The sequence below is a fragment of the Hyphomonas sp. genome (genome assembly GCF_041398385.1).
Lineage (GTDB): Bacteria > Pseudomonadota > Alphaproteobacteria > Caulobacterales > Hyphomonadaceae > Hyphomonas.
Map to the genome: position 1 here is coordinate 229667 of NZ_JAWKUW010000004.1, position 57671 is coordinate 287337.

A 57671-nucleotide genomic window follows, 5' to 3' on the forward strand; every position below is an offset into this window, starting at 1 on the left:
GGCGGCGACCCAGTCCAGAAGCTCTACGTCCAGCGCCCGATAGGTTTCGCCCGATGGGGTCTCGCCCGAGACTTTTGCGTGCATGTTCGTGACGCCCTGGATCACGCGGCGTGCGGCCGACTGGGGACCATAGACGCCGACCATGGCGGCAACACCCGTCCGCTTGGAGCGGCCGATGGGATCGGTCTTGAAGACCGAATGGTCCCAGACGCCCGACCGGATACGGGCATCCGCAAACTCCAGAAGGACCGCGGCGATTCCGCCGATGGCGAGCGCGACCGGGTTCTTGAAAACGCGCCATGACACGGAATCAGGCCCGGCGAATGCCGGTTCACCCGGTGGATTGAGGTAGTCCACCTTCCAGCCGAGATAAGACCTGATCTCCTTCAAGGGTCGCTCCGCGTGACGTTTGCGCAAACGTAACCCAGCAGAGGCGGCGCCAAAAGGGCATCCCCGGCGTCAAGTGAAGGCGGCGGAGATCCGCGTCCACAGACGGAACAGGAGCCACGCCGCACCGGCAAGGCCCAGTGCCGCCAGGATCAGCATGAACCCGTCGCGAGCCGTCAGCGCGAGGCCGAACAGGAGGACCGTCAGGCCCGGCAGCAAGGGGCCGAACGGGACAAGGCCCAAAGGAATCGTCAGCACGGCGGCCGCAATACAGATCAGTGCAACGAAGGGCGCAAACAGCGGCGATGTCAGAATGGTCAGGCGCGGCTTCAGGAAGCGGTCGACCTGACAGACATACGGATCGGCGAACTGAATGCCCTGCAGCAGCGCGGACCGGGGAAACTCGATCTTCAAAAGCCGGGACGGGATCCACGGGAATTTGCGGCCGATCAGGATCTGCCCGGCGATCAGGATGGTCAGGATCGCCACCAGCCAGGTTGCGCCGGGAATTATGGTGAGCGGACTGACCGCGATGAAGCCCAACAGAAGAAGGATCGGGCCATAGGACCGCCGCCCGACGGCGTTCAGCATTTCGCGAACGCTGACCATCTCGCCTTCCGTGCGCGTCTCGAGACTGTGCAGCAGTGAAGACAGATTGTTGACTTTGGTCATCCGGCGCTCCCGCGGCTCCTGCGGATCAACCCGCTGAGCCGGTCGCTCAGCATTCGATGACGTTGACCGCCAGCCCGCCCTGACTGGTTTCCTTGTATTTCGACGACATGTCCATGCCCGTCTGCCGCATGGTCTCGATGACCTGGTCCAGCGAAACACGGGCCTGCTCCACGGAATGAAGGGCAAGGCGCGCCGCATTGACCGCCTTCACGGCACCAATGGCGTTGCGTTCGATACAGGGAATCTGAACGAGGCCGCCGACTGGATCGCAGGTGAGGCCGAGATTATGTTCCATGCCGATCTCGGCCGCATTGCAAACCTGTTGCGGGCTGGCGCCCCAGACAGCGGCAAGCCCGGCCGCGGCCATGGAACAGGCGACGCCCACCTCGCCCTGGCACCCCATCTCCGCGCCGGAAATGGACGCGCGCTGCTTGTACAGGAGGCCTATGCCACCCGCCGTCAGCAGGAAGCGCCTCAGCCTGTCGACGCAATCCTCCGTATCGGTACAGTAATGGCGGATGACTGAAGGAATGATGCCCGCAGCGCCGTTCGTCGGCGCGGTCACGACCTGGCCGCCGCTGGCGTTTTCTTCATTCACCGCCATGGCGTAGACATTCAGCCAGTCGAACAATTCTTCACGCTCATTCGCAGCCGGTGATGACTTCAGCTTTTTCCAGAGCGCGGGCGCCCGGCGCCTGACGCTGAGCCCGCCGGGCAATGTGCCATCCTTCATGAGGCCGCGGTCGATGCAGGCGCGCATGACACCGGCAATCCGGTCCAGCGCGGCCTCCGTCTCTTCCCGTGGGCGGAAGGCGTCCTCATTCTCAAGTATGACGCTGGCGATGCTCAACCCGGTCGAGGCACAGATCGCCAGCAGGTCCGCGGCCGAGCCGAAGGGGTGCGGAACGGATACGCCGGCGGGCACAATGTCGTCCGGCGCCGGGCGCAGCAATTGCCGCTCCGTCGCGATAAAGCCTCCGCCCGTCGAATACCAGGTTTCGTCGGCGAGCAGCGCGCCCGACGGATCCCATGCCCTCAGGCGCATCCCATTTGGGTGAAGCGCAGGCAATACATCGTATGCAAAGACAATATCTGTCTGCGGATCGAATGCGATGACATGCCCATCCGTCAGTCCGATCTGTTTCGTCGCTTCGACGTTGGCGACGGCGCGGTCTGCTGATTCCGGATCAAGGGTTTCAGGTTCAAGCCCCAGAAGGCCAAGCATGGCGGCCTTCGGCGTTGCGTGGCCGGCTCCGGTCAGAGCCAGCGAGCCCTGCAACTCAACTTCAATCCGCCGGACCTGACCCAACAGGCCGGCAGCGGACAAATCGGCCATAAACCGGTTTGCAATCCGGATCGGGCCGACCGTGTGCGAACTCGACGGGCCGATGCCGACGCGAAAAATATCAAGAACTGAAAGCATTGCCCGCCTGAAAAGGTTTCATCCGAAACCTCCTCTGCCCCGGCGAGCTATCGGGGACAAGCGATTCTGGAACTCAGGCTGCCGTTTCGTCGTGCCCGTAAAGCCAGTCATTCCTCGAGTGGATGAAGCCGGGTGCCGCCTGCGCAGCCATCCACATGGGGACATAGGTGCCAAACCGCGTCAGCGGATCGCCCCGGTGGAACAGTTTGGCGTTCGCGCGGGCGCCTTCCTGGACCCTGGTCGCGCGCGGCTTGCGGCGCGTCTCATAGGCCTTAAGGGCTGTGTCGACATCTGGCTCCGCCTCAAGGCAGGCGGCGAGGGCCCACGCATCCTCAATTGCCATGGCCGCCCCCTGCGCCAGGAAAGGCAGCATGGGATGGCAGGCATCGCCCAGCAGGACAGCCCGGCCTTCATGCCATTTCGGCAGCATCGGCCGGCCGTAAAGCGGCCACCGGTTCAACGTGTCGGCGGCCTCGATGATGGCGCGGACTTTCGGATGCCAGCGCTTGAAATCCTTGAGCGCCTGCTCCTTGGCGCCCGTCGCGGTCCAGGATTCTTCGCCGGGCGTCTTGTGCTCAACGACGCCGACGAAGTTCGCGACGCTGCCCCGGCGCAACAGATAGGTGACCGCATGGCGGCGCGGGCCGGCCCAGACGCAGGCAGTCGGTGGCGGCGCATTGTCTCCCAGGGCACTGACCGGCACCGTCGCGCGCCAGGCGACATTGCCGGTGAACTGGGCCTTGTCGGGGCCCAGCATCTGGGCGCGCACAGCTGAATGGATCCCGTCCGCACCGACGATGAGGTCAGCGTCGATGGTCTGGCCGCCCGCGAAATGGGCGATGATCCGGTCGCCTTTCTGTTCATTGCGATCGAGCTTGTGGCCCAGACGCAGCGCGTCAGGTGCCCGCGCCAGTAATTCTTCGCGCAGGGCCTCGATCAGGTCGGCGCGGTGGATGTGGATGTATTCCGCGCCCCAGCGGTTCACTGCCGCCTTGCGCAATGGGACGTCGAAGATCAGGCCTCCGCGCTTGCCCCAGCGCATTTCCAGCGCCTGCGGCCGGAACGCATCCCGCATCACGCGGGCACCGACGCCGAGCGCGTTCAGCACCTTCATGGCATTGGGGCTGAGCTGGAGGCCGGCACCAACCTCGCTGATGACGCCGGATTGTTCCGCAACGGTGACGGTGTGGCCGCGCTTTTCCAGTGCCAGAGCGGCGGTCAGCCCCCCGATACCCCCGCCGATGATCAGAACGTCCATGATTCGTCCGCCCCGCCTTCACCCCGCTTACTTGGCGCGGGAGGGGTCTTCCTTGCCGCCGATCAGGACAAAGCGCCGATCGCAATATTTGCACTCGACGAAATCCTCGTCGCCCATCTCGTACCAGACTTTGGGGTGGCCCAGCGTTCCGCCGCCGCCATTACAGGACACCTTGTGGCTGGTGACCATGACGATTTCCGGCGGGGCAAACACATCGCGCTTGGGGGCCATGTCCGTTCCTATCCAGTCCTTTGAGCGTGCTCGGCTTGCTCGCCTCGCTTCTCCGCCCTACCTAGAGCTGTGCAACAAGGCGCGCAAGACGCCGCTTGCCGCAGCGAAAGAAGGACCGGATGACCGATACTGCCTCCGCACCGGAATATGCCATCGAGGTCGAAAACCTCCAGAAAATATATGCGGCCCAGGGCAAAGTGCCTGAAAAGCACGCACTGAAAGGCATCAGTCTCAAGATTCCGCGCGGATCCATCTTCGGACTGCTCGGCCCGAACGGGGCCGGCAAGTCCACTTTCATCAATATTCTGGCCGGTCTGGTGAACAAAACCTCCGGCACAGCGCGAATCTGGGGCCTCGACATCGACGAACACCCCCGCCAGAGCCGCGCTGCGATTGGCGTTGTGAACCAGGAGATCGTGGCGGATCCGTTCTTCACCCCGATCGAAATGCTGGACCTGATGGCCGGCTTCTACGGCGTGCCCAAGAGCGAACGCCAGAGCTTCGAAATCCTGAAGGCTGTCGGTCTCGACGACAAGAAGGACGCCTATGTGCGCCAGCTGTCTGGCGGGATGAAGCGGCGCCTGATGGTGGCCAAGGCGCTGGTCCACAATCCGCCAGTGCTGATTCTCGATGAGCCGACCGCCGGCGTGGACGTGGAGCTGCGCCGGTCGCTCTGGACCTATGTGCGCGAGCTGCATGCGCGCGGCACAACGATCATCCTCACCACGCATTATCTGGAAGAGGCCGAGGAGCTGTGCGATTCCATCGCCATCGTGAACCATGGCGAGATTGTCGCCTGCGAACCGACGCCGAAACTGCTCGCCCGGCTCGACTACAAGACGCTGGTGATCAGCCCCAAACAGCCGCTGGAGAGCGTTCCGGAAACGCTGAGGGCGCTCGACGCAACGATCCGGCGCTCAGGCGACCTCGCGATCACCTTCCGCACCAGCGAAACCGGGATCAGCAGGCTGCTGGAGCAAGTCAAGGACGCCGGAATCGGAATCGGGGATCTCGTCACCGAGACCCCCGACCTTGAAGACGTGTTCCTGTCGCTGACCAGCGAACCGGCCTGAATTCAGGCCGGACAGGTCCGGCTCAAGCGGACTGTTTTACCCAGTCGGCAATCGCCTGCTTGCTCATCGCGCCGAGATGCGTGGCGGCGACCTTGCCTTCCTTGAAGATCATCAGCGTCGGCAGGCCGCGCACGCCATAACGCGAGCCAGCGACCGGGTTTTCGTCGACATTGATCTTCACGACCTTGACCGTACCGGAAAGCTCGTCGGCAACCGCTTCGAGATGCGGCGACATCTGCTTACAGGGGCCACACCACTCGGCCCAGAAATCCACCACCACCGGCACATCTGCTTCGGCGATGATCGTGTCGAAATCGTCGTCTGTCACATTGATCGCGGCCATTCTTGGCTCCTTCGGCTCATTCAAACGGGAGACTGCTAGATAGGGACTCACGGGGCAAGTCAAACCTCACTGTCAGCACGTTTTAGTGAGTCTATTAACAAATCCTCCGGCAGCGGCATCAGCCTCGGTCCATCCGTCCAGCACAGGGCGGCGCGCACCGTACGGGTGTCATAGGCTTCTTTCAGGACGGCCCAGTAGGCCGCCATCTGCAACAAATAGGACAAACCGACGCCGGAAACGTCGTCCGGCGCAGGCTGGTCGGTCTTGAAGTCGACGATCAGGACTTCATCCGGCGTGATGACCAGCCGGTCGACGCGGCCATTGATCACCACCCCTTCCGGCAAGCGCGGCGAAGACCCGATGATCGCAGCCTCCGCGCGTCCACCAGGCGCAAAGACGCCGGCCATTTCAGGCGCATTGAGGACTCCCATCGCCGCATCAAGCATTTCCCTGCGGGCCTCGTCGGTCAGCGACGTGTCGCGGGCAAGGAAGTTCCGGCCGGCGGCGGCGCGGTCGTCCTGCGGCAGGTCCGGCAGGTATTGTAGCAGGGCGTGGATCATCCGGCCGCGTTTGAGCCGTGCCTCCCGCCCCTCGCCGAACGGCGCCATGACCGGCATGTCGCGGCCAAGCAGGCTGGTCGGTGCGCTGAACCTGCGCCGCACGCCAGTATCATCCGTGACCGGCTGGAGCGTCCACGCCGGCAAGATCGTGTCGGCCTGATTTTGTCCCGCCTCCGGCGGCGCCGTTGGCGGCTGACTTCCAAAGCGCCGCTCCGCCTCTTTGTCCCCTGACGGCGGAGACAGGACGTTCATGGCAGCGAGGCACAAATCGTACCATGATCCCGGTGCGTAGCCGTTGCCGGTCGGGCCGCCATGCCAGGCCCCACCGATGATCAGACGGTCCTGCGCCCGCGTCAGGGCAACATATAGGAGACGCCGGTGTTCCTCGATGGCTTTGGCGTCCGCCAGCACGCGCGCGGCCGTCACTTCAGGAAGTTCGCTTTCGCGCCGCGGCGACCAGACCGGGGCGTCATGGATCTGATGGATCTTGCCGCCCGAGGGCTTCGGCGCACTTGTCGTATCGGGCAGGATGACGACCGGCGCCTGCAGGCCTTTCGCGCCATGCACGGTCATCACCCGGACTTCTCCCTCGGGCGCTGCCAGGTCGCGCTTGATTTCGACTTCGCCGGCTTCCATCCGCGCGATGAAGCTTTGCAGAGAGGCCGGCTCGGTCGCGTCGAAGCCCAGCGCCTCTGCCACCAGTGCTTCGACAGGATCTCGTGCCGGCTCGCCCAGCCGCGCATTGAGCTTTTCCCACCCGGTCCATCCGTCAGCCCCCGGAAGATCCAGGGTGGCAGACAGGAACTCGAAGGGTGGAAGGTGCGCCCGATCAATCAGGCCGCGCAGGAAGGCGGCCGCGTCCCTCACGTCCGGGTCATCGCTTGCCTGAACACGCTGCCAGAGAGGGGGGCGGCGCTTGCCGCGCGCAAGTTCGAACAGGTAGCGGTCATCATCCACGAGTCCGCAGAACGGCCCGCGCAGGATTTCGGCCAGCGTCAGGTCGCGCTCCGGCAGGGCGGCAAAGCGCATAAGGTTGAGACAGTCCTGCACGCCGATATGGTCTGAGAGACGCAAGCGGTCGGCACCCGCAACCGGCAGCCCTTCTGCCTTGAGGGCGGAGATGATGGCATCGAACAGGCCGCCTGTACGGCCGCGCACCAGAATGAGCACATCTTCGGCGCGTATCGCGCGGCGTTTCCATTTCCCGTCGGCCGTCTCAACCCAAACGGTTTCGTGCGCGTCGATCATGCCGCGCACGGCTTCAGCAACCTTTCGCGCAAGCTTCGCCTCCGGCGAACTTGAGCGCATCGCATTGACCGGTCGCGCCCATGCATCATCGTCCTTCTCAGGCTCCTTCTCCACCAGCGGCCAGAGATCGACGCATCCCGGCTGGTTCGACCTCCGCGCCATATGGCGCACGATATCCGCCGTGTCGGGAGGCTGAGGTGCCGGCGCGTTGGGAATGGGCGGCGCGCCGTTCCACACTTCGTCTACATAGGTCAGGATTTCCGGGCCCGAGCGGAAGGACATTTCCATCGACTCCCGCAACAGGTCGGGATTGCGGCCATGGAAAGACTGGAACTGCGCCAGCAATTGCGAAGGGTCTGCCCCCTGGAAGGAATAGATCGACTGTTTTTCGTCACCGACTACGAACAGCGTGCGCGGATCCTGTGCCCGTTCGACGCCCTGCCCGGCATCGAACTCGCCTGTCAGCGCCCGGATCAACTCCCATTGCGGCGGGCTGGTGTCCTGCGCTTCATCCAGCAGGACATGCGTCAGGCCGCCGTCGAGCTTGTAGAGCACCCAGTCCGCCATGCCGGATTCTGTCAGCAGGCGACGCGTATGCTCGATCAGATCGTCGAAATCCAGTGCGGCACGCTCTCGCTTCATCTGACGGTATGCTTCCAGCGCCGGCAGCCCGACGCGGATCATCGCGGAGGTACGCTCGAATGCTTCGGCACGGATGACTTTTTCCTTCAGGTCGAGGAATTTCAGGGTCTCGTCACCCATCCCGCCGACGGTCTGGAACATCTGCTCGATCAGCGGCAGCAGCGCGGCACTATCCTTCGTGTAAGGATTTTTCCCGCGCAGATCGCCCTTCTGCGTCTGAAAGATCGACTGATACTGCGCCCAGCGGACCGACGCATCGCGGGTTTCGAGAAGGGCATACAGCGTTGCAGCCGTATCGGCATCTGTCTTCTTGCCGGATGACAGCACATCGGCCGCCTGCCGGAACGCGTCGACGGGCAAGCCCTCCATCATGGCGAACGCGATGAGGTCCGCCGCGGAGTTTTCCGGCGCCTGCAGCCGGTCGCGGAGACTCTGGTCCATGGCGCCGAAATCGCCGGCGTGATGCGCCGCAAATCTCAGCACATCGACCGACAGCCCCTTCAGCGCATCCAGCGCGACCATGGCCCCTTCATGGCCACCTTCGCGGGAGAGAAGATCCAGGTGTTCAGCGGCGGTCGTTTGCGCGGCGAGAACCGCATCGCCTCGCGCGCGATGCCATAGGAGGCGCGCCTCGTCCTCCTCAATCTCGCTGAAGCCCGGGAATACGCCAGCCTCCAGCGGAAACCGGCGCAGAACGCGCGCGCAGAAGGCATGGATGGTCTCGATCCGCAGGCCGCCCGGCGTTTCAAGCGCGCTCGCAAATAGCGCCCGCGCTTTCGCAAGGTCTTCAGGCCTGTAGCTTTCGATATTCCGGTCTTGCAGCACCGCGAGTTTCTGCCGAAGCGGCGCGTCATCCATGACCGACCAGGCGCCGAGCGTCTTGAAAAGGCGCGTCAGCATCTCACTGGCTGCGGCCTTCGTGTAGGTGATGCAGAGAATGGAATCCGGCGGCGCACCGGGCCTGCCATCTTCGCGGCGCAACAGAAGCCGCGCTACGCGATCAATCAGGACTTTCGTCTTGCCGGAGCCGGCATTCGCCATGACGAACGCCGAGTGTTTCGGGTCCGCCGCACGTGACTGGACTGCAGCAGCCGTGCGGTATTCGGCAGAGTCCGGCGGCAGCACCGGGGCAAGCGGATCACTCATCGCCGCCCCCGTCATCCGTGTCGCCGGCCCATTCGGCCCGCCGGGCAAGCCGGTTGAAGCCGTTGTCATACTTTACAAACTGTACGCGCGGGGCCGAAAGGAACACCGCGTCGTCATTGCGATATGCGAGGATGAGGCGCGCGAGGCCCTCTTCTGCCAGCCTGGCGAGCTCAGTGGGCGTTGCCTGAAGCGCCCTGCTTTGCCCGACCTGCCGCTCTTCCGGCTTCGCTTTCATCGCCACATATTCGAGGGCCGACACTTCAGCCGCCGGTACATCCTTGTAAGCGCCGCGCGCCGCCATCATCGCCTGAAGCGGCATCTGCTGACTTAGCCCGACATTGATTTCCTTGTCCGTAGGCGGATTTCCGGTCTTGAAATCGACGATCACGAGGCTGCCGTCGGGCCTGCGTTCGATCCGGTCTGCTGTACCTGTAAGGCGGAAAGGCGTGTCGTCGAATTCGAAGTCGAGGGAACCGCTGACTTCCAGCCACGGCTTGCCATCAAGCAGCCGGTTCGCGCGCCAGTCGACATACCATTCCGCCATGCGCCGGAGGATCGCCCCCCTCGCCGCAAGGATCGGTTCAGGCTCGCCCGCCATGCTCAGCCGCGCAGCCAGCAGCGACTGCAACCTGGCCGCCGACTTAGGCGCATCTTCAAGTTCGAACAATTCGATAGCCTTGTGGATCGCCGTTCCCCGCGGCGCAGGGCCCAGCTCTGCATTCATCGGCTCAAGCGTTTTCAGGCCCAGCACCTGCTCTGCCCAGATCGCATAGGGATCGCGCTGCAATGTGTCGATGCGGGTGACGGACAATTTGCCGGGCCAGTCATCCGGGTCACGGCGCGTCGGCCGGGGCTCGGCAAAATCCGGGGGCAGCTTGCCTGCCGACCTGTTGCGAAGCGCAAGCGCCCAATCGAGCGGCGCCGCGTCCGAGGGCGCGAGCACTTCCTTCGCAGCATCGCCGAGCGCGCCCTGTGCAAGTGTTTTGAGGCGCCACACCCAGCGCGACGCAACGGCCGGCGCGTCGTCCCGCCGCGCGGCATGCAGCAGCGTGACTTTCGGCGCGCAGGCGAGTTGGGCGAAGTCATGCGCAGACAGGCCGACGCGCTCTTCCGGATCGCCGAGGCCGATGGCTTCGCGGAACCGTCTCGGCAGGAACGCATCAGCAGGCGGACGCTGTGGCCAGACGTCTTCATTCAGGCCAGCGAGGATAATATGCGTCGCCGACTGAAGCCGTGCTTCGAGCGGGCCCCAGATGGCAAGGCGCGGATGCTCTGCCACGCCGGCGCTGACCGTGCGCCGGGCGGCTTCCGCTTCGATGATCGAGACCATCGCCTCAGGCATCATCGGGTTCAGATGGTCGGCAAGGTCAGCGACATATTCCATCATCTGGGTCGCCGCGCGCCCGTCTTCACCAGCCCAAGGAAATGGCGTCTGGCTTACATACTCTGCCAGCGAAGCGATTTTCTGCGCGATGTCGCGGCCTGGCATCAGTCCGGATCGCGACAGGTCCGCGCCCGTCTCGGCGAATGCTGCCATGAGCCGCCCCACGAGGGCCGAGGCTTCAGCCTGGTCCGCTTCGTCAAACGGTCCATACGGATCGATTTCTCGGCGCTCCTCAATGGAATGTTCCAGGTCTTCGAGCGTCGTCCAGTTGCGGGCGCCCCGGAGGAAGTAAAGATCGAGCTGGCCCTGCGCAGCGTATCCTTCGACAAAAGGATGTTTCAGCACGGCACTCAATGCCACCGGGTCTGCCGGGTCCAGCACCCAACGTGCGCACAATCCGATCAGGCTGCCGGCGGTCGTCTGGCCGAGCGGCGCGCCGGACGACGGCGGAACATCGACGCCCCAGCGCTTAAGCACGGCGCTGACCCGGCGTGCCAGCGTCGCATCCGGCGTGACGAGTGCCGCTGTTGCATCCGGCGCTTCCAGAGCCTGCCGCAGAAGGAGTGCAGCAACATCCGCTTCGACGGACTCATCCGGCGTTTCGATGACCGAGAGGCCCGACAGACCGATCCGTGCAAATTCGTCATCGACCATGTCGAGCCCCCGCGCGAGGTCTTTCAGCGTCCTGCGCCAGTCCGCCGTCGCCTCTGCCGGTGCGAGCGCTTCGTGGATCAGACGCCTGCGCGCATTGGCCGGGCCCGACAAATCCGCCTTCGACCAGACCTGAACATCCTCCGGAATAACGCCAATCACTTTCAGCGTTTCGAACAGGATGTGCTGAGGATGACTGACCGATCCAGCGATCACCTGCCTGGATCCTTCGTCCGCATGCGTATCAAGGCCCGGAAGCACAATCAGGCCTTTTGGCAGATTCATTGCAGCGCGCATCAGGATTCGGCCGGCCGGTGTCGCGCCGGTCGAACCGGCAATGATCACTGGTGCAGATGGCGGCGCGTCTTTCCACGCCGCCGCCACCAGCGCTGCCGCTTCCGCGTCCCGCTCGAAGGGATCGGCCTCGCCATTTTCAGCCAGCCATGCCGGCCAGGCCTGAGCGACGATGCCGAGAAATTCGACGGATTTTTCCCAATGCGTTGCAAGTTCGGTGTCGCCCGCCAGTCCGGGCAGTTTGTCCCATTTCACATCATCACTGTGAGCGGCCTGCTCCATCAACCGGCTCAATTCCTGTGCAGCTGCGAGGGCAGACGATGCCGGTGGCACAGTGTCATGGACACGCTCGTAGTAAGCCTGAACGAGCCAGGTCAGCGCGCCAAGGCGCCGCGCCTGCGACATGGCGGGCGGAAGGCCCGAGCGGGCGGCGTCGGCCGAGGGCGCTTCATCTGCTTCAACATCGCCGAGGGTGCGGATGTCCGGCGGCAGGATCGGCCTGCCTCCCGCCGCCTCGAACAGAACGTGCGCGAGCTTTCGGGCGGACCGCCGGTTGGGCACATAGATGATCGCATCTGCGAGCGCGTCCGGCTTATCTTTCAGACCGGCTTCATCCACGAGGACTTCCGCCAAGGCCCGAAGGAAATCCGCACCGGGAGGAATGGTCCAGACCCGCGACTGGCCCGGTGAGAACAGGCCAGACTTATCCGCCATGACAGGTCAGCCACATCTCCGCATCTTTCAGGGCACCCGGATCGCCGACATGCAGCCAAAACCGGTCCAGAACGAGACCGTGCAAGCGCTTTTCAGGAATGAGCGCATCCCACACACGCAGGGCTGAAAATCGCTCGACCGGCGCATTGTCATAGAGTTGCGGCCGAATGATCCGCAGGCCGCAATAAGCGAAGGGCGCCGATATGGCCTCGCCTCGGCGCGTCAGCGCTCCATCATCGCCGCGGAAAAAATCGCCTGCGCCGTCGAAGCCGAGCGAACGCCCGGTGTCGGCCAGCAGGAGCAAGGCGTCCATCTGTGCCGGCTCAAATGCCGCGGCAAGAGCCTCAACGGGCTGCGGCGACGCAGGCGCCCAGAAGGCATCCGTGTTGGCAACCAGAATCGGGTCGTCTCCCAACAGCGCGCGCGCCTTGGCCAGCGCGCCGCCGGTTTCGAGTACTTCTCCGCGCTCATCGGATATCACGATCTCGATGTCATTGCGCGACGCCAGATGCGCTTCCACCTGATCGGCAAGGTAGTGGACATTGACGATCGCGCGCTTCACGCCGGCCGCGACGAGCGGGTCCAGCATCCGATCGATCAGGGCCTTGCCGTTGACTTGGATCAGCGGCTTCGGTCGGCCGTCCGTGAGCGGACGCATGCGTGTTCCCAGCCCCGCCGCCAGGACCATCGCGGTATGCGGCACCGGAACGCTCATGCCACCCCCTCAAAGACAAACGGCGTCGTCCGGCGAACGAAGGCCTGCATGTCCTTCAGGGCCGGATGAGCCAGGTTGCGCGCCAGGATCGCGAACTGGCGGGGCTGGAACTGGCCGTAGCGCGGTTTGCCATCCCTGTGCTGCAGCCTGGAAAATACGCCTGCGATGCGCAGCGCGTTGAGCGCGCCGATCACGGCAAGGCGCTGGTCGAATGCGTCGCGCGATTTCCCAGTCAGGTCGAGATAATGACGGACGGCCCCTTCTGCCGCTTCCGGAGAAACAGCCCGGCGCGCATCCTGCGTCAGCATGGCCATATCCCAGGCATCCCAGCCGCGCACAGCGTCCTGAAAATCGAGCAGGCCGATTTCGCCACCCCCCAGCCAGAGCAGGTTCTCGGCGTGATAGTCGCGGAGCGTGAAGGTACGCGGAAATTCCAGTGCCTGGGCGATCAGGTCGTCGCGCACCTTTTCCCAGTCCTGCCGGTCGGCGCCATCGAGCGCCTCCCCGCCTCGCTCAGCGCGCAGCCAGTCGGCATAAAGGTCCGCATTCGATGCCAGCGCCAGCCGGTCGAATTCGAGGATGGGCCAGCGCTCATCCCCTTTTTCGAGCAGCGTCGGCGGCGCTTCGGCATGAATTTCGGCGAGGATGCCGGCGGCACGGGTGTAAGCCTCCAGTTCATCGACCGCGCCCGCCTCAATCTGCCGGGCGATTTCGCGCGCCTCGCCCATATCCTCGATCAGGGCAAAGCCGCGGGCCGTATCGTGGGCAAACACTTCCGGCGCGCGGAACCCCCGGCGACGCAGATAATCGGCGATCAGGACATAGGCATCGACCCGCGACGCCGCGAGGCGGGTGGAGGCGTTCCATCCCATCGACTTTCGGGTCGTGTCGTCTGCGTCTGGCGGACAGGGATCGGCCTCGATTCTGGGCGCATCCATCAACAGCGCCTTGCGCCCATCCGGATGGACCAGCCGGATATACCGGCGCGTCGACGCGTCCTGACCAAGCGGCCACTGCGATGCATCGCCCCAGCCCGCCTGCGACAGGAAGGCAGCGATTTCCAGGGAGCGATCAGCGGTTTCAGAACCCATGGAGACGTGTCTGCCAGCCTTCGCCGTGCGGTTCCAGTGTCACGCGGCGGCCTTCCCCAAGGAATTCAATCGTCAGATCGAGGCGCCATTTCGGCAGCTTTGCGCCGGCGCGCTCCGGCCATTCGACCAGCGCCACCCCATCAGCTGTTTCATCCCAGCCGAGTTCCACTAATTCTGATGTATCTTCAAGGCGGTAGAGATCGTAATGCCAGACCGGAAGCGGGCCCGAGTCATAGGTCTGCACCAGAGTGTAGGTCGGGCTGGGCACATCTGTGACGCCCGCAAAGGCTTCGATGAGGCCACGTGAAAACGTCGTCTTGCCGGCGCCGAGGTCTCCGTGCAGCGCAATCACGTCTCCGACTTTCAGCAATCCGGCCAGCCGCCCGCCGAGCGCGCGCAGCGATGCTTCGTCAGGGCAATCCAGAATCAGGGTCATGTCGTGCATATAATTGCGCTGCATGAAATACTGCCATGTCTTTTGGCTTGCCTTGCATCGCGGAAGCCTGCGTAATACAACTACTAAAAAGTGACGCATGCGTCACGAAATGACAAAATACCTACGGGGAGGCACCGTATTGGACCTGAAAGACGCAACGCAGATCGTCCTGATCGGCGGCGGCCAAGCCGCTGCACAGGCGGTGCAGTCGCTGCGTTCGGGCGGCTATGAAGGCGGCTTGACCCTTGTCGGCGACGAGCCGGCCCTGCCCTATCAGCGCCCACCACTCTCCAAGGCTTACATGAAGGGCGAATTCGCGGAGGAGCGGCTCTATTTCAAGCCGGCCGCCTGGTATGAAGACAACAAGGTCGAGCTGATCCTGTCGACGCGGGTTGAGCAGATCGACCGAACTGCGCAATGCGTGCACCTTGAGCACGGCGGCACGCTCAATTATGACGCGCTGATCCTTTGCACCGGCTCCCGGCCGCGCGCGCTGCCCGCCAGAGGCGCCGACTTGGGTGGGATCCATGACCTGCGAACCCTTGCCGATGTCGAGCGAATCCGGCCGAGCATGGTCGCCGGGCGGCGAATGGTGATCATCGGCGCAGGCTATATCGGCCTCGAAGCCGCTGCCGTAGCCCGCCAGATGGGCCTCGACGTGACCGTGCTGGAGATGGCCGACCGCGTGCTTGCGCGCGTCACCAGCCCGATCATGAGCGCGTTCTACGAAAACGAACACCGCGCCCAGGGCGTAACCATCCTGACCGGCGCACGCTTCGATCATTTCACCGGCAAGGACGGTCATGTGACCGCGGCAATGCTGGCCGACGGGACGGAGCTGCCTGCGGACCTCGTGCTTGTCGGTATCGGCATCCTGCCGAACGTCGAACTCGCCAAGGACGCCGGCCTCACCATCGACAACGGCATTGCAACTGACCGCGATGCGCGCACCTCGGATCCGCGCATCTTCGCGGCGGGCGACTGCGCGAGCCGTCCGCTGGTTCACTATGGACGGGCTGGCCGGCTCGAAAGCGTCCACAACGCAATCGAACAGGGCAAGCTCGCGGCTGCCGCGATCCTCGGTGCGCCCCGCCCCGCTGAGGACTGCCCGTGGTTCTGGTCCGACCAGTACGACCTGAAACTCCAGATCGCTGGCCTCAACCAGGGCTATGACGAAGCGGTCGTGCGCGGAGACCCGGAGACACGCAAGTTCGCGGTCTTTTACCTGAGAAACGGCACGCTGATCGCCGTCGATGCAGTCAACAGCCCACCCGAATTCCTCGCATCCAAGAAGCTCATCATGTCCGGCGCAAAGCTTGCGTCCGGCGTGCTTGCGGATACATCAACGTCCATGAAAGACATCGCTGCGGCCGCCGCCACAGCCTAAGGAGAGCAACAAGACCGATGCCGAAAATCACCTATATCGACCACGAAGGCAACGAACGCACCGTCGAGGCGAAGAATGGCGAGTCCGTCATGGAAACCGCTATCAAGAATTCAATCCCCGGCATCGATGCCGATTGCGGCGGCGCCTGCGCCTGCGCGACCTGCCACGTCTATGTGGACGAAGCTTTCATGGGCAAAGTCGGCGAGCAGCAGGAAATGGAAAAGTCGATGCTCGACTTTGCCGAGAACGTGCAGGCCAATTCGCGCCTGTCGTGCCAGATAACGGTCAGCGATGCACTCGACGGCCTGCGCGTGACGACCCCGGAAAGCCAGCACTAGCCGGATTTCCCTGAGGAAACGAGCGCCCCGGCCCCAAGCCGGGGCGTTTGCTTTTTGGGCCTCAATTGCCCCAACGACACTGGTTGGTTCCGAAAAGGAATTCAGCTAAACCTGCGCACTGGACTGACAGATAATTGACCCCGCATGGACTATACTGACCTTATTTCCTCGATCATCTTCGATCCAGCTGGCGCCGCCCATGTCACCGTGCCGGAAGACTGGATGCAGGGTCGCACGACCTATGGCGGCCTGACGGCGGCCCTCAGCCTGAAAGCTGCCCTGCCTCTGGCGGGCGACCGGCCGATCCGCTCAGCGCAGGTCGCGTTTGTCGGCCCCTCTTCCGGTGAACTTGTCTCGGTCCCGACCCTCCTCCGGGAAGGCAAGAATACCGCGTTCATCTCGGTACGGATGACTGGTGCCGAAGGCGTCGTCGCAGAGTGCATTTTTGCATTCGGAGCTGCCCGGGACTCCGCGCTCGACTTTTCCTACATGAAGGCGCCGGAGGTAACAGCCCCGGACGAAACGCCGGCCTTCTTTTCAGATGACCGGCGCAGGCCCGCCTTCTCGCGGCATTTCAATGTCCGCCTTGCCCGTGGCGGCCCGCCGCTCAGCGGCGCGACGAGCGGCGAAATCGCACTCTGGCTGCGTCACAAGGACATGCAGGCGCCAATGGACGCGGTTTCGGTCCTCGCCCTGGCAGACACACCCCCGCCGGCGGCCATGTCGATGCTATCCCAACCCGCAAAGATCAGCTCGATGACCTGGATGGCGGAATTCCTGACCGACAGGATCACGACGCAGGACGGCTGGTTCCTTGCCCAGCATATCGCCCAGACGGCCCGGCAAGGCTATTCCAGCCAGGCCATGCGCCTCTGGAATGCGAAGGGCGAGCCGGTCATGGTCGGCCGGCAGACGATTGCCGTGTTCGGTTAGGCGCAGACCGGCTCAGTCTTCCGGTTCGGGCTCTGATGTCGGCTCGGTATCATTGATGATTGGCCCCGGCTCCAACACTTCCAGGAGCGAACGCGGCACCGTGCCGGGCGTGCACGCCGTCGACATGTTGTAGGCATTGCCCACGGCAGGAAGAGCGGAGCGCATCTGCTCCGGCAGAGGGTCGCGGCCCTTCATCATGCTGAACAGGAGGATGCCGGCGATAGCGGCGCCGATGACCGCGAGCATCACGCGCCCGACGCCCATGTCTTCAGCCACCGGCTCAGGTGCGACGACGGTTCCGGCGCGGGCGCCGTTGGATGACCGCGCGATCGCCGCGGCTACGCCACTGCGTGCTCCGGACGTACCGTTGGAGGCGGACGATTTGATAGCTGCGGCCGCGAGGGTCGCCGCGCCAGCAGCGGCGGGCGCAGGCTCGGGCTTCTTGCCAAGTTCCTTTTCCCGCTTCTTCCGTGCGTCGACGGCCAGGGGGTCATTGGGATGTGCGGCAAGCCAGGCATCGCGCTCGTCGTCATCCTTGGCGCCAAACCCCATCCAGGCGCGCAGGTCCGCCCGGCCGTCGCGGGAACCGATTTCTTCGACCATCTGGTAGAAGCCTTCCGGCGTCTTGCGGGAGGTCATTCCCTCGATCGAAAAACGCCGGTCGAGGCGGAACGGTTCATAAGGAATGGTCTTATCGAGACCGACCTGGACAAGCGTATCCGGGCGGGAATGGCCGACGGAAGCCGCCGCCCGCACCCAATCGCTTTTCACCGAGTTTTCGGACCAGAGAACCAGAATCGACTGCGAATTCGTCGCGTTCCGTGCGTCCTTGGAGTCGAAGGTCTCATCGGTCTGCTTCTGGTCGAACCAGACCTTGAATTTCAATGCTCGCAGGCGCCGCGCGACAAGCTTTGCCATGTCGCGGTCTTCCAGTGCCGAAACGAGAAAAATGTCGTAGGCCATTCCTGTCCCCTCGAATTTGGCCTCAAACATAGCGAAAGCACTGTTATTGGCCACCTGATTCCGCTTTCAGGCGACAAAACTGCCTGTTTTTCCGCCCGGAATGCGGGTATTGCGCCCCGGACTCAATGCAAAAAGGAGGCCGGAATGGGCTTCAAATGCGGGATTGTGGGACTGCCGAATGTGGGCAAATCCACGCTTTTTAACGCGCTTACGCAGACGGCAGCTGCGCAGGCAGCGAACTATCCGTTCTGCACTATCGAACCCAATGTCGGCGAAGTCGCCGTTCCGGAACCGCGCCTGACCGAACTGGCGAGGGTCGCCGGCTCGAAAGAGATCATTCCGGCGCGCATGAACTTTGTGGACATCGCCGGCCTCGTCGAAGGCGCCAGCCAGGGCGAAGGCCTCGGCAACAAGTTCCTCGCCAATATCCGCGAAACGGACGCCATCATTTACGTGCTGCGCTGCTTCGACAATGACGACATCACCCATGTGCGCGGCACGATCGACCCGGTCGCTGACTTCGAAGTGGTCGAGACCGAGCTGATGCTCGCAGATCTCGAAAGCCTCGAAAAGCGCAAGCAGAACGTAATCAAGAAGGCCAATTCGGGCGACAAGGAAGCCAAGGCGCAGGTGGCGCTGATCGACCTTGCGCTGAATGAGCTGAAGGAAGGCCGCCCCGCGCGCCGCGCTGCCGTCCCGAAGGATGACATCAAGGCCTGGAACATGCTCCAGCTGCTGACCTCCAAGCCGATCCTGTTCGTCGCCAATGTCGACGAGGCGAGCGCGGCAACCGGCAACGACTATTCGAAAAAGGTCGAGGAGCGCGCGAAGGTGGAAGGCGCCATCGCGGTGGTGATTTCGGCACAGATCGAATCCGAACTCGCCATGCTGGACGAACCGGACCGGAGCGAATTCCTCGCGACGCTCGGCCTTGAAGAGCCAGGCCTGACGCGCCTCATTCATGCAGGCTATGACCTCCTCGGCCTTCAAACCTACTTCACGGCCGGCCCGAAAGAGGCCCGCGCCTGGACGATCCGCAAGGGCTGGACCGCGCCCAAGGCCGCTGGCGTCATCCATGGCGATTTTGAAAAAGGCTTCATCCGTGCAGAAACCATCGCATTCGACGACTATATCTCGTGCGGCGGCGAAGTCGGCGCGAAAGAAGCTGGCAAGATGCGTTCCGAAGGCAAGGAGTACATTGTCCACGATGGCGATGTGATGCTGTTCCGCTTCAACGTCTGAGGCAACAAGTCACCAGAGGTGGTGCAAACACCGCCCCGGCAAAGAAGAGGCGGGAAAATGCGACAGACACGGCTCGGAACCTTTACCGTCGGCACGATTGCCTATGGCTGCTGGCGATTTGCAGGATCGACACCGGCGGAAGCCCGCGAAAAGATCGAAACCGCCCTCGATGCAGGCATGACCCTGATCGATACGGCAGACATTTACGGATTCGGCCAGCCCTGCGGTTTCGGTGGAGCGGAAGCCGTGCTCGGGGACGTGATTGCCGCAGACAAGAGTTTGCGCGAACGCATGGTCATCGCGACCAAGGGCGGCATCATCCCGCCCCGCCCTTACGACTCAAGCTATTCCTATCTCATCGGTGCGGCAGAAGCCTCCTTGCGGCGGCTACGTATCGAGCAGATCGACCTTTACCAGATTCACCGGCCCGACCTGACAACCCCCGTTGAAGAGACCGCTCGCGCCCTTAATGCACTTGTTGCATCAGGAAAGGTGAAGCATGTCGGCGTCTCGAATTTCACCGTCGCGCAGACGCGGGCCCTTCAGGCCCATCTCGACACCGCCCTCGTATCGACGCAACCGGAATTCTCCGCCGTCTGCCAGGATTCGATCACGGATGGCACGCTCGACTGGTGTTCGGAAACCGCCGCGGCCTGCCTTGCCTGGTCGCCCCTCGGCGGCGGCCGTCTCGCCGATGGTGGCGCACGCAACGCGCAGGAAGAGCGCGTCAGTGCCACGCTGAACGCGATGGCGGACAAATACAGCGTCAGCACTGCCGTGACGGCGCTTGCCTTCGTGCTGAAGCATCAGGCCAATATCATACCGATTATCGGAACGCAGACACCCGCCCGCATCCGCGAAGCCGCGGCAGCCGCACAGCTGGAGATATCGGCGCGCGACTTCTATGACATCATTGAAGCATGGCGCGGCGTACCGATGCCCTGACACCGCTCAGCGGGTAATTGTCTCAAATGATATCCTTGTAAGGACGATGGAACCAGGCACCGGCAACGTCAGCGTGACGCCCTGCACCTGCGAGACGTCTGCTCCCTGAGCGGCCGCGCGCTTCAACGACACATCGAAGCAATATTCATCCAGCTCGCCATCGAGTTTTCGGGGCTGCCGGTCGAAGCGAACCTCCTGCCCGGGCGACAGTACGGATACTTGCATCCGAGAGGCCGTTCCAGCCTCGGCGGCAAAGAAGATCCGGAGGTAAAAGTCGGCATTGCTCTCCCGCTCGAGATCCAGTGGTTCATGCAGAAACGCCACCTCGCCGACGCCTTCCCATTCGACCGCGATCGCGTTTTCCTGGCGCCCATGATCGACCGGGTGAACCCGGACAATACCCTCAGGCGACGAATGTGCACCATGATCCCATCGCTCAACTCCGCCGGAATCGCTCAGATTTAACACCCATTGGCCGATGAGCCGCCCCTGATCGAACACGGTCAGACGATCGGCGGCGACCGCACGACTTTCCTCGTGCAGCACTCCCAGTTCGCATACATTTCCGGCAGCGAGTCCGAATCCGATGGGAAAGAGCGGCGCATAGTCCGGATCGTTGGCATTGAGGACATACTGGTCGGCATCGCGGGGCCAGGAGAAAGACAATCGGCCGCAGAAATCATGCACAACCTGTCCACCCGCGTCGGCGAAAAGAAGCTCGGCCAAAGCCCCAGCCCGCGAGCCCGGCAGGAACGCAGCGACGAAGGCGTCACTCGCGTTCAGTTCCGGATTCACCCATAGCGGCCGACCGGAATAGAACACGCTGACAACGGCGATGCCCGCCTCGCGCAATGCACGCAGCTGCTTTGCCTGCCGCTCCACTCCGGGGCAGAAGTCCAGCGTGTCGAGATCGCCCCGGAATTCGGCGTAAGGTTCCTCGCCAAAGACAACGATGGCGACGTCGGGCTTTTCCGAAAATGCGCCATCCTGCGAGTATTCAACGACACCACCCGCCTGCCCCACAATTCGCCTGACGCCTTCGAGGAGCGTTTCGGCATAAGGGTAATCGGCTTTCTGAAGGCCGCCGCCCTGCCAGGACTGGGACCAGCCACCGCACGCCATTCCGAGATCGTCTGCACCCGGTCCGACAACGAGCACTTTGCAGTCCGGCCGCATCGGCACGACACCACCGGCATTCTTGAGCAAGACGGCAGATTTCCGCACCGCCTCATCGGCGAGCCGCACATGCGCGGTGCAGCCAAGCAATGCAAACTCTCCTCCATGCGGGCGCTCGCTCGGGCATGGTGCTTCCAGCATCCCCGCGCGAATCTTAACCCTCAGGATTCGACGCACCGCATCGTCCAGCCGCGCGGCTGGAATGATCCCTGCCTCAACCTGAGCCGTGAGATTTCCGATCAGCGGTTTCCAGCTGTCCGGCGCCATGTACATGTCGAGCCCTGCCCGCATGGCATCGGGACAATCCGTCTCCGAACATCCCGGCAACTGGCCATGGCCGTTCCAGTCCCCGACGACCATGCCGTCGAACTTCCAGTGCGTCTTGAGGAGGTCAGTCAGCAAATCCTGACGGCCGTGCATCCTCTGGCCCTGCCAGCTGGAAAAGGATGCCATCATGCCCTGCACACCCGCCTCGATCGCCTTGACGTAGCCGGCGGCATGGATGTCGCGCATTTGCTGCTCGGACGCCGACGTTTCACCCTGGTCGCGTCCGTCAAGCGTTCCGCCGTCGCCGAGGAAGTGTTTGGCCGTCGCGATGACATGGTCCGCATCGAGAAAGCTGCGGGTGCCTGCGGTGCCCTGAAGGCCTCGCACCAGTGCCGCGCCCAGCCGCGCGACAATCTCCGCGTCTTCGGAATAGGATTCGTAGGCCCTGCCCCACCGATCATCCCGGGTCACAGCCAGTGTCGGCGCAAAGGTCCAGTCCATGCCGGTTGCGCGCATTTCCAGCGCAGTCGCCCGGCCGATGCGCTCGATCAGGTCTTCATCGCCCGTCGCACCAAGCCCGACATTGTGTGGGAAGATGGTTGCCCCCACGACATTGTTGTTGCCATGGACAGCGTCCGTCCCCCACATGCAGGGGATGCCCGCGCCACCGGGCGCCATGGAAGCATTCCAGAAAGCATCGGCCAGCTTTAGCCACTCTTCCGGCGCGGCCTGCATGCGCCCGTCCGGCGCGGAGTTCCCTCCATTAAGAACGGATCCCAGATGGTAAGCCTGCACCTCTTCGGGTGTGACAGATGCAATGTCGGCCTGCACCACCTGACCGACTTTTTGCGCGAGGGTCATCCCGTCCAGAATTGCATCTATCCGCGTTTCGAGCGCGGCGTCCGGCGCAAGCGGCCTATTCGGCGCTGGCCATTCCTCCAGATTCAAGAGCGCGAAACTGTCAGCACACGTATCCATACCACCCAACCCGGTCAGGATTTCGCGGCGCCGGCAACGCCTGAGATTTCGTCTGGGATGTAATCCTCAGGGTAATCCCGCAGGCGGTCATACCAGCTGAATTTCAGGAATATGCTGGTCACAACGACGGTCAGGAGCGACAGGGCGAATCCGGGCCAATGGCGGATCACAAGGAAGATGGGCATGGCGACGAGGGATGTCTGCCACACAATTCCCACGGACACATTTATAAGGTCGCGCGCGAGATCCCGGTTCTCAGCGACCGAAACCCCGCTTGCCTCAAGTGCCTCGCGAACGGGCCGCCATATGCCCCAGGGCCGGGTGCGGAGGTAGAATTTCCCGAGGGTTGCCATGTCGGTCGGCTCGGTCGTCAGCGATCCGATGACGACGGCGAGAATGCACGCCAGGAAGAAAAACGGAAACGCATTAAGCGGGTTGAGCAGCCAGGCTGGAATTCCGATGGCGAGCAATTGTGCCTGCGGCATGCCCAGCAATAGGGCAAACACAATCCCCGCCAGCATGCCCCAGAAATAGCCGTACCCGTTCATGCGCCACCAGTACCATTTCACGACATTCGCCGCGGTGTAACCGCCATAGAGACCCGCCGTGATCCAGTTCACGAAACTGTCTATACTGGTCAGGAACAGGCCCACGAATGTGCCAATCAGCACAAAGATGATAGAAACAACGTAGGACAGACGCAGGTATGTTCTCTCCGGCGCGTCGGGCTTGATGTATTTGCGGTAGATGTCATTGACGACATAAGCTGGCGCGGCGTTCAGCGGTGCGGCAAAGCTCGACATGAAGGCCGCAAGCAGGCCCGCCAGCGCCAATCCGAGCAATCCAACCGGAATGAACTCCCTCAGGGCAAACGGAAGGATCGCTTCATAGTCGGCATCCGCGCCCATCGCCTTCAGTTCCGGGCTGAAATAGACCCAGAGCCAGAATGGTAAGGCCTGCGATCATCAGATAGCGCGGGAAGTTCAGCACTAGGCTGACGATCCCGCTCATTTTGGCGGCCTCGACCGGCGAGCGCGCTGACAGAATGCGCTGCATGTCATAGTTCGGCGCGGGCCCTGCCAGCGATGTGAAGATGCCCTTGAGCAGCACAAGCATGAAGAAGATGCCGAACAGCGAATAGCCTTCCTGGGCGATCTTGTCGTTGGCCGAGGGCAAGACCTGCGACCAGTCGAGGTCAAGCTTCAATCCGAAGAACGGATTGGTCCATCCATCCGGAATCGCGGCGCGCAGCGCTTCGGGCGATACATGCGCCATGGCCACAATCGCGATACCAATTGAGGCGATCGTCATCACGGTGAACTGCATCACTTCGGTAAAAACAACGGAATACATGCCGCCCTTGATGACATAGGCGGCCGTCAGGAAGACGATCAAGGCGCCATAGGCCTTCTCATTCAGCGATGCCATCGCTGCGGCATACGCCACACCGCCGGGATTTGCGGCGACATCGGCTGGGACAAAGACCTGCAGATGGAAAAGGTGCGCAAGATCGAGCGGGAGGAACTGGGCGGCAAGTTTGCCGATCCCGAGGAAGCCATAAGCCATGTAGGCCAGAACCATGATCAGGGCAAAGATGACCACAACCAGGTGGCTGAGGCGCGCAGCAGGCCCGTCGCCGAATCGGAATGTGATCCACTCTGCCCCGGTCATCACGCCCGACCGGCGCATCCAGATCGAAAGGAAGATCATCAGGAAGACCTGATTGAAGACCGGCCAGAGCCAAGGAATCCAGATGCTTTTCAGGCCGTAGACGAACAGCAGCGACACAATCCACATCGTACCGGCCACGTCGAACATGCCAGAGGCATTTGACAGGCCCAGCGCATACCAGGGCAGCTGGTTGCCACCAAGGAAGTAGCTGCGCAGCCCTTTCGACGCCTTGTTGGAAATCCACAGCCCCAGGAAGAGCGTAATCGCGATGTAGATAAAAATGATAGCGCTATCTATCGGATGCAGACTCATGCGCGAACGCCTCCACAAATGTGGGGCGTTGCTGGCATTCGTCCAGCGCTTCCCCTTCTTCCCCCGGCCAGGGCCGGAGCCTGCTGATCCTCTCACGGAACCACGCCTGAGTATTCCAATACAAACGGTTTCATTGCAAGCGCTTGAATCGGTGCCCGACTGGATGATACGCCTCATTCATGGCATCCGCCTTGCGTATGCCGGGCCGAATGCAACTGCAGCACCAGAAATGGCGGAACCTGTATTAAATGGCTCAGATTCGAGACGTTTCGAAACGCGCCGGCGTGTCACCCGCGACCGTTTCCCGGGCATTTTCAGACCCCGGGAAACTGTCCAAGGACACGCTGCAACGCGTGCTGAAAGCTGCTGAAGAGCTGAATTACAAGCCAAATTCCCTTGCGCAGGTTTTCCGGGTCAAGCGCACCAATTCAGTGCTTGTTCTGGTGCCTGATGTTGCGAACGTCCTGTTTGCGAGAATTGTCTCCGGCATCGAACGCATCGCCGTGGAGAACAATTATTACCTCCTGGTGTCCGACACCAAGGATGATCCTGAAATCGAGCGGGCCGGCCTGGAAATGGTGGAAACGCATCGCGCCGACGGTGTGATCCAGCTCGGCGAGCGCCGCCTCACGGATCTGGCGCCTGACCTTGAAGCGGGCCGCATTCCCTTTGTCCAGGCCGTCGAAACGGTGCACCCGATGCACTATCCGACGGTCCAGATCAACAATTTCAGCGCCGCAGAGGCGATGGCCACTTACCTGCTGGCACTGGGCCACCGGAAGATCGGCGTGCTCGCGGGCCTGAAAGACCGGCACGTGACGGCCGAGCGCCTGAGAGGTTTTCGCAGCGCGCTCAAGTCTTTCGATGTTCCGTTCAATGAGGGTCTTGTCGAGTACGGCCCATACTCAATGGCAGGTGGCGCACAGTCCGCATTGCGCCTCCTGTCGCGTAACCGCGACCTCACGGCCCTCTTCACAATGAGCGATGAGATCGCGATTGGCGCGATCCGAACGGCTCAGGATCTGGGGATGAGCCTTCCAGATGATCTCTCCGTCACCGGCTTTGACAATATCGACTTCGGGAAATATTGCACGCCGCCGCTTACGACCGTGATGCAGCCCGCCGAACGGATCGGCGAAGTTGCCATGACGCTGATGAGCAACCTGCTGCGCGGCGAGATCACCGGCGACGCTCAACAGACACTGAGTACAGAACTCGTTATCAGATCGAGTGCGCGAAGACTTACCTAGCCTACTCGCGCTGGCCACAAGCCGATTGGTTCTTACCGAGCCGATTGAGTTCGCGGCCATGCTGTTTCAGGAGCGCAAGCGTCGTGCGGTCCCGATCGAAAACCGAGTTCAACCCCTGCGGCTCCTGCGGCGGATCACCGGTATAGGACACGTCCTCCATTTGCCACAGGAAGTCTGCATGTTCGGCCCTCCCTTCCCCACCCCAGGTCCAGAAATTCGTTCCTGAAAACGGACCTCCGAGAGCCACATCCCGCTCCAGCTCCCTGAAAATTATGCGGAAAAAGCCATCCCGCGCATCCACAGAGGATGCCACTTGCAGCGCCCCGTCATCCCTTGGAAATCCAAATTCTTCGAGCACGAGGGGCTTGTTGAGACGCTCCGCCATGGAGATATGGCTTGCCATATACTCCATCGCGCGCCCCTCAACGTTCCCCAGACTCCCTTGCACGTCGTCTCCGTTGATCCAGCTCCAGTTCTTGGGCCACATGTGGAATGTCAGATAGTCGATTGCTGGGGCGTTGTGGGCCTCAATATAGCAGGCCGCGTTGTCGGCACAGCCGACCACACCTTCACTGCCGGTCGAGACCAGATGGTTGGGGTCCAGCGATTTAATGAATGAAGACGTGTCTTCAATCCATTTGTAGTAGGCCTCCAGAACGGCCAGTCCCGGCTCGGTGCTGTAGCCGGGGCGCGGCTCATTTGCGAGTTGCCAGGCCATTATTGTCGGATCGTCCCGGTAAGCCCGTCCGTTCACGGAATTCACACGCACCACCAGTGCGCGGACATAATCAATATAAATCTCGTTCGCCGCGTCATTTTCATAGAAGCGCATATTGAACAACGGGAATTCCGGCCATGGATGGTCCGGATCGCCCAGGTCAACATAGTGTCCGCCATTGACCCATGAGAGATATGTGCCCATGCCGCCCGACCATTCCCAGAAATTGTTGAGATAGATCACCGCCTTCATGTCGCGTTTCGCCATCTCGTCGAGCAGCCTGTCGAGCCCCGTCAACAAGTCTTCATTCATTCGGCCCTCGGTATCGTGAAACGCCGGCTTCAGCGAATTCTTCATGGGACTTTCCTCGGAGGCGCCGAGGATGCGCAAATTTGTGACGCCAAGCGCCTTGAGGACGTCAAGCTCCCGTCTGAGCCGCTCCATATCCCCGGTTTTGCCCGGCGCGGCGATATAAGCGCCATACCAGAGATTTGAGCCGACAAATCTGTAAGGTGCCTGATCGAGACAAAACCGGGAGTCCTCGACCGTGACAAAGCCGCTGTGCCGGTTGGCTGCGAACCATCCCCGCGGAATCAGCGAACAGCTGCCAACGGCCAAAAGCACCGCGAGCAGCCAAGCTGAATTGAACACTCTTCCCGACATGCCTTCGCAACAGACCTCCTTGAGGCGGACTGTAATCGGTTACATAGTGGTCCCGCTGGCGCAAGGGCACAGCGAAGGAAGTATGCCCACCGGGGAGATAGGATCCGTATGGAAATCGGGCGATCACGAGCCTTATTGCGGACGCTGGCAGCCATGGGCATGGCCAGCCTCATGACTGGCTGCGCGCTCATACAGGGCCTTTTCCATGAGATAGGCGCCGGTGGCCGCGAGATTCCCCGCGAAGAAGTCCTGTCCTACCTTACAGACCTCTCATCGAGGGGCGAGTTGCTCGCAGGTACGCAGGTCAACGAATACGAAGTGTCCATCGCCTGCGATTCCATGGACCGGCTGGTGTCGATGACCGGAAAGGAACCGGCGATCCTCGGCCTCGAACTGATGTTTGCCGCAACCTATGACGGATATGATGACGCCCTTGTTGCGCATGCACGGGCACACGCCCGGCGTGGCGGACTCGTCACGCTCGCCTGGCACCAGCGAAATCCCCTGAAAGTCTGCCCGCGCGGAGAGTTCTATGATTGCTCCAAGACGCCCATGCGTGACGATGAGTTCGAAAGGATGCTGACGCCCGGCACCCGGGAAAACGCCCTGTGGCGCGCCGACGTGGCGGCAACAGCAGAGACACTGAAGCGACTTCAGGCAGAGGGAATTCCAATTCTCTTCCGTCCCTATCATGAGATGACGGGCGATTGGTTCTGGTGGGGGCAAAAGGCGGCGTTCCCTGAACTTTGGGATGCACTCTACGACGAACTCGTCGGCGTGCACGGACTGAACAACCTGATCTGGGTTTGGAGCGGCGACCGCGACGCCGAGCGCGCTGCGCAATACTGGCCGCGCCGGCACAAGCCCGATGTGGTGGGCACAGACGTTTACGAAAGTTCCAACCAGTCGCCGAACTACACTGCGGCATTGCCTGAATTGCGACGGCTTGCACCGGAGGCCCCCTTCGCCTTTACGGAGGTCGGGAAACTGCCTGCGCCTTCAGTCCTAGACGCTGCGCGCCCCGCCTGGGTGCTCGCCTGGGGCGGTGAATTTCTCAATGCGGATTGGGTACAGACATGGGACTGCTCGTCCTGCAATTCCGAGGGCGACGTGAAGGCATTTTTTGCACAACCCCGCGTCAAAGCACTGGACGACATGCCCATCGCCTTGCGCCGTAGCATCGCCGGGAGAGTTCCAGGACCAGCAGCAAACCGACCGGAATGCCCGTCATCCCTTCTGGAGTTGAGCGAACAATGAACGCCCTCAGAACCGCCCCGCACGAACTCGCAATCGACCGGCTGAACCGTCTGCGGGACGCGCACACACGACTGACCAGCCAGAAAAACTCGGAGGCAGGTCTCTCCAACGGAATTTTCCAGCGCTGGTCCGATCCTGTGGTCACGTCCGGTCATATTCCGTTGAACTGGAGATACGACCTCGATCCCGCATCCAACCCCTGGATGATGGAACGCCTCGGCATCAACGCGGTGTTCAATGCGGGAGCGCTCTACCACAACGGAAAGCACGTCCTCGCTCTCAGGGTCGAAGGCGCAGACAGAAAATCATTCTTCGCCCTTGCCCAGAGCGATACCGGCGTCGACGGATTCGAATTTTTCGAAACACCCGTGCGCCTGCCCCAGACGGATGATCCGGACACAAACGTCTATGACATGCGCCTGACCGCTCATGAAGATGGATGGATCTATGGGCTGTTCTGCACTGAACGGAAAGATACCGTGCGAATGGAGGACACCTCCGCCGCGATCGCACAGTGCGGGATCGTGCGCACCCGCAATCTGAAGGACTGGGAACGGCTGCCCGACCTGCGCACACAAAGCGGCCAACAGCGGAACGTCGTGCTTCACCCCGAATTCGTCGCCGGCAAGTACGGACTTTATACACGCCCGCAGGATGGATTCATCACCGTCGGCGGCGGCGGAGGCATTGGCTGGGGGCTCTGCGAAGACATGGCAGACGCCGTCATTGACGACGAAAGCATCGTCGATCCGAAGATCTATCACACGATCAAGGAGCTGAAGAACGGGCAGGGTCCAGCGCCACTCAAGACGCCCGCCGGATGGCTGCATCTCGCGCATGGGGTCAGGAACACGGCTGCAGGCTTGCGCTACGTCCTCTACATGTTCGTGACCGATCTGAACGCGCCGTGGAACATCACCCACCGGCCCGGCGGCCATCTGATCGCCCCCGAAGGGCCGGAGCGGACCGGAGATGTTTCCAATGTCGTCTTCTGCAATGGATGGACGGTGGCGCCGGATGGCGACGTATTCATCTACTATGCATCGTCCGATACCCGGCTTCATGTTGCGACGACCAGCGTCGCGCAACTTGTCGACTATTGCCTCAATACGCCGGAAGACCCTCTGACCAGCCGCGCCTGCGTCGAACAGCGAATCGCCCTGATCGAGGCCAACAGACACTCTACGACTGCCAACCGGCCATGATCCCGAAGGATCTCATCCGTCTCCGGATGGAATGTGCCGCCGAACTGGACAGGATCGGAAGGTGGTGGGGCTGTCATGCTGAACGCGCCGAAGGCGGCTACCACGGAAAAGTCTTCCTGGACGGCACACCCGATCCTGCCGAACCCGTCTCAGCCATTCTCATCGCCAGGATACTGTGGTTCTTCAGTACTTTATCCCTGTTCCCCGGCAAAGAGTCTTACCGCGCGCACGCTGACAGAGCCGCAGCGTGGTTCCTGAACGTTTTTGTTGATCCTGGACATGGCGGGGTCGTCTGGTCCACAACTCCGTCGGGCGAAATACAAGATGGACGCAAGCACGCTTACGCACAGGCTTTTGGCCTCTACGCCCTGGCGATGCACCATCGTATGTCGCGCTGCCGCAAATCCCTCAGCGCGGCTCAGCAAATAGCGCATTTGCTGGATGAACGTTTCCGCGACCCTGTACATGGCGGCTATCGCGAAGCGCTTTCACGTGACTGGTCCCCACTCGCCGATCACAGGCTGAGCGAGAAGGAACCCGCTTCGCCCAAAACGATGAACACGCACCTCCACATTGTCGAAGCCTTCACCGAACTGGCCCGGTCAGACAGGTCCGAACCCGTCCTGGCGCACTTGCGACATGCACTCGGGATATTCCTGGACAAGATTGTTAGCCCGGACAGGGAAACACTTGCGATGTTTCTCACCGATGACTGGATCGACGAGTCCACTGCAACCTCGTTCGGCCATGAGATTGAAGCAAGCTGGCTGATCTGCGAAGCCGCCGACGTGCTCGGCGAAGACGAACTCAAAGTGCGTGCACGGAGCGCAGCGATCGGTCTCGCGGAATCCGTCCTGGAACACGGCACCGGCCAGCTCGGACAGGTCTATGACGAACGGCTGAAAGTCGACGGGAGAATAGAATGTTCGAGCGTTTGGTGGGTGCAGGCAGAAGCGCTCGTGGGGTTCACGAACGCCTATGAAATCACCGGCGACGTAAAATACGCCGACGCTGCGCTCAAATGCTGGGCTTTCATCAAAGGGCACATAATCGCCCCGGAAGGCGAATGGCGCTCGAATGCCTTATCGGACGGCCCCATTGAGCCATGGTGGGCCGGCCCCTGGAAAGCCTGCTATCACAATGGCCGCGCCATGATGGAAGTTATCCGGCGAATTGACGATCAGTCCTGATGGATCGTGACGTAGCTTTCAAGGACCAGTTCTTCCTGACCCTGGAACCCGTACGTTCCAACACCGGGCACGGTGCAGTTCTGCGCACTCTCCCACTGGCGAACAATCCATGAGCGGACAATCTCTCCATTGGCATAGCAACGAATTTCAATCGATGCAGGCCAACCTTCGCCTCGCTCGGGCCAATTGAAGCTCAACCAACCCGATGTATCAATTTGTGCTTCGGTCGCCTCAACCGGCTCGCCCTTGTCCGTGATGGTCATTGTGTCAGCGTGGCCCAGCCTGAAGCTCGCCCCGCCATATCCTTTCATGGGGTCTTCGCCCTTGAACACCAGATCCGGCACTTTGGGTTCAAGCGCAGTCCGCTGGTAAATCTTGAGCACGCCGGGCCCGAAATCTGTCACCACGACAGCCGTGTTGTCACGCAGGATCGCTTCCGGCTTTTCCCCGGTGTGGGAAATCCAGTCTGTCCAAACCCGGAATTCGGCTTGTTTCGGATTGGACATGTCAGAGTACCAGACGTGCCCCTTGTAAGTCACATCGCGGCCTTCCCAGGCATCCCCGAGATCCCGGTCGCCGGAGAAAATATGACGCCATGCGGTGAACAGGCCCCGGTGGTGCGGATGATCGACCGGCGCATCCTCGGTGATCATGGTGCCAGACGGAGCGAACACCGGATGGATATAATTGGCGTGCGAGGGAGGCTGCCCCTCTGGCGCCTTCATATTATAGCTCAGGACCGGGCTGCCATTGAGGGTCAGGTCGACCCGGCCCGGCAGCAGGGCCATCCTGAAAGGCGTCGCCGCAGGTTCGCGCGCGGGCGCATCCTTGAAATGAACATCAAGGAAATCCGCAAAGATCGTCCAGTCCGACTGGGTGGTTCCGTGACGACCACTCCGGATGAAATAAGCCAGCGGGCTGGATAGGTCAGGTTCACTCATGGAGGGCAGCTTCACCTGTCCCGCGTCATACAATTCGTAGACGGTCGCTGCGCCCTGCAGTGCCTCGAAGGCGCCTTCGGGGCCAGCCCAGGTGTCGTCATAGGCGGCCCCGACGAGAATCGGCCTCGGTGCGATGAGTGCAAGCGCATCATCCTGATCGAATGGCAACGCGCTATCTCTTCCGTGGTAGCTTCTCAGATGCGGCGCCAGCCAATGCGGGAAGCCGCCCGTAATGTTCTCGATCGACTCGCCTTCCTGACTGCTGAACAAGGTCGCCCCCGCAGTGCCTGACTGGTGCAGCCAGACGAGATCGATTCGCGGATCGAAGATCGCGGCAGCCATCGCTGCCTTGCCATTGCGCGAGTGCCCTACCAGCGCCGTGCGTGCCGGATCGAAGCGGTTGTCCGTATCAAGATAATCCATCGCGCGCGACACGACCCATGCCCAAGCCGCGATCGTGCCAGTCCGCGAAGAGTCCGGCCCGCTGCCAGCAAGCTTTTCGAGCACCGGCATCGCGCCTTCCATGTAATCCGGAATGACCTCGCTCGGGGTCACCGACACGACGGCGTAACCGCGAGATAGCAACATCTCGACAGGCAGTGTTCTGAGATATGGATCCGCATCCGTGGTCGGCGAAAGATCCATGTTCTTGCAGAATTCGGGAAGGCCGGAAGGTTCGAAAACGCCCTCACGCCCGCCAAAGGCTGCCTTGTTGCCGCAAAAGCTTATCTGGACCACCGTCGGAAACGGGCCCTCGCCTTCCGGCAGCATGAAAGTCACGCTGAATTCTTTTCCCAGACGACCCAGCTTCAGGCGCACATCATCGAACTCAGCGGCTCCAGCCACATCCGACGCGTCCAGCAAAGTATGTCCGACGACCTCCACCGGCTCCAGCGCCGGGAAGCGGCCATACTCGATGTCCTGAACGGCTTGCTTGAGGACAGGCGCAATTTCCTGTTCCCACTGCTCCCGCGAAGCCGCATCTTCACGGCCCGGCAGCTCGATTGCAGGGCCGACTTCCAGAGGCACATTCCCCACATTGTTGCCCTCCGCTGCGCAGGCGCTGAGCAAACAAGCCAGTGCCACCGAAAGGAGCGGAACAAGGGAGCGTACCATCATTATCCTCCAGCGCCGGAATCGCGGACGCCATAAACGGCATTCCGGAAATTATAATGCGCCGGCACAGCGTTGAACGGCACGAACTGAACGAAAAGCACGGCGGTCAGCCTGTTCGCAGGATCGACCCAGAACAGCGTGCTTGCCTTTCCATCCCAGAAGAACTCGCCCGGCACACCATAATTCTCTGCCGCTTCGGCGGGCGGCGCAACCCTCACGGCGAAATCCAGTCCGAACCCGACCTGCCCTTTCGATGGCAACCACGAGCGGTCACCAACCGTTTCGGGCAAGTGATCGCGCGCCATCAGCGCGACTGTTTCGGGCTTCAGGATACGTGCGCCATCCAGCTCGCCCCCGTTCAGAAGCATCCGGGCGAACCTCATATAATCGTCGATGGTTGTCACGATGCCGTATCCGCCAGGTGACATGCGATAACGCGCGTAGGGCAGCTGCATACCCTGATCGTTCGAGGGATCCGGCACCAGCGTCCCGTCGTCTTTGACCTCGTAGACTTGCGCAAGACGGCCACGCTCAGACTCTGGCACGTAATAGTCCGTCTCGCTCATGCCGAGTGGGTCCAGCACAGTCTCCTTCAGGTATTCGGCGAAGGGCTTTCCAGAAAGCCGCTCGACAAGGGCCGCCTGAACATCGACCGACGGGCCGTACAGCCAGCGGTCGCCGGGCTGATAGAGCAGCGGGATCTCCGCCATACCGACAATCATTTCCTGAAGCGATTTATCGAGCGCCATCGGATTGCTTGCGCGATACATGTCGCCAACCATGGTCTCGTCGTCGACAATCCCGGAAAAACCGGCTGTGTGGCGCATGATGTCAATGACAAGCGGCGCCCGGGCCGGCGCCTCCAGCTCCGGTTCACCGGCCTCATCCAGCCCGGCATAAACCTTGACGTCCGCGAACTCCGGAAAATACTTTGCCAACGGATCATCGAGCTGGAACAGCCCCTGTTCATACAGCGTCATCAGGGCAACGCCGGTGAGTGGCTTGGTCATGGAATAGATCCTGACCAGTGTCTCACGGTCCATCGCGTGACCGGCTTCCTTGTCGGCCATGCCGAACGCACCGAAATAGACTTCCTGTCCGTCGACCCAGACAAGTGCAGAACCGCCAGCCAATTCGCCTCGCTGCACCATGCCTGCTAGCATGGTGTCGATCCGGCCCTGCATCCCAGCAACCGGCATCAGCTGGCTGGCCTCCTCTGCGATTTCAGGTGTCTGAACCTGCGCCGGCGCCACCGCCTGGCACGCGCCAAGGCCAAATATGACAGCCAGTGCCAACCATCTCTGTTTCATGGAGTCCTCCCTCGCCCGCACCTGAATTTTTTGCGGTGCAAGACGCGAAGGATAGAAATGTTACCGCTATCTGTCGACCCGAAAGCCAACCGGAAGCGATCCCGAATTCGTGATTTCAGCCGCCGTCTTCCTGGTCGGGCAGCGGCGCCAGTGTCCACGCCAGCGCCACCAGCGGCTGGCTCATGTCCCGCTCTTCCCAGAGAATTTCTGCAATCCGGTCGAGGTGGCCATTGATTTCTTCAAGAGATTCCGGGCTCGGCCGGTTGATGAGGCGGAAGAAGCCAAGATTGCGGTGCGGCCCTTCGGATTGCATGGCGGGATGCATCAGCCCCTGCTCGAAATCGCGTTGCGACTGCCGGTTCAGCACGCCGACCATTTTTCCGATCAGCTCATGATTGTCCGGGTTCCTGATGGCCTTCTTCATCCGGATCCGGGGCGCCGGCGTCTGGTAAAGCACTTCGGTCCGGCGATTGGATACCTGTGTGCCGGCCTCCACGATCAGGCCGACTTTCTGCAGCATCTCCATGTGGTAGTAGATCGACGAGGGCTGGCGCCCGAGCGAAGCGGCCAGTTGCTTGATCGACATGGGACCACGACCGACTAAATGGTCGATAATGTCCGACCGCACAGTCGACGCGAGCACCTCAAGCTGGTCCTGCCGCAGGATCCAATAGGTTTCTGCGTCCGCGTCAGCTCCCCCGCGCTTGCCTGTTCTGGTCATGCCAAAGCCTCCCCGGCGCGCCAACGCAACCGCGGGGCACCCCTACCTCAGAATTTGAATAGGACAGATCGCCCACCCTTGTCACCCGCTGATGCCTTGTACCTTGCCGCGGCTTGTGGCGTTCTGCCTGCGACTCCCGAACAGCAACGGACGAATGATTTGACCCACACCCTGACCCTCAACGCGCATGGCCATGTCCGCGAACTGGTCTTCACGAACCCGCCGAACAATCACGCGACCGTCGCGCTTCTGCGCGACATTGCCGATACCCTGCTGTCTCTGGACGACGACACCGACTGCCGGTCCATCGTTCTTGCCTCTGACGGCAAACCCTTCTGCGCTGGCGCGGATCTCGTGCAGGCAGAAGGCGGCGGCGTCGGTGGATCGGGTGACGACCCCGTCAGGGAATTCTACAACGAGGCGTTGAGACTGTATCAATCGAAAAAGCCGGTGGTCGCCGCTGTGCAGGGCGCCGCTGTTGGTGCGGGGCTCGGGCTCGCAGTCTTTGCAGATTTCCGCATTGCGGCCCCTGAAGCGCGCTTCGTTGCGAATTTCACGCAACTGGCCTTTCATCCCGGATTCGGTCTCAGTACGACGCTCCCCCGCCTTCTCGGCGCCCAGAAAGCCAGCCTGATGTTGCTCACAGCGCGGCGCATCAAGGGCGAGGAGGCCCTGGACTGGGGCCTGGTCGACCAGCTTGTCCCGCAGGATCAGTTGCGCAACACGGCGCTCCGGCTGGCGGCTGAAATTGCGGAAGGCGGGCCGCTCGGCGTCATGGCTACGCGCCGCACGCTGCGCCGTGGCCTGTATGAAGATGTACAGGCGACGCTCGATCTGGAGCATGCCGAACAATGGCTCTTGCGGCCGACGGAAGACCATGCCGAGGGCATCCTTGCCGTCGCCGAACGCCGCCCAGGCCGCTTCAAGGCGCGATGAAGCAGCCGGGCTATCGGCGACGAACAGTACTTCGGCACTGGTCAGGACGCGCCGGATTGGTAAGGTTTCGCCATGGATCAGGTCAGACACCGCGTTCGCCGGAAACATGCCATTCTGAGAGCCGTTATCGTCGGTCTCTCCACCATCCTGATGGCGAGTTGCAGTGCCGTTCCCGCTGCTGCGGACCAGGACGAAGCGCCGTTCGAAAACGACGACTGGGCCCGCACCGATTTCACCGTCGAACCGATGGGTAACACAGAGGCCACAAAGGGCCTCAACACGGAAATCGCGAAAGCGAATGACTGGCCATTTTTCGCGGCCATCCGTGGCACGCGCGACGGCGTCATCACCTATGACTGCGGCGGCAGCGCGATTTCGGCGGATTGGGTACTGACAGCGGCACATTGCGTTGAAGGCGCGACCCGAAACGCAGCGACCGGCACCTGGGAGCGGCCCGGTTCCGGCCCCATGCAGATCGTCCTTGGCCAGAAGGACCTGAAGAGTGTCATGGCCTCTGACGTTTACGCCGCGACCGACATCATCATCGCACCGGACTATGCCCGCGCAGGCGACGCCCAGGTGCCGGTCAACGACATTGCGCTAGTAAAGCTCGACCGGCCATGGGCGGGCGATGTCGTGCGTCTCTCTGCGGGCACATCATCCGACGTGGACCGCTTCTTTGGCGCCGCCTATTTCGCCGGATTCGGCAAGACCGACATGTTCCGCGGCGACCTCGGCGACTTTACGTCCGAAGAGGGCAGATTCCGCGCCTACACGGACCGCTTGCGCAACGCCATGATCCCGACCCGCAATGCCAAGGCTTGTCGCGACGAATACGACGTCGAAGCGTATGATGCAGCGACCATGATCTGCGCCGGATATGACAGCGGCATCGTCGACTCCTGCCAGGGTGACAGCGGCGGGCCGCTGGTCGCCCGCGATTTCGCCGGACGCGTCTACCTGATCGGCATTGTGAGTCATGGCGAGAGCTGCGGCGTGCGTCGGGCCCCCGCCGTCTATACGCGTGTGTCAGGCTTCAGAAGCTTCATCGAAAACGCCGGTACGGGCGCGAAATTTGTCGACGCAAAACCGGAAAAGACGATCTTCATGACCAAGGCGGGCCTTGAGAACCTTGCCGCCACCCTGACGCCCGCAGAAGGCAAGGTCGGCGTGACGATCAATGACGGCCAGACCGTGTTCGACGACGGTGACTTCGTCTCCATAAGGATTTCCGCAGATCTCGCCGGACGCCTCTGGGTGTTCGACCTGGACCCCGCCGGCGTCGTCAACTGCCTGTTTCCTTGCGAAGTTGAGGAACTGCCGCGCTCACTTGTTCATGCCGGCGGCGCGGTGGTCCTTCCTGAGGCAGGTCTGAAATTCAGGATCGCCCGCCCCGAAACTCCCGGCGAAAACAAGCTCTACGCCTTTGTCCTTCCGGAACGCATGGCCCTGATCGGCGACAGCCTGCCGGACCTCGGGCAAACCAAGGGGCCGATCCGCACGGTCTGGAAATCCTACTCCGAGATCCTCGTTTATGAAACGAGGGAAGCTCTGCGCGACACAGGCAGCGCAGATCCTTTTGCCAACACCGGCATGGGCCTTGTGACATATACCGTGAACTGATGAGATATTCTTTCCACGCTTTCCTGCGACTCGCATCTGCTGCTTTTGCGGCAACCGCCCTGCTCTCCAGTTGCCAGTCTTCCGCCCAGCAGGAAGAGGACGACCTTCCAAGCGCAGAACAGCAGGAATGGGAACCGACCCTCGCCCCCGGCTCACGCGAATCCGACCGCATCGTCAATGGCGACCGATCCACCATTGACCAATGGCCCTACTTCGCCGAGCTAAGGCATGAATTGCCCAATCGCACTGTCCGCCATTTCTGCGGAGGCACATTTATCGCCCGGCGCTGGGTGCTGACCGCGGCACACTGTTTCGAAGGCGAGTCCCGCAAGGTCGGTGACCGCTGGGTCTGGCGCCCCCGCAGCCCGCTCGAAATCGTTGCCGGCACCGACGATCTCGCGAATGCGGGCGACAGCAACGTGTTCGAAGTCGACGATGTGATCATCCATCCCGATTATGTGCCAACGCGCCAGGTTTCGCCGGGAGTCTGGAAAAGCTCATCCAATGATATCGCCCTCATCCGTGTCGGGCGCACCTGGCCGGGCCAGCTTGCCCGCCTGTCAGCGGGCGGCGCAGCAGACAGCGACCGCAACGGCGCACGCTCTTTCGTTGCCGGCTTCGGCAAACAGGCAAGCTCCGGCACCGAGGCCCGACTCGACACATTTACGATCGGGCCGAACGGCAAAGCCGGCGATGCAGGCTCACGCTACCTTTATCACACCATGTTGCCGATGAAGCCCCCGGAAGTCTGCAGCGATCAGTACTCAGATCTTTCTTATGACGGCGCGACGCAGATCTGCGCGGGCCGGAAATTCGGCGGAACGGATAGCTGCCAGGGCGACAGCGGGGGGCCCCTCGTTGCGCTCGACACAAAAGACCGGACCTACCAGGTCGGTGTCGTCAGTTTCGGCTTCGAATGCGCCGCGGAAAAGGCCGAAGGCGTCTACACCCGCGTTTCTCCCTATCGCGACTGGATCGAGTCGACAGCGCGTGGCGCGATGTTTGTCGATGCCCAGCCGGAACAGGTCTTCGTTGCAACTGCTGAAATGCTTGAGGCCATGGCCAGGACGCTTTCGTCCACGAACAACAAGCTACGCATGGACCTCAAGACAACCGGAACCGGCGACGATGCCGCCATGACCCTCACGATCACACCACAGATCGACGGCCGGCTCATTGTGTTCGAACTCGAAAACAGCGGGCGCATCAACACCTACTTTCCCAACGACCGGATGCGCGACAGCGAGGCGCTCGTCAAAGCCGGGCAGACCGTTACCATCCCTGAATTGGACTGGCTGGTTATTCCGCCTGCGACCGACGGCGCCACCGTCTACGCCTTCATCATCCCGGAAAGCGTCGCCTTTGCAGGAGACCTCCTGCCGACACCCGCGCGCATGAGGACCGTGTCAGAAGAAGACCAGCCTGAACGCGAACCGGTCGATTTTGCGACGCGCATGCTGACGGAAGTTGCCAATCGGTCCAGCCGCGGCGGGCTCGCCGACTGGGCCGCCGCGACGGCCTCCTACGGGCCGCCCGGCGACTGAAGCTATTCCCCGTTGCCGAGTTCGCTTGCGAGCAACTCGTCCAGCTTTGCGTTCGCTTCAGCCAGCAATTCTTCAGCCGCGTCCATCTTGGACGTCGGCAGATCGCCGCGCCAGTTCGGGTGCCGCTCAATATCGAACAATGCATCTTCAACCGGTTCGATGGCACCGATCAGGTCATTTGAGTCGGCAAATTCCGACGCCATGGTCCGGCGCAGGTCGAGCACAGCCGCATCAAGCGAACGCGTCAACTGCCGCTGATCGACAAGGGCGTCCGTCTTCTCTTCTGCTTCCCGTTCGCGCCGGCCATCCGTGTCGATCTGGTCGCGCAGCTCTTCCGATGCGGCCCTCTGGACCGCGTCGGACCGCAGCAGTGACCCGATATCCGAAAGCAGCGGATCGCCCCGCTTCAGTTCCATCACATCGACATAAAGATTGAAGATACCGGAATCGCGATCCATGCCTGAGAAATCCAGCGGCATCCATCCGGTCTCAAGCGCCTTTGCGGCAGCGCCCGAAATATATTGTCCCCGTTTGACTGCAGGAAGTTTGAAGACGCCGCGTGCAAAGCCAGACGCCTCATTGAACTGCACGGAACCTTCGGATGTGAACTGAACATAGGTGCGCGGTTCCGGCCGTTCGAAATCCATAACCAGCAGAAAGTCGCGGCTATCGTAGCGCGCATCGCGTTCAAAATTCAGCGCAACCACCTTCAGGAGGTCGCCGGTAAAGTATCCGGACTGCTCCTCATCCGGATTCAGCTTGATCTGCGCGTAGAAGGTGGGCTTCGAAACGAGGCCAAGCCGGGTCCAGTCGTCCCGGAATTCAGGCGGCGCATCGCCAAAGGACGGCCCGCCAATTTCGAACCCGCTGCGCACGACATAGACGCAGCCGATATTCCGGTTGAACTGATACATCTGGGGGCTGCTGAACAGTTTGCCGCTGACAACGCCGGTGCTCCGGTCGATCTTCGGTGCGCCCATCTGCTGCAGCCAGGCCCCAACCGAGTCGAACAGCAGCATGCCCGCCTGGAACGCAAGTTCGCCACCAAAGCCAAGCGAACGGTCGGACAGATCCATCCCTTCTTCAGGCTCTGGCTCCGGCGCGGGCCAGCAATGATCGTCGAACAGGATCCTCAGATCAGCGCCCATGCCATCCGAGCGCACCGACGGGCGCGTATTGATACTGGTCGACAGACAGGCGGTCGACATCATGCTGCCGCCAAGCAGAAATGCAGCTGTTACAGCACGTTTCCGGATATTCACCTGCTGACCCTCCAGTGTCGCGCCCCCACGCGCCCGCACACGCCCGCTCCGCCACGCGGCCAAGCTGACATTTGTGTAATCCACACCACATTGCGGCATTCCGCAATAGGGGCGCTCCGGGAATGGTCGGATCAGTCGGCTGCGTGCGCCGCCAGGAACGCCGAAATCGCGGCAACCGCCTCGGGTTCGTCCAGCAGGGGCGCATGTCCCCTGCCCGCAACCGTAACGAGCTTCGCGCCCTTGTGGCGCCTCATCATCCTGGCGGCCGTCCTTTCCGTCAGGATGTCGGAATTGGCGCCACGCACAACGAGCAACGGAAACTTCTTCATGCCGCCGAAAATGCGCCACATCAGGAACTGCAAGCGCACGCCGGGCGGCTTCTGGTCGAACGCGACGCGGATTCCGGGGTCATAATCGAAGGCGATCCGGCCATCGTCGGTTTCCACGCAGGTGCGCCGGGCAAATGCCTCCCAGTCCGCATCACTGAGACCCGGCACTGCAGACTCCTGCGTCGCCCTCACGGCGGCCGTCGCCTCGGCCCAGTTGGCGAAAGTGTCGCCGCCGCCGACATAAGCACCGATCCGGCGAAGGCCGTCCATGTTCACTTCAGGTCCGACATCATTCAGGACGATGCCTGCAATCTTTTCCGGAATCATGCGCGACAGGATCATCGACATGACCCCGCCCATCGAGGTTCCGATCAGGACGACTTTTTCGATCTTCTCCTGATCGAGCAGGGCGACCATGTCCGCTGCATAGGCCGGCGGCGCGTAGGAGGCGGCCGTTGGATCCCTGTCCGACCTGCCCCGCCCTCTCACATCCACCGCGAGGAATCGATACGCTGAGCCGACAGCCGAGATCATCGGCTCGAAGTCCTTATGGTTCCGCGTGAACCCGTGCATGCAAAGGACCGCCGTCCGGGCATCTTCCCGGCCATAGGCCGCAGCATAAAGCCTCAGCCCATCGCCGGAGGAATAGGTAATATCCCGTCCGGAGATGCCCGGCATGTCCGGCGATCCGTCCAGGGAGGAAATGGTCGGATCGGTCATGTCATGCATAGGCTGCCGCCCTCTCAGCATCGCGGGCATAAGTTCTGCCCGCCAGCAGGAGGAAGACAAGGCTGAGGCCATTCAGAATGAGGATGTATTCCAGCGCCTTTTTCAGCGCCGCAGCTTCCCCCGCGGCGGCGAAATGCTCGCTCAGCCATCCGGCAAAAGTCGGCCCGCCGCCAATGCCGATCAGGGTCAGGCAGAACAGCATGAAGGCCGATGCAAAGGAACGCATCCTCAGCCCCACCAGCTCCTGCGATGCCGTATAGGCGATGCTGGCATAGACGAGGCCGATAAAGCTGGGAACGATATTCCAGAGATAGGCTGCGCCGACAGTCTCGGCGTGCAGGAACATCCAGGCGAAAGGCAAGGCGATCGCGCTGCAGATCGCAATCGTCCACGGCCGCCATTTCATGTTCGATTTCGACAGGTGGTCGCACACCTTCCCGATCACGACGGCGCCGGCACCGCCGACTCCACCGATCAGGATGCCGAGCGGAATGGACACGTCTCCCGGGCCGACGCCATAGGTGCGCTGCAGGTGGCTTGAAGTAAAAACGAGGAAGGCATTGGCTGAAATGCAGATGAGGCAGCATCCCGCGAGCAATAGAAGGAAAGAGGTTTGCCCACCGATGAATCTGAGCGTTTCCCAGATACCGGGCGCCTCACCCACATCCGTGCGTGCTTCGATCGCGCCTCGCGCCGGCTCCTTCAGCGTGAATTTCACGAGCAGGGCCAGCAGCAGTCCAGGCACACCGGCGATAAAGAAGGCTGCCCGCCATCCCAGCGCCTCATACACGAACCCGCCAATGATGAAGCCCGCAAGAATGCCGAGGCCGATCCCCGTCGTATAGATGCCAAGCGCTGTCGCGCGCTCATGCGGCGGATAGAGATCCGAGATGATCGACGTCGCCGGCGGCGTCCCGCCTGCTTCGCCGACGCCAACGCCCATCCGCGCGAGCAGCAGGTGCCAGTAGTTCTGAGCGAGGCCCGACAGGGCCGTCATGCCCGACCATACAGCCAGAGCGAGCGAAATGATGGTTCTCCGGTCGCCGCGATCCGCCCACATCGCAATCGGAATGCCCAGCGTTGCATAGAATGCCGCAAAGGCGAGGCCGGTCAGCATGCCAAGCTGTGTGTCGCTCAGCTTGAGATCCGCCTTGATCGGCTCCAGCAGGATCACCAGGATCTGCCGGTCGATATGATTGAATGTGTAGACCAGCGTCAGCAGCGCCAGCACATAAGCGCGTCCGGCCGCGGGTGCTGCATGCGACGGAAGGACCGGTCTCCCGGCATCGGAGCTCATGTCTGTATCCTCCGGAGGCGGAAGTGGCGCACAGGGTCAGACCCGTGCGCCACTCGTCCCCACCCTGCGATCAGAAGTCAACCGACAGGGATGCCGTGAAGGTCCGCGGCGGACCGTAGAAGGCCGAATAGGCGGCATCGAGACCGAGCTGGCTCGGCGTCACGAAGTTGTATGCGGCCACGCGGTATTCTTCGTTGGTCAGGTTGCGGCCGTGCAGGCCGAAGCGGTAGCGGCCCGACTCCGATGTCCAGACAGCGCTGAGGTCGATGAGCGTATAGGCCTCCGGATCCAGAGCCGGTCCGCCATTCGGGAACAGCGCGTTCTGGCCAGCCGGGAAGCCTGCATTCGGAATGTTGAACAGGTAGTATTCATCCCGATACGACGCCGTGCCGGTGAAGGAAAGTTCGCCACGATCCGCACCAAGACTGCGCGTGTAGTTCGCAGACACCTGGCCCTGGAGCTCCGGCGTGTTCTGCGTCACGAAGGCGCTCGCAACGTTCACGCCACCCGACAGGATCTCATTGATCTCTGCATCGATGTAGCCGAGCGTTCCGAAGAAGGTCAGCTCATCCGTGGCAAACCAGGTCGCTTCGACTTCGAGACCCTTGTATTCCGAAGAACCGGCATTGAACACCGACGACACGAACGTGTCGTTGATACCGTCATTGTTCGTGTCCGCACCGCTCTGAACAGTGATCTGCTGGTCGGTATAGTCGGCGAAGAAGGCAGCCGTGTTGAGCAGCAAGCTGTCATTGAAGAACGAGCCCTTCATGCCAAGCTCGTAGCTGTCCACCTTCTCGGGACCGAAGCCCTGACGCGACAGGCCCGTCGGGTCGAGGTCTTCCCGGGCACGCGGGTCGAAGCCGCCAGCCTTGAAGCCCTGAGAGTAGGTTGCATAGAGGTTCAGGTCTTCCGTCGGCTTGTAGGAGACCGAGACCCGCGGCGAGAATTGATCGTCTTTCCGCTTCACGCCCTGGTAGTCGGTCTGCGTCACCAGGAAGATCGAGCTGGAGTTGGCCGGATCGAACGAGCCCGAGCCAAGTCCGAGCCAGGCTTCGCGCAGAACGTCAGCAGTGGTCTTGTCCTCGGTGTAGCGGCCGCCCAGCGACACGCTCCACTTGTCATTCAGGTCATAGGTGAAATCACCGTAGAAGGAGAGGTTCTCCTTGTTCTGCTCACCCGCCTGGTAAATCGTCAGACCAAGTGCGCTGAGGATCACATCGAATGCACCGTCCGCATTGCCGTCGAGATAATAGATGCCGGCAACGCCGTTGAGCGGACCATTGTTGTACAGCAGCTGTACTTCCTGCGAGAACTGGTCGTCACGGTAATAGGCCGGAACGTCAAAGTCCGGCTGCGGCAATGCGTCAAAGTCGATCGGCGTCACCGTCGAGCCTTCGCGATAAGCCGTGATCGACTTCAGCGTGACGATGTCGTTCACATCCCACTGCGCCGTCAGCGAGTAGCCTTCGGTTTCGACCGAGTTCTTGTCACCGATGCCAGCCCGCGTGTCATACACATCACCCGTTACCGGGATGGTGCCGTCAGCGCTCGGCAGCAGGCGGTGGCCGTGCTTGGCGTTGGAGTCGTCCTGCGATTTGTCATAGGCGAAGCGCACCGAGAAATCGTCCGCCGGCGTCCATTCCGCGCTGACGCGATAGGCCAGCAGGTCTTTGTTGTAATGCTCTGCGCCCGTGAACAGGTTTTTGCCGAAACCATCGCGCGTGTACTTCGCGACTGCGCCGCCAACCGCGAACGTGTCGGTGATCGGTGTCGAGCCCGACAGGATCAGGTCAGCCTGGCTGTAGCTGCCGAGGTTCACTTTGGCGTTGAGTTTCGGCTCATCGCTAAGCGGCTTGGTGACATACTTGATCGCGCCGCCGATCGTGTTGCGGCCGTACAGCGTGCCCTGCGGACCGCGCAGCACTTCGACCCGCTCAATGTCGAAGATATCGAGGATCGCGCCCTGCGGACGTGCGATATAGACGTCGTCGACGTAAAGGCCAACGCCGGGCTCGAAGCCCCAGAGCGGATCCTGCTGGCCGACACCGCGAATGAAAGCGATCAGGGTCGAGTTGGAACCACGTGCAACCTCAATCGTTGCGTTCGGGGTCGAGCGCTGGATCGCCGTGATGTCGACAGCGCCCGTGATTTCAAGTCGCTCAGAGTCGAGCGCCGTCACCGACAGCGGAACGTCGAGCAGGTCTTCCTCGCGGCGCTGGGCGGTCACGGTCACACGGCCAAGCGTGCGGGTTTCCTGTTCGTCGGAAGCCGGGGCAGCATCGGTGGCGTCCTGCGCAGCAGCGCCCAGGCCGCCGGCACTGAGCGCGATCGCTGAAACCAGGCCGAGCTTAAGGGTATTCCAGTAAAGATTTTTCACATTTTCCTCCCACGGAATTCTGATCTTTGGGAGATTGTAAGCGCTTCGCCCCAGACGTCCGATGACCGCAGGGCTCAGACGGAGTGAACATTTTAGCTCACACGGGTGGGGCGATGCCGATCTGGGTCTTGCGCGCCCGCAGATAGGCTGAGGGGGACAGCCCCCTTATTTTCCGGAAGGCCCGGTTAAAGGCCCGCACATCGGAATAGCCCAATTGTTCCGACACCTGAGTGATGCTGGCGCCTCTGGCCAGCAATTCGTCCGCGCGCTTCAACCGCGACTTCAGCACGATTTCCCGAAAGCTCGTATTCTCTTCGTCAAGACGCCGCCGGAGTGTCGCAACGCTCATGCCGAAATGGTCCGCCGCCGCCTGCTGGCTTTCAACACCATCCGACACCAGCTCTTCCGTGCGCGCAGAAAACGTGCGCGTATCTGCCGGGCGGGCCTCTTCGAGGTGCCGGATGACGCGGGCAAAAATACCATCCGCACTCAGATCAACGTCGGTCGCGGTGGGGATCGACTGGCAGGCAAGGTCGAAATCATAGACCAGTTCATAGGCTGGCTTGCCGAAGCTGACCGGCACCTGCCAGAATCGCACAAGGCTGTGCTTTGCGCCATCGCGGGGCTGTTTCAGGCCAATCCGCCTCAGCGCCCTGCCCGCCTGGCCGCCCGACAGGCTGTCCAGCAGGCAATGCACCTTGATCAGCAGCGCGACGCCGACAAAGTGTGTCAGCACCTCGTTCTTCCGGAACCTGTAAGGAAACGACGAATCGTCGACCACCAGGGCAACCGTATTTTCCGACTGGCGCACCCGGTTATAGTCGTCGCCATGCATCATGTTGAAATGCTGCGCCAGGCTGCGGATGGCATCGTTCAGCGTGTTGGCTGACCTCAGCTGCGCAATCACGAACGAACCGGTCTGATAGGTCAGTTTGCGTTCCGAAAGTTGCGCCGTCAGATCGTCAAGCGACCGCGCGATGTCGCGCTGGATCCGGAAATAATCGACCAGGTCGACCAGGCGCTCCGAACCGTCCTTGCCGGTGTCATGGGAATTCAGCCCCGCCAGCAGCGCATCCACATCCGCCCCGGCACTCCTCGCCCAATCGAGAATCGGCTCGATCGCGCTCAGTTCAAACTGGAGATTCCCGGGACTCTGCATTCAGATCCTCAAACTCAACGGATACCGGCAGGATTTCCCTGCATTCCGATTTTCCTCAAATCGATTCATCGCAAATTTTTTCGTGCCGGACCATGCTACGAAAGCACGAAGCCCCCCTTTGCTGAAAGGCTGCGACTTTCATGTCAGCCCGAAATTCACGCGCAAAGCCGCCCTGAAAACGTCATTTCCTGAAATTCAGTGCAAAAGCCGCACCAGCCGGAATGCTTGGACATGGCCGTCATCAGCGCTAAAGTTACCGCTATCAAAGCAACAGGGGGGCGGCGGCAATGTCATTGACCGGCAGGAATTTGGTGGCGGGAAACTGGAAGCTGGGATCAGGCGCGGCGCGTCGGGCCGTCAATCCCGCAACGGGCGAAATGCTCGGCCCGGACTTCCTCGATGCCAGCCCCGAAGACGTCGCGACGGCCTGTGCCGCAGCCTGGTCCGCATTCGAAGAAACGATGGACCGCCCCGCGGAAGCCCGCGCCGTTTTGCTCGACCAGATCGCCGAGGAATTGCAAGCGAGCCGGGACGCCCTCATTCCGCGCGTCATGCAGGAGACCGCCCTGCCTCAGGCACGCGTCGAAGGTGAACTGGGCCGCACGAGCGGACAGCTGAAACTGTTTGCCGCTGAGGTGCGGGCCGGGCACTGGCGCGGCCTGCGCATCGATCCAGCTCTGCCGGATCGTCAGCCACTTCCCCGCCCGGATCTTCGGCTTCGGCGGATTCCGCTCGGGCCTGTCGCGGTCTTCGGAGCCAGCAATTTCCCGCTCGCCTTTTCCGTCGCCGGGGGCGACACCGCCTCCGCCATTGCCGCGGGCTGTCCGGTCGTGGCGAAGGCGCACCCGGCACATCCCGGCACGTCCGAACTCGTCGCCGCCGCCATATCGCGCGCCCTCGAAAAGACCGGAATGCCGGCAGGCTTCTTCTCGATGCTGCATGGCGGAGCGGAAACCGGCGCCGCGCTGGTTCGCGATCCCACCATCCGCGCCGTCGGCTTTACCGGGTCGCGGCAGGCGGGCCTGGCCATCTGCGCCATGGCCGCCAGCCGCAATGTGCCGGTGCCGGTATTTGCGGAAATGTCGAGCATCAATCCCGTGCTCGTCTTCCCCGCCGCCATGCAGGCCCGCGCGCCGGCTATTGCCGAGGGTCTGGCAACGTCTGTCACAATGGGCGCTGGCCAGTTCTGCACAAATCCCGGCCTCGTCCTCGCCATTGCGCCGGACGCCGCTGCGCTGGATCTTTTCAGGGCACGTCTCGCCAATGCAATCGCGGCCGCCGCCCCGCAAGCCATGCTGACGGAAGGTATCGCGGCGGCTTATACCAGCGGGCTTGATACCTATGCGGCAGCGACCGGAGTCACCACACTCGCCCGCGGCGAGGCCGCCGAATTCCGGGCACCTGCCTGCTTCTTCGAAACAGATGCGGCGAGCTTCATGGCCAATCCCGCGCTTCAGGCAGAGAACTTTGGCGCGTCCAGCATCCTCATCGTCTGCAAATCCGCCGAAGAAGCCGCCGCCGTGCTGGCCGGCATGGAAGGGCAGCTGACGGCAACGCTTCAGATGGATGCGCCGGACACCTCCCTCGCGCGCACCCTCATTCCGGCGCTCGAACGGCTTGCGGGACGAATCCTCGTCAACGGATTTCCGACCGGCGTCGAAGTCTCCCACGCGATGGTACATGGCGGCCCCTTCCCGGCGACCAGCGACAGCCGGACGACATCCGTCGGCACGCTCGCCATCGACCGGTTCCTGCGGCCTGTCTGCTACCAGAACTTCCCGGCGGACCTCCTGCCGGAAGAACTCACCGACGCGAATCCGACAGGCTCCCGCCGCCGTATTGATGGAGCCTACTGATCAGATGGCGCACATTTTCGACCCCGCACGCGACATGGCGGAAGACTGGCTGGAAGGCTGTTTTGCCGGGCGCATGGATTTCGGCGAAGGGCCGACACCTGTCATCGTCAGGAATGGAACCGTCCTGGATATGTCCTCCGTTGCGCTAACACTTTCAGGTCTCCTTGAGACTGCCCCCGACCTAGACCGGGGGCGCTCGATCGGCGCACTTTCGGACGTGGCGATAAAGGCCGGTGACACCCCTGGCCCCCGCCTCCTCTCCCCGGTCGATCTGCAATGCGTCAAAGCGGCGGGCGTCACCTTTGCCGTCTCGACGCTTGAGCGGGTCATTGAGGAACGCGCGCGCGGCAATGCCGATGAGGCCGCAGCCATCCGGCAGAAACTGGAAGACGTGATCGGCGGCGAGCTTCGCGCCGTCCGGCCCGGCTCGGACGATGCCGCCCGCCTGAAACAGACCCTGATCGAAAACGGGCTCTGGTCGCAATACCTCGAAGTCGCCATCGGCCCGGACGCAGAAATCTTCACCAAGGCCCCGGTCCTCGCATCCGTCGGCTGGGGACAGCCCATCGGCATCCGCTCGGACTCCACCTGGAACAATCCAGAGCCTGAAGTCGTCATTATTTCCGACAGCGCCGGAAAGCCGGTCGGCGCGACGCTCGGCAATGACGTCAACCTCCGGGATTTCGAAGGCCGCTCAGCCTTGCTGCTCGGCAAAGCGAAGGACAATAACGCCTCCTGCGCCCTTGGCCCGTTCATCCGCCTGTTCGACAAGACTTTCTCAATGGACGACGTCCGCGCCATGGACATCACGCTCGACATTGAGGGGCCGGACGGCTTCCGCCTGAGCGGCGTCAACTCAATGTCCCAGATCAGCCGTGACCCCGAAGACCTTATCCGACAGGCACGCAGCGAGCATCAGTACCCGGACGGCTTCGCCCTGTTCCTCGGCACCATGTTCGCCCCGACTGAAGACCGCCACCAGGCCGGCGGCGGCTTCACCCATGTTCTCGGCGACGTGGTCAGCGTATCGAGCCCCCGGCTCGGCCGGCTCGTGAACACCGTCACCACGTCCAAAGCCGCCCCGCCCTGGACCTTCGGCATATCCGGCCTCATCGCGAACCTCTCCCGCCGCGGCCTGCTCTGAACACGCGACGACCGAGCGCCAGTGGTCATAGCGTCACATCAGGAAAGGTGCGTATCCAAAACCGCAATTGCCCTCCCCTATGGTTTCCCAAACGCCGCAAGCTTGACAGGGGGTCCGGACGCGGATTTAAAGTGGTATTTTATATTCCACTTTTATGCCTTCGCTGGAGACAATCGACCGTGCGCCTCACCGCATATACCAACTATGCCATCCGCACCTTGATGTTCTGCGCCCTGCATCCTGGCCAACTTGTCCGGATCCAGGATGTCGCCGACGCGCACGGCATTTCCCGGGCCCATCTTCTCAAGGCAGCGAGACAGCTCGGCAAGCTCGGCTATCTCGACAATGTCCGCGGGCGCACCGGCGGGGTCAGGCTGGGCCGTCCGCCCGAGAATATCGTCATCGGTGAAGTCGTCCGCCACACCGAAGGCCACATGGAAGTCGTCGAATGCTTCAATCCGTCATCCAACACCTGCCCTCTGATTGGCGTCTGCCGGCTGAGCGCCTTGCTGCATACCGGGCTGCGAGCATTCCTCGCAGAGCTCGACAAGGTGACACTCGCCGACCTCGTTTCGAACGGGCCCGTCCTTCTCAAGCGGCTTGAGGCCAACCAGGCCGCCTGATCGCTTTTTATTCCGGCACCTCCACCGCCTTGAACGTGCCATGGCAGGCCATGCACTTGCTTTCGGCCCCTGCCAGCGCTTCCAGGATGTCCGTCATCTCGGCCGTCTCCGCCATGTCGGCGATGGCGCCGAAATCACCCCGCAGGGATCGACCGATCGTTCGAAAACCCTCCGGTGCCTTCTGCTGCACGCCCTGCCCCGTTCCATCCCCCCGGCGCAGGGCATCGGCCGCAGCGCGGATCGCCTCACGGTCCTCCGCCGCAACGGCGCCACTGATTGCCTGCAGCCCTTGCAGGAAACCCAGCATCTCGGCGCTGACATGGGCGCGGTCGTCCGCATTGAAGTAGAGCGCAATCCGTCCATCGGCCGTGCGCTCCGGCCGCGCATTCTGCTCTGTCAGTTCGGTCAGGTCATTCTGTGTGGAAACGAACCGCATCAGCCCCACCCCCATCAGGAGGCCAAACAGAATCCATCCAAAAATCGCGAGTGTACTTTTCATCGGGTAGTCCTGTTAAGATCGGAATCGACGGGCCGCGAGCAGCATGCTCCCGGCCCCCTCATACAGCAAGCTGGTGCCGCATCAGTCGATTTCGAGATCGTTCTCCCCAGCTTCCCCCATGGAGACTTCGTTCCACATCGCATTGAGGATACCGAACGTCAGCGCGAGGCCGAGACCGAGGATCCAGCTAAAATACCACATGAGAAATCCTCTCTCTTCCTAATAGGTTCCGGGCGCGTTCGCTTCATCAGCAGACAGACGGCCCCACAGGACTTTGAACACCCAGGCCGTATAGGCCAACACAATCGGCAGCATCACGCCCGTGACCACCAGCATGATGAACAGCGTCAGATGGCTCGACGAGCTGTCCCAGACCGTCAGGCTGGCATTCGGGTCGAGCGAGCTCGGCAGGATGAACGGGAACATCGACGTTCCGACAGAGCCCACAATCCCGGTCGCTGCCAGCGCTGAGCCGATCAGCGACAATGACGTCTTGTTGCGCAGGCCGACAAAAGCCAGTGCGGAGCCGACAAAGCCAAGAACGGGTGCAAGGATCATCCACGGATACTTTCCGTAATTGGTGAGCCATGCGCCGGCCTCCACAACGACTTCCTTGCGCAGCGGGTTGGCGACGCCATTCGGGTCCACATCGCTCACGATGCGATAGCCCATGCCCGCCATAGCAAGCCAGATACCGGCAATCGCATAGAAAGCAATCACGCCAATCGCGGCAATCTGGCCGAACTTCGCCGCCCGATCCATCACCGGCCCATGCTCGATCTTCACCACCAGCCAGGAGGCTCCGTGCACGACCAGCATTGCGACTGAGGCGAGCCCGGCCAGCAGGGCAAAGGGATTGAGCAGACCGAGCAGGCCGCCATGATACGTCGCCCGCAAGGTCCGGTCGATCTCGAACGGAACGCCCTGCAACACATTGCCCAGCGCCACGCCGAAGATCAGTGCCGGGACGAACCCGCCAACGAACAGGGCCCAGTCCCAGCCGGACCGCCATTTCGCCGATGGCCGTTTCGAGCGGTACTTGAAACCTACGGGCCGCAGGATCAGCGCCGCCAGCACGACGAACATGGCAAGGTAAAAGCCGGAAAAGCTGATCGCATAGACATAAGGCCAGGCCGCAAACAGCGCGCCACCCCCGGTGATCAGCCACACCTGGTGGCCTTCCCAGGTCGGGCCGACAGAATTGATGACAAGACGGCGCTCGCGGTCGTCCTTCGCCACGAAGGGCAGCAGCGTGGCCACGCCGAGATCATAGCCGTCGGTCAGGGCGTATCCGATCAGCAGGATGCCGACGAGGCCCCACCAGATGACTTTCAGCGTTGCATAATCGAGAGGCAGATCCATGACTCCACTCCTCCTCAGACGTCAAAATGAATGGTGCGCGGGATGGCGGGCGCTGCGTCGGGCGCCAGGTCTGCGCCTCCGCCGCCTTTCGGCAGGATGCGTGCTCCCGGTCCGGCCTTGATCGCTTTGATCATCAGGCTCACTTCGATCACGGCCAGCGTGCCGTAGATCACCGTGAAGCCAACAATGGTCATGATGACCTGCGTCACCGACAGGCTGGACACACCCATGAAGGTCGGCAACACGCCGTCGATCACCCAGGGCTGGCGGCCAGCTTCGGCGAGGATCCAGCCCAGCTCGGCGGCGATCCACGGGAACGGAATGGCAAACAGGGCCAGCCGCAGGAACCAGCGCGGCACATTCCGCCGCAGACTGACGAAATAGAACGCCGTTGCAAACATTGCGATGAACAGGAAGCCCAGCCCCGCCATGATGCGGAACGCGAAGAAGGACAGCGCCACATTCGGCACCGTATCGAGTGCCGCCTTGCGGATCGTTTCTTCGTCGGCATCTGCCGGATTCTCGACATACCGTTTCAGCAGCATAGCATAGCCAAGATCGGTCTTCGTCTCCTCGAAGGCCTGCCGCGCCTCAACGTCGGAAGGATCCTCGTTCAGCCGCTGCACCGCGTCATAGGCCATGATGCCGTTCTCGATCCGGTTTTCCGCCACCGCGACCAGCGGCAGGATGCCCTCGACCTCACCGTCCAGCGAACGCGTCGCGATCAGGCCCAGAACATAGGGAATCTTTATCTCAAAATGCGTTTCGTGATTCTTCTGGTCGGGAATCCCGAAGGCCGTCAGGCCGGCCGGCGCGGGCTCGGTCTCCCACATGGCTTCCAGGGCCGCCAGCTTCATCTTCTGGTTATCGGTGAGCGCATAGCCGCTCTCATCGCCCAGCACGACCACTGACAGCGCCGACAGGAGGCCAAAACTCGCCGCCACCGCCATCGAGCGTTTCGCAAGGCCGAGATGACGCCCTTTCAGCACATACCAGGACGACACGCCCAGCACGAACACCGACGCCGTCACATATCCAGCGCTGACCGTGTGAACGAATTTCGCCTGCGCCACCGGGTTGAACAGCACTTCCATGAAATTGGTGACTTCCATCCGCATCGTGTCCGGATTGAACTCAGATCCCACCGGGTTCTGCATCCAGCCATTGGCAATCAGGATCCACAGCGCCGACAGGTTCGAGCCGAGCGCCACGAAGAAGGTCACCATCCAGTGCGCCGGGCGGGACAGTTTGTCCCAGCCGAAGAACATGAGGCCCACCAGCGTTGCCTCAAGGAAGAAGGCCATCAGGCCCTCAATCGCCAGCGGCGCGCCGAAAATATCGCCCACATAGTGCGAATAGTAGGACCAGTTGGTCCCGAACTGGAATTCCATGGTGATGCCGGTTGCAACGCCGAGCACGAAGTTGATGCCAAACAAATTCATCCAGAATTTGGTTGTGCGGCGCCAGACTTCCTTGCCGGTCATCACATAAGCGCCCTCCATGACAACAAGAAGCATGGACAGGCCGAGCGTTAGCGGCACAAACAGGAAGTGATACAGGGCAGTCAGCGCGAACTGCCAGCGCGACAGGTCGGCAAGCAGGAGATCAGGCATGTTGGGGGCCTCCCGGATCGGAGCAAGAACGGTGCAAGTTTGTTGCGACACACATAATCCGATGCGCCCGGTGTAACGATGTCACAAAAAGTCGCATCCCGTATCACACTTTAAATGCCCTACATGACCGCCGATGTCTGAGCCCAGGAAACGCCATCCGGATTCGCCCGCGAAGCAATCGCTGCAGCGCTGGAACGCGCACGCCCGCGACGCACAACGCCTCGTGCTGATGGCTCAACTCACCGCCCTTCTCGGATGGATCGCCGTCGCCTGGGGCATCGGCCACAGCGTCGGCGCTTCTTCGCTCGGCGCGCCAGACAATACCGGACTTCTTATAGCCGCAAGCGGCGCCCTTGTCAGGGCCGGCGCAAACTGGGCTGCCGACACTTTCGCCGCCGCTGCCGGGCGCGCGATGACGTCTGCTGCCCGGCAGGAACTCTTCTCCACACTGACGGAGTCGGGCGCAGGCTGGCTCGCTGGCGCAGATGCCGGCACGCGCACGGCCCAGATCGTCGACCGCACGGGCAAGCTGTGGGGCTATGCCGCCCGCTGGCTGCCCGGAACGCGGCTCGCCGCCATCGGCCCGCTGGTCATCCTTGTCGCCATCGCCAGCCAGTCATGGGTCGCCGCGCTCCTGCTCTTCCTGTGCCTCGCGGTAACGCCCCTGTTCTTCTGGCTGACCACGGGAGAAACCATCTCGCGCGCACGCACCCAGCAGGCCGCGCTCGATCATCTCGCCGGCAGCTTCCAGGCCCGCGCCGCGCAATCCGGCCTGATCCGCGCCTTCCGCGCTGTCGGCCGCGAAACCGCTTACCTCAAGCAGGCCGCGGAAGACCTGCGCGAAGGCACCATGTCGATCCTGCGCATCGCTTTCCTCTCGACAGCGGTACTCGAATTCTTCTCCTCCATCTCGATTGCACTCGTCGCCGTCTATGTCGGCTTCAAGCTGCTCGGCGTCTTTCCCTTCGAGACAGGCGAAACACTAACGCTCGCGCAGGGCCTGACAGCGCTCATCCTCGCACCTGAATTCTTCGCGCCGATCCGCAAGCTTCCCGGCCTCCACCATGACCGGGCCGACGCCACGGCTGCTGGCGAAATCCTGTCCGGCTGGCTCTCGCGCGGCAATGCCCAGACCGTGCACCGCCTGCCGCTGCGGCCGTCTCCACCTGTGATCACATTCCAGGAGGCCAGCCTCGGATGGCCCGGCCATGCGCCTGTGCTCGCGGGTGTCTCGTTCGCCGCCGCACCCGGCAAGCTTACAATCCTGTCCGGCCCATCCGGTTCCGGCAAGTCGACCTGCCTTCTCAGCCTGATCGGCCGCGCGCAGGTGTCCGGCGGCGCCGTCGATGTCGCCGGCAAGCCCCTGAGCGCTGGCGACAGCCTCGCCGACAGCGTCGCCTTTCTCGGCCAGACGCCATGGCTCATGGAAGGCACGATCCGCGACAACATTGCCATCGCCGCGCCGGGTGCGCCCGACGATGAAATTGCTTCTGCCGCGGAACGCGCGGGCGTTCTCGCCTTCGCCGCAAAGGCCGATGGCGGGCTGGATCGTCGTCTGGCACGGTTCGGCGCCGGCCTTTCCGGAGGCCAGCGACAGCGCATCGCGCTTGCTCGCGCGCTACTGCGCAAGTCACCCATCCTGCTGATGGACGAACCGACGGCCCATCTTGATCCGGATGCGGAGGAAGACTTCATCCAGAAGATCCGTGCACTCAGCCAGACGCACACCGTGCTCGTCGCAAGTCATTCGCCCGCCCTCATCGCCGCGGCGGATCAGGTGATCCAGGTCACTGCCTTCAAAGTGGAGGCGACCGTCTGATGATCGATCTCTGGAAAAAGCTCGGCCGGCCCGCGCAGGGTCGTTTCCTCCTGGCCCTCGCCTTGTCCGCCCTCGCGGGCGCCTCCGGCACGATCCTGCTTGGTCTCTCAGGCTGGTTCCTGACGTCAGCCGCCCTCGCGGGCCTTGGTGGGGCGGGATACGTCTACAATCATCTCTATCCCAGCGCGGGCGTGCGGCTCGCCGCCTTCTCCCGTGTGCTGGCCCGCTATGCCGAGCAACTGGTCGGCCATGACGCAACACTGCGCCTGTCCGCCCGGCTGCGCCCGGCCCTGTTCGTTTCCGGTGCAGCAGCCCAGCGCGGCATGACGCCCATGCCCGCCGATGAACTCAGCTCACTGATCGATGATGTCGACGCGGCCGAAGCCGGCTTCCTCAAGATCTTTGCGCCTGCTGCTGCGGTCTCCGCCAGCCTCGCCATTGCCATCGGCTTCACGCTCGCGGCAAATGCCTGGCTCGGCATGGTCGCGTTCCTGCTGGCCATTACCGTCGCCTGGTACCTGCCCTCGGCGGCCTCGCGCCGCTCCATGGCAGCGGCTGAACGTCTCGCCACACAAACCCGCGCCGCACGCGAGGACACCGCACGCCTCATCGAAAATGCGGTCGAACTGGACGTGATCGGCGCCCTTCCCCAACAGGCAGATAGTGCCCGCACGCGGCTTGAAGACCAGCTCCACCTCAATGACGGCATCGAGCGCCCTTATCGTCTCATGGGCGCAGTCACAGCCCTTTGCGGCATGGGTCTGGCGCTGGCGGTTCTCTGGATCGCCAATGCGTCATCGCTTGGCCTCGCCATCGCGGTCGGCGCCGCCCTTGCGTTGATGTCGGCGTTCGAAAGCACAGGCGCCATGGTCTCGGTCTTCGATGCGTTCGCAAAAGCACGCGCCGCCACGCAGCGGCTCGCCCAGCGTCTCGCCATCATCCAGTCACCCTGGGAAGCCTCGCCCTCAACGGCAAAGCCCCTCACCACCGCCTTCCCGATTGTCGCTGACGGTCTCCAGGTGCGTGCCGCTCCCCGTGCGCCGCGTACAAGCCCCGTCTCCTTCCGGATAGAACCCGGCACGCTGGTCCAGATCATCGGCCCGTCGGGGTCCGGCAAGACGACGCTCGCCGAAACCCTGATGCGCCTGCACCCGACGGCCGGCGGCAAGCTCACTTATGCCGGCGCGAGCGCGGACGACGTGCGGATTGCCTCCGCGCTGGACCATATCGCCCTCAGCCCGCAATTCCCGGCCTTCCTGCCGGGAACGCTCGAAGGCCAGTTCCTGCTCGCAGCCCCCGACGCCTCCGAGGAAGATATTAATGCGGCGCTCGAAACCGCCTGCGCCGTAGAATTTATCTCCGCGCGCGGATCGCTTCGCAGCATCCATTTCGGTGAGGGCGACCTGCCGTTTTCCGGCGGAGAACTGCGGCGCATCGGCCTCGCCCGCGCGCTTCTCGCCCGGCCGGAAATCCTCATCCTCGACGAACCCTTTGCGGGGCTTGAGCCCGCGCTTGCGGAAAGGCTCGCGCGCAATCTGGCGGACTGGGCCCATGCCGGACAGCGCGCGATCGTCCTCCTCGCGCATGAGCCAATTTCCGTGCAGATGCCCGGCCTGCAACCGCATACGATTCGGATCACTGCCTGAAAAAGCGCCAGGGCCCAAAATTCTCAGGCGCTGGCCGGAGCCTTCCCGTAGCCCTACCGTAGGATTTTCCGGAGCCTCAGAGGCCGCCTTTCAGGTCTTTCATTACACCCGAAAAGTCGAGATCGGCATGGCCGCGCGCAATCAGGTCGTCATACAGCCGCTCAGCCATTTCACCGAGTTTCACTGCCGCGCCTGATGCCTTCGCCGCTTCCATCGCCAGCGCCAGGTCCTTGTGCATCATCGCCACCGCAAAGCCGGGCTTGTAGTCCCGGTTGGAGGGCGCCGTCGGCACGGGACCGGGGGCCGGGCAATAGGAGGTCATGCTCCAGCACTGCCCTGAAGAGACTGAGGAAATGTTGAAAAACGTCTGCGCGTCGAGGCCCAGTTTTTCGGCCAGATTGAACGCCTCGCATGTCCCGATCATCGAGATGCCGAGCAGCATGTTGTTGGCAATCTTCGCCGCCTGGCCATTGCCGCTGCCGCCCGCGTGAAAGACGTTCTTGCCCATGATATCCAGCAGCGGCTTTGCCTTATCAAAGGCGGCATCCGGCCCGCCAACCATGAAGGTCAGCGTGCCCGCTTCCGCACCTGCCGTGCCACCCGAAACGGGCGCATCGACCATCAGGAAGCCACCTTCATCTGCTTTACCTGCAGCGGTGCGCGCATCATCCACGGCGATCGTCGAGCAGTCGATGAACAGCGTTCCCGGCGCGACAGCATCCGCCACGCCGCCCGGCCCGAAATAGACCGCCAGAACGTGCTTGCCGGCCGGCAGCATCGAGATGACGACCTCTGCGCCTTCAACCGCATCAGCCAGGCTTGCCGCGGCTTTCGCGCCGCGTTCTGCTGCTTTTGCAACAGCCTCGGCGCTGAGATCATAGGCGCGGACCTCGTGTCCCGCCTTGCAGAGATTGGCGCACATGCCCGAGCCCATGTTGCCGAGCCCGATGAAAGCGATCTTGGTCATCTTACTTGTCCTTGAAGTCCGGGGCCCGCTTC

48 protein-coding genes (2 of these 48 running past the window's edge) are annotated in these 57671 nt (G+C 62.2%); 18 read left to right on the forward strand and 30 right to left on the reverse strand.

Translation table 11 applies throughout. The annotated features are described in order from the left end of the window. From R3C13_RS10180 to R3C13_RS10200, 5 genes are all read right to left on the reverse strand, one after another. Positions 1 to 390, reverse strand: partial view of an oxygenase MpaB family protein gene (locus R3C13_RS10180; protein ID WP_371310708.1) — the 5' end (the start) only. The gene continues 528 nt to the left of window position 1, outside the view; the window shows 390 of its 918 coding nt (coding positions 1-390); its start codon is at positions 388 to 390; the stop codon falls past the left edge of the window. A gap of 69 nt (positions 391 to 459) precedes the next feature. Beyond that, entirely contained in the window at positions 460 to 1059 is a 600-nt protein-coding gene (locus R3C13_RS10185) for an exopolysaccharide biosynthesis protein (RefSeq protein ID WP_371310709.1), read from the reverse strand. 46 nt (positions 1060 to 1105) lie between these two features. Then, positions 1106 to 2482 carry an L-serine ammonia-lyase gene (locus tag R3C13_RS10190; protein ID WP_371310710.1) on the reverse strand — a complete coding sequence of 459 codons (1377 nt, stop codon included), beginning with the start codon at positions 2480 to 2482 and terminating at the stop codon, positions 1106 to 1108. A gap of 73 nt (positions 2483 to 2555) precedes the next feature. Next, positions 2556 to 3740 carry an FAD-dependent monooxygenase gene (locus R3C13_RS10195; RefSeq protein ID WP_371310711.1) on the reverse strand — a complete coding sequence of 395 codons (1185 nt, stop codon included), beginning with the start codon at positions 3738 to 3740 and terminating at the stop codon, positions 2556 to 2558. Positions 3741 to 3767: 27 nt separating this feature from the next. Then, the gene (locus R3C13_RS10200) at positions 3768 to 3971 is read right to left on the reverse strand and encodes a zinc-finger domain-containing protein (protein ID WP_371310712.1); all 204 of its coding nucleotides are present in this window, start codon (positions 3969 to 3971) and stop codon (positions 3768 to 3770) included. 119 nt (positions 3972 to 4090) lie between these two features. Between R3C13_RS10200 and R3C13_RS10205 the strand changes: the two genes are divergently transcribed. Further along, on the forward strand, positions 4091 to 5044 hold the full coding sequence (locus tag R3C13_RS10205) for an ABC transporter ATP-binding protein (RefSeq protein ID WP_371310713.1): 954 nt from the start codon (positions 4091 to 4093) through the stop codon (positions 5042 to 5044). Positions 5045 to 5066: 22 nt separating this feature from the next. Here R3C13_RS10205 and trxA read toward each other — a convergent pair whose 3' ends face one another. The 6 genes from trxA to tsaE are packed head-to-tail and all read right to left on the reverse strand — an operon-like array spanning position 5067 to position 14292. Beyond that, positions 5067 to 5387, reverse strand: coding sequence for a thioredoxin (gene trxA / locus R3C13_RS10210; protein WP_371310714.1), 321 nt, complete (start codon positions 5385 to 5387; stop codon positions 5067 to 5069). Between the two features lie 59 nt (positions 5388 to 5446). Further along, positions 5447 to 8983: a double-strand break repair helicase AddA gene (addA, locus tag R3C13_RS10215; protein WP_371310715.1), complete on the reverse strand. Its 3537-nt coding sequence runs from the start codon at positions 8981 to 8983 to the stop codon at positions 5447 to 5449. Beyond that, entirely contained in the window at positions 8976 to 12026 is a 3051-nt protein-coding gene (addB, locus tag R3C13_RS10220; RefSeq protein ID WP_371310716.1) for a double-strand break repair protein AddB, read from the reverse strand. Before addB ends, addA begins: the two co-directional genes overlap by 8 nt. Then, positions 12016 to 12741, reverse strand: a complete 726-nt coding sequence (locus R3C13_RS10225; protein ID WP_371310717.1) for a nucleotidyltransferase family protein — start codon at positions 12739 to 12741, stop codon at positions 12016 to 12018. The genes addB and R3C13_RS10225 overlap by 11 nt, the downstream gene beginning before the upstream one ends. Next, entirely contained in the window at positions 12738 to 13832 is a 1095-nt protein-coding gene (locus R3C13_RS10230; protein WP_371310718.1) for an aminoglycoside phosphotransferase family protein, read from the reverse strand. The genes R3C13_RS10225 and R3C13_RS10230 overlap by 4 nt, the downstream gene beginning before the upstream one ends. Next, positions 13822 to 14292 carry a tRNA (adenosine(37)-N6)-threonylcarbamoyltransferase complex ATPase subunit type 1 TsaE gene (gene tsaE / locus R3C13_RS10235; RefSeq protein WP_371310719.1) on the reverse strand — a complete coding sequence of 157 codons (471 nt, stop codon included), beginning with the start codon at positions 14290 to 14292 and terminating at the stop codon, positions 13822 to 13824. Before tsaE ends, R3C13_RS10230 begins: the two co-directional genes overlap by 11 nt. 115 nt (positions 14293 to 14407) lie before the next feature. Here tsaE and R3C13_RS10240 point away from each other — a divergent pair, with 115 nt between their 5' ends. The 3 genes from R3C13_RS10240 to R3C13_RS10250 all read left to right on the forward strand — a co-directional run bounded on the left by R3C13_RS10240 (position 14408) and on the right by R3C13_RS10250 (position 16926). After that, the gene (locus R3C13_RS10240; protein ID WP_371310720.1) at positions 14408 to 15655 is read left to right on the forward strand and encodes an NAD(P)/FAD-dependent oxidoreductase; all 1248 of its coding nucleotides are present in this window, start codon (positions 14408 to 14410) and stop codon (positions 15653 to 15655) included. Between the two features lie 17 nt (positions 15656 to 15672). Next, positions 15673 to 15993 carry a 2Fe-2S iron-sulfur cluster-binding protein gene (locus R3C13_RS10245; protein WP_371310721.1) on the forward strand — a complete coding sequence of 107 codons (321 nt, stop codon included), beginning with the start codon at positions 15673 to 15675 and terminating at the stop codon, positions 15991 to 15993. A 144-nt stretch (positions 15994 to 16137) separates the two neighbouring features. Then, entirely contained in the window at positions 16138 to 16926 is a 789-nt protein-coding gene (locus R3C13_RS10250; RefSeq protein ID WP_371310722.1) for a thioesterase family protein, read from the forward strand. 12 nt (positions 16927 to 16938) lie between these two features. Here the strand turns inward: R3C13_RS10250 and R3C13_RS10255 are convergent, their stop codons facing one another. Further along, complete coding sequence (locus R3C13_RS10255; RefSeq protein WP_371310723.1) at positions 16939 to 17889, reverse strand: toll/interleukin-1 receptor domain-containing protein; 951 nt, start codon at positions 17887 to 17889, stop codon at positions 16939 to 16941. A 144-nt stretch (positions 17890 to 18033) separates the two neighbouring features. Between R3C13_RS10255 and ychF the strand changes: the two genes are divergently transcribed. Continuing rightward, on the forward strand, positions 18034 to 19131 hold the full coding sequence (gene ychF / locus R3C13_RS10260; RefSeq protein WP_371310724.1) for a redox-regulated ATPase YchF: 1098 nt from the start codon (positions 18034 to 18036) through the stop codon (positions 19129 to 19131). Positions 19132 to 19188: 57 nt separating this feature from the next. Further along, positions 19189 to 20076: an aldo/keto reductase family oxidoreductase gene (locus tag R3C13_RS10265; protein WP_371310725.1), complete on the forward strand. Its 888-nt coding sequence runs from the start codon at positions 19189 to 19191 to the stop codon at positions 20074 to 20076. 6 nt (positions 20077 to 20082) lie between these two features. On the opposite strand, the gene R3C13_RS10270 is transcribed toward R3C13_RS10265, so the two are convergent. From R3C13_RS10270 to R3C13_RS10280, 3 genes are all read right to left on the reverse strand, one after another. Then, positions 20083 to 22380 (reverse strand): glycoside hydrolase family 3 N-terminal domain-containing protein, encoded by a 2298-nt coding sequence (locus R3C13_RS10270; RefSeq protein WP_371310726.1) that lies wholly within the window; start codon positions 22378 to 22380, stop codon positions 20083 to 20085. Positions 22381 to 22511: 131 nt separating this feature from the next. After that, a complete protein-coding gene (locus tag R3C13_RS10275) occupies positions 22512 to 23405 on the reverse strand; it encodes a hypothetical protein (RefSeq protein WP_371310727.1) in 894 nt (297 codons plus the stop codon). After that, entirely contained in the window at positions 23383 to 24480 is a 1098-nt protein-coding gene (locus tag R3C13_RS10280) for a hypothetical protein (RefSeq protein ID WP_371310728.1), read from the reverse strand. The genes R3C13_RS10275 and R3C13_RS10280 overlap by 23 nt, the downstream gene beginning before the upstream one ends. A 248-nt stretch (positions 24481 to 24728) precedes the next feature. Here R3C13_RS10280 and R3C13_RS10285 point away from each other — a divergent pair, with 248 nt between their 5' ends. Beyond that, the gene (locus tag R3C13_RS10285) at positions 24729 to 25730 is read left to right on the forward strand and encodes a LacI family DNA-binding transcriptional regulator (RefSeq protein ID WP_371310729.1); all 1002 of its coding nucleotides are present in this window, start codon (positions 24729 to 24731) and stop codon (positions 25728 to 25730) included. 1 nt (position 25731) lies between these two features. Here R3C13_RS10285 and R3C13_RS10290 read toward each other — a convergent pair whose 3' ends face one another. Next, positions 25732 to 26805: a mannanase gene (locus R3C13_RS10290; RefSeq protein WP_371310730.1), complete on the reverse strand. Its 1074-nt coding sequence runs from the start codon at positions 26803 to 26805 to the stop codon at positions 25732 to 25734. A 465-nt stretch (positions 26806 to 27270) separates the two neighbouring features. Between R3C13_RS10290 and R3C13_RS10295 the strand changes: the two genes are divergently transcribed. The 3 genes from R3C13_RS10295 to R3C13_RS10305 are packed head-to-tail and all read left to right on the forward strand — an operon-like array spanning position 27271 to position 30763. Then, positions 27271 to 28368: a glycosyl hydrolase gene (locus tag R3C13_RS10295; RefSeq protein WP_371310731.1), complete on the forward strand. Its 1098-nt coding sequence runs from the start codon at positions 27271 to 27273 to the stop codon at positions 28366 to 28368. Next, positions 28365 to 29573, forward strand: a complete 1209-nt coding sequence (locus tag R3C13_RS10300) for a glycosidase (RefSeq protein ID WP_371310732.1) — start codon at positions 28365 to 28367, stop codon at positions 29571 to 29573. Before R3C13_RS10295 ends, R3C13_RS10300 begins: the two co-directional genes overlap by 4 nt. Then, on the forward strand, positions 29570 to 30763 hold the full coding sequence (locus R3C13_RS10305; RefSeq protein ID WP_371310733.1) for an AGE family epimerase/isomerase: 1194 nt from the start codon (positions 29570 to 29572) through the stop codon (positions 30761 to 30763). The genes R3C13_RS10300 and R3C13_RS10305 overlap by 4 nt, the downstream gene beginning before the upstream one ends. Here the strand turns inward: R3C13_RS10305 and R3C13_RS10310 are convergent. The 3 genes from R3C13_RS10310 to R3C13_RS10320 all read right to left on the reverse strand — a co-directional run bounded on the left by R3C13_RS10310 (position 30754) and on the right by R3C13_RS10320 (position 34851). Beyond that, on the reverse strand, positions 30754 to 32742 hold the full coding sequence (locus tag R3C13_RS10310; RefSeq protein ID WP_371310734.1) for a DUF6807 family protein: 1989 nt from the start codon (positions 32740 to 32742) through the stop codon (positions 30754 to 30756). The two genes, R3C13_RS10305 and R3C13_RS10310, sit on opposite strands and share 10 nt — an antisense overlap. A gap of 80 nt (positions 32743 to 32822) precedes the next feature. Beyond that, positions 32823 to 34130: a serine hydrolase domain-containing protein gene (locus R3C13_RS10315; protein ID WP_371310735.1), complete on the reverse strand. Its 1308-nt coding sequence runs from the start codon at positions 34128 to 34130 to the stop codon at positions 32823 to 32825. A 115-nt stretch (positions 34131 to 34245) separates the two neighbouring features. Next, complete coding sequence (locus R3C13_RS10320) at positions 34246 to 34851, reverse strand: helix-turn-helix domain-containing protein (RefSeq protein ID WP_371310736.1); 606 nt, start codon at positions 34849 to 34851, stop codon at positions 34246 to 34248. Between the two features lie 159 nt (positions 34852 to 35010). On the opposite strand from R3C13_RS10320, the gene R3C13_RS10325 reads away from it, so the two are divergent. From R3C13_RS10325 to R3C13_RS10335, 3 genes are all read left to right on the forward strand, one after another. After that, positions 35011 to 35787, forward strand: a complete 777-nt coding sequence (locus R3C13_RS10325; RefSeq protein WP_371310737.1) for an enoyl-CoA hydratase/isomerase family protein — start codon at positions 35011 to 35013, stop codon at positions 35785 to 35787. A gap of 72 nt (positions 35788 to 35859) precedes the next feature. Then, positions 35860 to 37410 carry a serine protease gene (locus R3C13_RS10330; protein WP_371310738.1) on the forward strand — a complete coding sequence of 517 codons (1551 nt, stop codon included), beginning with the start codon at positions 35860 to 35862 and terminating at the stop codon, positions 37408 to 37410. After that, positions 37410 to 38954 (forward strand): trypsin-like serine protease, encoded by a 1545-nt coding sequence (locus R3C13_RS10335; RefSeq protein WP_371310739.1) that lies wholly within the window; start codon positions 37410 to 37412, stop codon positions 38952 to 38954. The genes R3C13_RS10330 and R3C13_RS10335 overlap by 1 nt, the downstream gene beginning before the upstream one ends. 2 nt (positions 38955 to 38956) lie before the next feature. Here the strand turns inward: R3C13_RS10335 and R3C13_RS10340 are convergent, their stop codons facing one another. The 5 genes from R3C13_RS10340 to R3C13_RS10360 all read right to left on the reverse strand — a co-directional run bounded on the left by R3C13_RS10340 (position 38957) and on the right by R3C13_RS10360 (position 46110). Continuing rightward, positions 38957 to 40216, reverse strand: coding sequence for a hypothetical protein (locus tag R3C13_RS10340; protein ID WP_371310740.1), 1260 nt, complete (start codon positions 40214 to 40216; stop codon positions 38957 to 38959). Between the two features lie 131 nt (positions 40217 to 40347). After that, positions 40348 to 41274 carry an alpha/beta fold hydrolase gene (locus tag R3C13_RS10345; RefSeq protein ID WP_371310741.1) on the reverse strand — a complete coding sequence of 309 codons (927 nt, stop codon included), beginning with the start codon at positions 41272 to 41274 and terminating at the stop codon, positions 40348 to 40350. Further along, on the reverse strand, positions 41267 to 42571 hold the full coding sequence (locus R3C13_RS10350) for a spinster family MFS transporter (RefSeq protein ID WP_371310742.1): 1305 nt from the start codon (positions 42569 to 42571) through the stop codon (positions 41267 to 41269). The genes R3C13_RS10345 and R3C13_RS10350 overlap by 8 nt, the downstream gene beginning before the upstream one ends. 70 nt (positions 42572 to 42641) lie before the next feature. Beyond that, entirely contained in the window at positions 42642 to 44951 is a 2310-nt protein-coding gene (locus tag R3C13_RS10355) for a TonB-dependent receptor (RefSeq protein ID WP_371310743.1), read from the reverse strand. A 97-nt stretch (positions 44952 to 45048) separates the two neighbouring features. Then, positions 45049 to 46110, reverse strand: a complete 1062-nt coding sequence (locus R3C13_RS10360) for a helix-turn-helix domain-containing protein (protein WP_371310744.1) — start codon at positions 46108 to 46110, stop codon at positions 45049 to 45051. A gap of 287 nt (positions 46111 to 46397) precedes the next feature. On the opposite strand from R3C13_RS10360, the gene R3C13_RS10365 reads away from it, so the two are divergent. The 3 genes from R3C13_RS10365 (at position 46398) to R3C13_RS10375 (ending at position 49733) form a co-directional block, all read left to right on the forward strand. Then, positions 46398 to 47966 (forward strand): aldehyde dehydrogenase (NADP(+)), encoded by a 1569-nt coding sequence (locus tag R3C13_RS10365; RefSeq protein WP_371310745.1) that lies wholly within the window; start codon positions 46398 to 46400, stop codon positions 47964 to 47966. 4 nt (positions 47967 to 47970) lie between these two features. After that, a complete protein-coding gene (locus R3C13_RS10370) occupies positions 47971 to 49110 on the forward strand; it encodes a fumarylacetoacetate hydrolase family protein (RefSeq protein WP_371310746.1) in 1140 nt (379 codons plus the stop codon). A 179-nt stretch (positions 49111 to 49289) separates the two neighbouring features. Next, on the forward strand, positions 49290 to 49733 hold the full coding sequence (locus R3C13_RS10375) for an Rrf2 family transcriptional regulator (protein ID WP_371310747.1): 444 nt from the start codon (positions 49290 to 49292) through the stop codon (positions 49731 to 49733). Positions 49734 to 49740: 7 nt separating this feature from the next. Here R3C13_RS10375 and R3C13_RS10380 read toward each other — a convergent pair whose 3' ends face one another. The 4 genes from R3C13_RS10380 to R3C13_RS10395 form a co-directional block, all read right to left on the reverse strand. After that, positions 49741 to 50232 (reverse strand): hypothetical protein, encoded by a 492-nt coding sequence (locus R3C13_RS10380; RefSeq protein WP_371310748.1) that lies wholly within the window; start codon positions 50230 to 50232, stop codon positions 49741 to 49743. 81 nt (positions 50233 to 50313) lie between these two features. After that, positions 50314 to 50433, reverse strand: a complete 120-nt coding sequence (cydX, locus tag R3C13_RS10385; protein ID WP_034765495.1) for a cytochrome bd-I oxidase subunit CydX — start codon at positions 50431 to 50433, stop codon at positions 50314 to 50316. Between the two features lie 18 nt (positions 50434 to 50451). Next, positions 50452 to 51594: a cytochrome d ubiquinol oxidase subunit II gene (gene cydB, locus R3C13_RS10390; RefSeq protein WP_371310749.1), complete on the reverse strand. Its 1143-nt coding sequence runs from the start codon at positions 51592 to 51594 to the stop codon at positions 50452 to 50454. Between the two features lie 14 nt (positions 51595 to 51608). After that, positions 51609 to 53207: a cytochrome ubiquinol oxidase subunit I gene (locus tag R3C13_RS10395; protein ID WP_371310750.1), complete on the reverse strand. Its 1599-nt coding sequence runs from the start codon at positions 53205 to 53207 to the stop codon at positions 51609 to 51611. A 133-nt stretch (positions 53208 to 53340) separates the two neighbouring features. Here R3C13_RS10395 and cydD point away from each other — a divergent pair, with 133 nt between their 5' ends. Then, positions 53341 to 55026, forward strand: coding sequence for a thiol reductant ABC exporter subunit CydD (cydD, locus tag R3C13_RS10400; protein WP_371310751.1), 1686 nt, complete (start codon positions 53341 to 53343; stop codon positions 55024 to 55026). Further along, on the forward strand, positions 55026 to 56672 hold the full coding sequence (locus R3C13_RS10405) for an ATP-binding cassette domain-containing protein (protein ID WP_371310752.1): 1647 nt from the start codon (positions 55026 to 55028) through the stop codon (positions 56670 to 56672). Before cydD ends, R3C13_RS10405 begins: the two co-directional genes overlap by 1 nt. Before the next feature lie 76 nt (positions 56673 to 56748). Here R3C13_RS10405 and mmsB read toward each other — a convergent pair whose 3' ends face one another. Continuing rightward, positions 56749 to 57639, reverse strand: a complete 891-nt coding sequence (gene mmsB, locus R3C13_RS10410; protein WP_371310753.1) for a 3-hydroxyisobutyrate dehydrogenase — start codon at positions 57637 to 57639, stop codon at positions 56749 to 56751. Position 57640: 1 nt separating this feature from the next. After that, positions 57641 to 57671: the end of an enoyl-CoA hydratase-related protein gene (locus tag R3C13_RS10415; protein ID WP_371310754.1), read on the reverse strand. The gene runs 743 nt beyond the window's last position; only the last 31 of its 774 coding nucleotides appear in the window; its start codon lies off the right edge, out of view; it ends in the stop codon at positions 57641 to 57643.

Bases quoted from the DNA above. Each gene is read 5' to 3' on its own strand.
- R3C13_RS10185 (WP_371310709.1), bottom strand. From the start codon at position 1,059: ATGACCAAAGTCAACAATCTGTCTTCACTGCTGCACAGTCTCGAGACG.
- R3C13_RS10190 (WP_371310710.1), bottom strand. From the start codon at position 2,482: ATGCTTTCAGTTCTTGATATTTTTCGCGTCGGCATCGGCCCGTCGAGT.
- R3C13_RS10195 (WP_371310711.1), bottom strand. From the start codon at position 3,740: ATGGACGTTCTGATCATCGGCGGGGGTATCGGGGGGCTGACCGCCGCT.
- R3C13_RS10200 (WP_371310712.1), bottom strand. From the start codon at position 3,971: ATGGCCCCCAAGCGCGATGTGTTTGCCCCGCCGGAAATCGTCATGGTC.
- R3C13_RS10205 (WP_371310713.1), top strand. From the start codon at position 4,091: ATGACCGATACTGCCTCCGCACCGGAATATGCCATCGAGGTCGAAAAC.
- trxA (WP_371310714.1), bottom strand. From the start codon at position 5,387: ATGGCCGCGATCAATGTGACAGACGACGATTTCGACACGATCATCGCC.
- addA (WP_371310715.1), bottom strand. From the start codon at position 8,983: ATGAGTGATCCGCTTGCCCCGGTGCTGCCGCCGGACTCTGCCGAATAC.
- addB (WP_371310716.1), bottom strand. From the start codon at position 12,026: ATGGCGGATAAGTCTGGCCTGTTCTCACCGGGCCAGTCGCGGGTCTGG.
- R3C13_RS10225 (WP_371310717.1), bottom strand. From the start codon at position 12,741: ATGAGCGTTCCGGTGCCGCATACCGCGATGGTCCTGGCGGCGGGGCTG.
- R3C13_RS10230 (WP_371310718.1), bottom strand. From the start codon at position 13,832: ATGGGTTCTGAAACCGCTGATCGCTCCCTGGAAATCGCTGCCTTCCTG.
- tsaE (WP_371310719.1), bottom strand. From the start codon at position 14,292: ATGCAGCGCAATTATATGCACGACATGACCCTGATTCTGGATTGCCCT.
- R3C13_RS10245 (WP_371310721.1), top strand. From the start codon at position 15,673: ATGCCGAAAATCACCTATATCGACCACGAAGGCAACGAACGCACCGTC.
- R3C13_RS10250 (WP_371310722.1), top strand. From the start codon at position 16,138: ATGGACTATACTGACCTTATTTCCTCGATCATCTTCGATCCAGCTGGC.
- R3C13_RS10255 (WP_371310723.1), bottom strand. From the start codon at position 17,889: ATGGCCTACGACATTTTTCTCGTTTCGGCACTGGAAGACCGCGACATG.
- ychF (WP_371310724.1), top strand. From the start codon at position 18,034: ATGGGCTTCAAATGCGGGATTGTGGGACTGCCGAATGTGGGCAAATCC.
- R3C13_RS10265 (WP_371310725.1), top strand. From the start codon at position 19,189: ATGCGACAGACACGGCTCGGAACCTTTACCGTCGGCACGATTGCCTAT.
- R3C13_RS10270 (WP_371310726.1), bottom strand. From the start codon at position 22,380: ATGACCCTCGCGCAAAAAGTCGGTCAGGTGGTGCAGGCCGACATTGCA.
- R3C13_RS10275 (WP_371310727.1), bottom strand. From the start codon at position 23,405: ATGGGCGCGGATGCCGACTATGAAGCGATCCTTCCGTTTGCCCTGAGG.
- R3C13_RS10280 (WP_371310728.1), bottom strand. From the start codon at position 24,480: ATGAGTCTGCATCCGATAGATAGCGCTATCATTTTTATCTACATCGCG.
- R3C13_RS10285 (WP_371310729.1), top strand. From the start codon at position 24,729: ATGGCTCAGATTCGAGACGTTTCGAAACGCGCCGGCGTGTCACCCGCG.
- R3C13_RS10290 (WP_371310730.1), bottom strand. From the start codon at position 26,805: ATGAAGAATTCGCTGAAGCCGGCGTTTCACGATACCGAGGGCCGAATG.
- R3C13_RS10295 (WP_371310731.1), top strand. From the start codon at position 27,271: ATGGCCAGCCTCATGACTGGCTGCGCGCTCATACAGGGCCTTTTCCAT.
- R3C13_RS10300 (WP_371310732.1), top strand. From the start codon at position 28,365: ATGAACGCCCTCAGAACCGCCCCGCACGAACTCGCAATCGACCGGCTG.
- R3C13_RS10305 (WP_371310733.1), top strand. From the start codon at position 29,570: ATGATCCCGAAGGATCTCATCCGTCTCCGGATGGAATGTGCCGCCGAA.
- R3C13_RS10315 (WP_371310735.1), bottom strand. From the start codon at position 34,130: ATGAAACAGAGATGGTTGGCACTGGCTGTCATATTTGGCCTTGGCGCG.
- R3C13_RS10320 (WP_371310736.1), bottom strand. From the start codon at position 34,851: ATGACCAGAACAGGCAAGCGCGGGGGAGCTGACGCGGACGCAGAAACC.
- R3C13_RS10330 (WP_371310738.1), top strand. From the start codon at position 35,860: ATGGATCAGGTCAGACACCGCGTTCGCCGGAAACATGCCATTCTGAGA.
- R3C13_RS10335 (WP_371310739.1), top strand. From the start codon at position 37,410: ATGAGATATTCTTTCCACGCTTTCCTGCGACTCGCATCTGCTGCTTTT.
- R3C13_RS10345 (WP_371310741.1), bottom strand. From the start codon at position 41,274: ATGCATGACATGACCGATCCGACCATTTCCTCCCTGGACGGATCGCCG.
- R3C13_RS10350 (WP_371310742.1), bottom strand. From the start codon at position 42,571: ATGAGCTCCGATGCCGGGAGACCGGTCCTTCCGTCGCATGCAGCACCC.
- R3C13_RS10360 (WP_371310744.1), bottom strand. From the start codon at position 46,110: ATGCAGAGTCCCGGGAATCTCCAGTTTGAACTGAGCGCGATCGAGCCG.
- R3C13_RS10365 (WP_371310745.1), top strand. From the start codon at position 46,398: ATGTCATTGACCGGCAGGAATTTGGTGGCGGGAAACTGGAAGCTGGGA.
- R3C13_RS10370 (WP_371310746.1), top strand. From the start codon at position 47,971: ATGGCGCACATTTTCGACCCCGCACGCGACATGGCGGAAGACTGGCTG.
- R3C13_RS10380 (WP_371310748.1), bottom strand. From the start codon at position 50,232: ATGAAAAGTACACTCGCGATTTTTGGATGGATTCTGTTTGGCCTCCTG.
- cydX (WP_034765495.1), bottom strand. From the start codon at position 50,433: ATGTGGTATTTTAGCTGGATCCTCGGTCTCGGCCTCGCGCTGACGTTC.
- cydB (WP_371310749.1), bottom strand. From the start codon at position 51,594: ATGGATCTGCCTCTCGATTATGCAACGCTGAAAGTCATCTGGTGGGGC.
- R3C13_RS10395 (WP_371310750.1), bottom strand. From the start codon at position 53,207: ATGCCTGATCTCCTGCTTGCCGACCTGTCGCGCTGGCAGTTCGCGCTG.
- cydD (WP_371310751.1), top strand. From the start codon at position 53,341: ATGTCTGAGCCCAGGAAACGCCATCCGGATTCGCCCGCGAAGCAATCG.
- R3C13_RS10405 (WP_371310752.1), top strand. From the start codon at position 55,026: ATGATCGATCTCTGGAAAAAGCTCGGCCGGCCCGCGCAGGGTCGTTTC.
- mmsB (WP_371310753.1), bottom strand. From the start codon at position 57,639: ATGACCAAGATCGCTTTCATCGGGCTCGGCAACATGGGCTCGGGCATG.